Origin of the sequence: Vibrio salilacus (assembly GCF_002811245.1) — a bacterium.
GTDB classification, from domain to species: Bacteria; Pseudomonadota; Gammaproteobacteria; order Enterobacterales; family Vibrionaceae; genus Vibrio; species Vibrio salilacus.
On the sequence record NZ_NIVQ01000004.1, the window covers coordinates 57,672 to 114,112 of the forward strand.

The following is a 56,441-nucleotide window of genomic DNA, read 5'->3' on the forward strand; positions in this document are numbered from 1 at the left end:
TCACCGCTAATGTCGATTCCAATGACTTGGTAAGAGTTACGGGCTACATGGTTAAACTGTCTGATATTGAAAAGTTTGCCAAACAGGGCTCACGTAACAACACCACCTTTCTCGGCACCGAAGCGGCCAAAAATACAGCGATTCTCGATAGAAAACCGCGTGTTGCTAGCTTAGAGAGCACGCCAGTTTATACGACGTCGTGAGCAAGTATTATGACAAAACGCGCCAAAGTTAGCCGCATACTGCGTTTTTCTTGTGTTGATGGACCGGGTAATCGCCTGGTCATCTTCATGCAAGGGTGCAATTTCAACTGTGTCAGTTGCCATAATCCGCATACGATTAACCACTGCAATCATTGTGGCGATTGTGTAGAGCATTGCCCGACGCATGCGTTAACAATCGACAACGATAATCACGTTTTATGGGATGAATCACTGTGCACACATTGTGATGTTTGTATTAATACCTGTCTTCATCAATCAAGTCCAAAAATATCTAGTTACAGCGTCACTGAGTTGCTGGATGTTATCGAAAAGCAATGCGGTTTTATTAGCGGGATTACCGTTTCAGGAGGTGAAGCCACGTTGCAGTTGCCGTTTATTATTGAGCTGTTTACGCAAATAAAACGCAACCAACAACTTAAACACCTTAGCTGCTTTGTTGACAGCAACGGCTACCTCAATCAAGTCGGATGGCAAAAACTCGCACCGGTACTCGACGGCGCTATGATTGATTTGAAAGCATGGCAAAACGATACTCACCAATGGCTAGTCGGTCGTGATAACCACCGAGTGATAACATCGATACGCTATCTGGCGAGCCTAGACAAACTGCACGAGCTTCGACTTCTTCATATTCCGGGCGTTACTGATCTCGAGGACGAGGTACAAGCCATCGCGCAGCTGATCGGCACATTCCCTAAGCAGGTGATCATCCGTCTGAATGCATTTCAACATCACGGCGTTATTGGTCAAGCGCTTGAATGGCCAAAATGCAATGAAGCGCAAATTGAATCATTGCGCGCAAAACTGGCGCAACGAATCGCTCACACCATTATTACGCCAAGCGTCTACACTTAATCCTCGGTGGTGAGTTGGGTATGAAGCCAGTTCAGTGCAGGTTCGTTAAGGCTGGCTGGATTCCAGACTAAGCTGTACGCGACTTTACCATAGTCAAAGGGCAGCGATTTTGTGACCAAGCCTTTAGCTTGCAAGGCATGTTGCACCCACATTTTTGAGCATGTTAAAAGTAACTCGGTTTGATGGCATAACACTGCACCAGCGCCAAAGTCAGCGACCGATAAAGCGAGTTTTCTTGCCCCATATTGCTGAGTCAGATTTTGCTCAAAATAAGGCTCAGACAGATCTTTGTCTAAGATGCCGATGTGATAACAGCTTAAGTAATGTTCAATGTTCATCGGTTTATCAACCAGCGGGTGCTTCGGGCTCATCAAACATACCATTTCATCTGCAAGCACTTGTTGCCACATAAGATCACGACTGCGAGTTGGTGGTTGACTGATATCATGAGGGAGCAACATAAAATCCACTTGTCCGCGGCTTAGCGCCTCAAAACTTAACTGCTCTTTAGCGAACACATTAAGACAGCGAGCATTCGAAAGTTGTTGAGAAATCTGGACGATTTTCGCTGCAAACAGTTCAAAGGTGCTCTCTCGCATTGAAAGAGAAATGGAACCGGAAAATTGCTGTGGTGAAAAATCACCTTGATGAAGAATGCCATTCATCGCAGATAAAATCTTGTGAATTTCAGGGCCAATGCTTAAAGCAAATTGCGTCGGGATCAGGCTGCCATTATCACGATAGAACAATTCATCATTGAGTTGTGTACGCAATAGAGCCAGATTTTTGCTGACGCTTGATGGGCTGACGCACAAGATCTCGGCCGCACCTGTCACGCTATGAGTACTAAGCAGGACATGCAAAACTGTCAGGTGTTTCAAACTGATACGGGAAAGGGTTATATAGTCCATAGAATTCAATCATATCAACAACAAGCGACAGTTATAACGTTTTGCTCTACCAATTGATAGAGCGTAATTATCTAATCCGTGCGACCGGAAAATCTGATCACGTCAGTGAATCTAACAACCAATCAGGCAGTAACAAGAGTCGAGGTAACAAGGGCGGTGGCAATAAAGGAGGAGCAGATAAAGGTGGTAAGGGCAAAGATAAATAACAAAAAAGCCTCAACACGGTTAAGGCTTCTATTTTTAATTAATCAATGAGTCCGTAGTCACGAGCGAGAATATCGATAATCTCTTGCTTTGGATTGGTGCTGAGCGCGATTGGCCGTCCGGTTATTTTCTCTGCGATACCAAGGTAAGTTGTTGAGATATCGATTAAAGCGTCTGTCGGAAGGGCATTGTCGCGAGCCAGTGCTTCACGTTCAGCCATCCGCTCTTTATTGAGCAAGATGTCTGGATCTGGGAAATAGTTAAGCAAAAACTGGCGGAAGCCTTCTTTAGAGTTCTCGACAATATTGCCTGCATTATACTCATTTTCATCCCAGAGACGTGATGAATCAGGCGTGCCAACTTCATCCATGTAAATCAGCTTTTCATGACCAGCTGAGTCGGTGACATAACCGAACTCGAATTTTGTATCGACGAAGATTTGGTCAATTTCTGCAAGCGCATTGCTGATTAGAACGAAACCTTCTCGCAATAATTTTTCGTATTGGGCAATATCTTCGGCTTTAGAAAAATTAAATGCAGCGTAGTTTTCTTCAATGTTTTGGCGAGTAATGTTGACATCATCGGCTTCAGGAACCCCAGGAATACCGCGTAAAATGCCTTTGGTTGAAGGGGTCATCAGCAGTTCGGGTAGTGGCTTATCTTTTTCTAAACCTTCTGGAAGCTCAATGCCACAGAAATTACGTTCGCCGTTTGCATAGGCGCGCCACATTGAACCAGTAATGTATTGACGACAAATCGCCTCAATCATGATTGGTTTTGCTTTTTGTACAATCCAGACAAAAGGGTGGGGAATATCTAAGATGTGACTGTCTGCTAAACCGTGTTGCTGAAATAGGCTGAACCAGTGATTTGAAATCGCATTAAGTGCAGCGCCTTTACCCGGAACGCCTTTTAGGCCACCCTCGGCATGCCAAATGCAGTCAAATGCAGAGATTCGGTCACTGATCACCATAATCGCCAACGGCGCATCTTCGGCGACGTCGTAGCCTTTTTCTTTGATCAGACGTTTACTGTCTTGCTCGGTTAACCAATACACAGAGCGGACTTTACCGCTATGAACGGGTTTATCTGTACGAATGGGTAGATCGTCGTTTACAGCGAGTACTTGATCTGCAAGATTCATTTAGACATTCCTATATTAAGCAACATGGAAATTATCAGAGTCAGATAATTTATTTGCCCCGCATGATACCAGAACTATTTTGCTCTGCCAGTTAAAAGGCAAACGTTTGCTTATTTTTCTTCTTAGAATAGAATCATGATTTATTGGTTGGGATAGAAAAGAAAACCCCTTGAATGAAGGGGTGCAAGACCGTCTATGATTGCTGTGCTTAATTAGTGGTACTGATTAGTTTTGCCCTCAACAAAGAACACTTCACACTGGCATTGAACGGCGAGATCGCAGAGTAAGCTTTGTTCTGCTAGTGGAATTTTGTTTGAGGCAATAACCGCGCTAGCATTTTTTGACTGTATGGCTTTCATGACGATTTCAAATTCAGATTGTTTTTGAGAAGCCTTCATGTGAATAATTTTTTTACAGCTAATACGCGAGGATGCCAGTTGACTATAATCAGGGCGAGGGCATTCGGCAGTAAATAAGATCCACTGCTTTTGATTTGAAAGACCCGCTAAGCGACTCAGCGTCAGTGGATCGATATTCATTGGCTGCGTTGGTTGAGCAAGAACATTGTATTTTGAAAAAGTGCGAGCTGCAGTCTGTGCCTGAATCATGATTACTGTTTCCTTGTACATGCTGTATGCATACACAGTAGTTTGGGCGCGAAAATTTATCAAGACTATTTGGTGCAACTTTTGAGCATAATTTTGTATTGAAAAAACAATGAATTTAATTATCTATCTGATTTTTAAATAATTTATTCATTTTTATTTTTGAGGAAAGAATGAGGGCGAAGATTAGATAATGTGACAAATGTCACGAGTGTGAATGTGGGGCCATGCAGTGTTTTGTATGGCAGAGGTATACGGACTGTTATTTTACAAAGCGCTGCGGATAGTCGCTAAACAAGGCATCAAGATTCGATAAATATTTTACACGGTGCGGGTTGTTTACTGTGTAACTCCAAACTTGATAACCGAGTGATTGAAGTTTTGCAATCTGTTGCTTGCTAGTCCAACGATGATCAATATTACAGCTAAAGGCCGCCACTTCGGCTAACAATGCATACACCTTGTGTGAAACCCGGCCACACAAAACTGCGCGTCGATACTGTGGTAGTACTTGATGTAACTGACGCATCACATCAGGATCAAAGCTCGATAAGATTATGTTGTCGGTTGTGACGTTTTCTTGATGCAATACATCGGTAAGCAGTTGACAGACAAATTTGGCATCATGCTTGTCGACTTTAATTTCTAAGTTTAACTTCAATCGATGTAATCTAGAGAGATTAAGTAATTCACCCAGCGTCATAATACGCTCGCCAGTAAATTTCTTATCAAACCAATCGCCAAAATCTAATCGTTTAAGTTCCTTTAGTGTGTGTTGATCAACCCGGCCATGACCATTGCTACAACGATTAATGCTGTGGTCATGACAAACGACAAGCTGATGATCTTTAGTCGGCTGAATATCAACTTCGACCCACTCCAAGCCCAAGTTAATCGCTGCCATAATACTGACGCGTGTATTCTCGGGGTAGTGTCCAGCAACGCCACGGTGTCCAACAATAATCATCAATGCATATCTCGATAGTAAGCCATTTTGCTTGCCGCTTTTCCAGCACACTTTACGTAACCAGCGACGCCAAGATCTGACACTATCAAGTGATAATGAACAAAACAATAATCAACGAGATATAAATTGAACGCGGAACAAAAAGCAACATGGATTTTGATAGCGACCACAGCGTTGGCGCTGATCTTTTATCGTACCGATGGTCGACTGTTTAAAGTAAAGAATTAGTCAGTGGTGTATCGTTTAAACAAGTCGGTGTTTTGACACAGCTTAGCATTGTGACACAACATAAACGCAACCAAGTCACAAATTAGAGTGATTACTCTTTCTTGCAAGGCAATCCCTGCTAAAGTTATTTGTTGTAAAATTGTTAAAACGGACGTCAAGCATGAAGATTCACGCTCTTGATGGATACATCCAGACTCTCTATTTAGCGGAATACCCAGATAAATTACTGCTTTTGGATGGAGCGTCGCGAGCGGATATCCCTTACCTAAAGCATTTTATTGTCCACCAACTGCAAAGGCCGTTGTCTAGCCTGACCGCAGTAGTGGTGACTCATATGCATCCTGACCATGCTGGTGGCGCGCATAAACTGCGCACCCTCACGGGATGCAAAATTATTTCGGCGAAACGCAATCGAGATTGGTATTCCGGTGTGGATGGGGCATTAATGCATCTTACCGATATTGCTTTGGCACGTTGGGTTGCGCAGCGTAAACGTAAACCAAAACGAAATTTGTGGTACTCACGTAAACTACGACCGGATATCGTCTTATCGGATGGCGAGCCAATACCTAACTTTTTAGATTGGACGGTATTAGAAACACCGGGACATACAGATAGAGATTTGTCGCTATATCATCCTCAGCAGCAAATACTGTATGTGGCGGATCTCATGGTTGAGGTGAAACAAAAACTGGTAGCACCTTTCCCAGTATTCTATCCGAATCAATATAAAGCGTCCTTAAAACGCGTCTACAACTTAGCGCCTAAAGTTCTGTTGGTCGCGCACGGAGGGCAGGTGGCTTTGAGTCATGAAGTCTATCAGCACCTTATATCAACGGCGCCAAGAACACCCGCGACACACTGGCGAGCCATTAAAGTAAAAGCGAGAAGTTTAGTTGGCGCTTTGCTAGCGGTTGGCGTTACGAAATCTCATTAATTGAAACTTTTTATGTAAACGATTTACACGGTAGCTCACTGCTGTTGTTTAGGGCAACAGCAGTCAAACAAGAAAAAGTCGTGCTTTGTATTTAATCAATGATCATTTGTTGTCCATACAGACAAACTCGGCGCGCCAGAATAAGCGGTTTGATTCGTGCATATTGCTGAGTACTTCTTGGCCTGACATCTGTGGAAAAGCGCGCATGACAACAAGGTCGTCGCTTCCATTTGGTTTTTCATAAGCTCTGACGTGGGTAAATGTACTGGCTAAGTTGTTTGACAGCATATTTTTCGACAAACAAATACCAAAAACGTCACGTTTCATTGTCTTCCCTCCTGACATTTGTTCAGTCGACTTTTATGTTTTTTTATTGTTAAGTCCGACTGGTCGTGTATCAACGCGCACTCTATGTGTGCCTAATAATTATACAACTAAACGGGTGATTTAGTACGAAAAACAACCGACATTTAATTTGACTCAGTTCACATTAAATAGTGGAGTTAAGGGTAATTTTGTTATTAGCAATGATTGTAATCGTATATTTTTGCCCTTTGCTCGGGCTTTTTTAGTAATCAAAGAGAGCGCTAATACCTTGTAGACTTCATAGTTTGTCCTGAGACTACTCGGTTGCTTGTTAGCAGGGTGTTATTCTGGCGCGCAAATAAGGGAAGAGTATAAACAGGAGCAGTTAATGAGCACGAAAGCTTGACCGCCGATGAAGCGGGAGAAAAGCTTGGAGCAAGCCGAACGGCGGCAAGACGTTATTGAAGAGTACTTAATGCATGGTCAATTAGAAGTAGAAGCAGATCTTAGTTATGGTAGTGTAGGTCGCCCTGAACGCACCTATCGAAAATTCGTTTACAGTCCATAACGAACGATAGAAGACTGGACGATTGTGCAAAGCGCTCCTACATTATTAAGTGAACGATCAGTAATATAATTGTGTATGAGATTAAATGACGCTAAACAATCATCGCTGCTTGATTGTGCAATGTTTTAGTTGGACAAACTGAGTAGATAGCTAAAAGGAAAGTAAATGAAACTTTGGAGCATACTTCTTAGTCTTGTCGCGATGCATAGCTTTGCTAAAGATTCATTGACATTAACCCTCGCCTCTCAACTTGATAATGGCCATGCTTTCTACCATGAATTACTTTATCAAGCACTAACTCGTGAAGGGTATTTAGTTAAAATTATTGTTCCGAGTGAACATATACCACAAAAGAGAGTTGTCAAAATGGTGAAACGTGATCAACTCAGTTTAACTTGGTTGATCGCGACACCGGAGCGTGACGCTGAGTATCCATCCATTAACGTAGCATTAACTAATGGATTGATTGGTAAGCGTGTGCTACTGATTCCACCCGGCCTGCAAAGTCAATTTGACCAAATCGATAGCCTTCAAACTTTGAGGGATTCCAAATTAGTTGCAGGTCTTGGCATCAATTGGTTTGATGTTGATGTATGGAACTTCAATTCATTGCCTGTTTATCAGCAAGATGGCGAGTGGCGCTCGTTATATTGGCATTTGACCGAAAAAGGGCCGGTGAATTACTTTCCTCGTGGACTAAACGAAATCGGTCTTGAAGCGGCGCAAAATCCCCATTTATCAATTGAAAAGCACCTTTTGCTTGTTTATCAGCGTGACTTTAAATTTTATTTGTCTCCTCAAATGGCCAAGTATAAGCCCGTTTTAGAGCAAGCATTGCTGCGTGCTCAGCAAGACGGATTGATTGATGAATTGGTTGATAAATATTGGGGGGAGAGTTTTAAAACACTGCAACCAGAGCAGCGAATTGTGATAAATCTCGCTCAACCCTCTCCGGCCTCTCAAAAAAATTAACTTACGCTTGCTGTCTGGGTGTAAACTCGAATAATTGATGTATGTAATTCATTTAAGGTCAGTTTTAGCCTAATGGAAAGTGTTTTTATTGTCGTTGGTATTTTGGTCATTTTTTTCGTGGTAGTGCAAAAGCGTTTTTTGAAGCAAGATGAGCTAAAGGATAACCAATATAAAAGAAAGGGGCCGTTACTTAATGCAAAAGAATCAGCCTTTTATAACGCTTTGATTACTGCTGTGGGGCATCACGGTGTGGTTATGAGCAAAGTAAATATGGCCAATGTATTAGCACCTGTTTCAACAGAAAAAAAACAATGGTTTATCGCTAATAACCGAATTTCTAAAAGCTACTTTGATTATGTGGTCTGTGACCCAAGAACCATGGAAGTACGTGTTGCCATTGAACTCGACAATGGTAAAGAACTCGATAAAGGCAAGCTTGAGCGTCAAAAGTTATTACTGCATGTGTGTAAATCAGCAAATATCCCATTGATTGGTACCAATATCAAACACAGCTACCAAGTAGGGCGGTTGCGTCGTCTATTGGCCGCGCATATTGACTTGATCGAGCCTGATAAAGAGGTACGTTTCTGTAAACGCTGTGGCAGTCCTATGACGATTAAAATAGCGTATCAGGGAGAGCATAAAGGAAGGCGTTTCTTTACTTGTAGTCGACAGCCGCATTGTACGTATACCGAAAATTACAATGTCGTATTTGAAGACGATGACTAACTTAAGAGAAACGAACGACAGCAGATTGGCTGCATACCATGACTTGGTTGCGGCCATTTTTTTTGGCTCGATAGAGTTCTTTATCGGCTTCTTTTAATACCGATTCAAGATTCGCGTAATGGTCGCATTGGTAAACACCAATACTTGCCGTAAGTGATATAGGGGCATGCACACTATTGAATGATGATTTCTCAATGGCATCGCGAATGCTTTCAGCTTTTTCCTGAGCTTTTGTAACATCGCAGTTATGTAGTGCAATGCAAAACTCTTCTCCGCCAATTCGATACACCAAATGTTCATCACTCAGTGAGTCAATGAGTGCGGCGGTTTCAGTCAAGACCTTGTCACCGACGTCGTGCCCATGTTCGTCATTCACTGCTTTGAAGTAGTCTAAATCGAGGATAAGTAGGGACAAAGGTAGCTTACGGCTCTCTTTGCGATAACGTTCAAAGTTGTGCATTAGAGCATGCCGATTATAGACACCTGTCAATGCGTCTCTGGAGGCGAGTTGACCTAATGAAGATTCTGATAAACGTCGCTTAACTTCAATAATATGCGCGATGACCCAAATAGCGACGAACGAGAAAATGAAGTTTCCAACAAGTGGTAGATAGTAGTTAAGTTCGTTAGAAAAAAACAGGCTTGCGATGATACTCATTTGCAGAGTAAAACCAAAAAATGTCGCGATAAAACCAAAACGACGCCCTAAAAGAAGGTAGAACACCGCAGGAAATAAGCAGGCCCACATGATGACTCCAAATTCAATTGGTAGCATGGCAGTGGTGAGATAAGTGACAATGATTAAGCTATAAACGTATAAAGAAACCGTGAACTTAGAGGTGTTACCTTTAAATGCATAATGGGCGATGAAAACAGAAAATAAACCGAAAAGTGCCAGGAGGAGGTTAATACCATTGAGTCGGTTCTCGGCAAGGTTATAGATTGTGAGCGCGAGCGCTAAGCAGGCTAATAAAGTACTGAGCCAAAACAGCACTGCACGTCGTAATTGACGTGAAGGATTGAAAATGTCTAGCTCCATCCGTGTCGCCTTGGTTAGATTGAAGAATATATGCTCAAGCTTGAATATCGACTCATATTATGCTTTTTCCAGATGGAATCAAGTATATAAATGAACGAGTGTCACACTATGAGAATAAAATAGTAAGAAATCAACCGTTTTTCGCGGCGCGGATTAAAAAAGCTAATGAAATGGCCTGGGCATGTGTTGCAAAGCCGACAAAGTGTAATGTCTGGACATTGAGTCGCTAGTCCGATAACTGTATTGAGTTATAGTGATTAGAATCTGTTATCGCCCTTTGTATATGTATAGCCATTTTAGTCTTAAACGTTATTTTCCATCCTAATACAGTAATTAACTGTCAAGCGGTTCAATCGTTGTTAGAATAGCTTGTTATGTTACTCAGCTATGGGTTTACGATGGAAAAAGTCGCAATTTTTGTCGATGTGCAGAACATCTACTACACCACTCGAGACAAGTATCGAGCTAACTTTGACTACAATCAGTTTTGGTATGTGGCAACGACAGATGTCGAAGTGGTGGAAGCAAACGCCTATGCGATTGCGTCTCAAGCACCTAAACAACGTCAGTTTCATCATATTCTTCGGGGGATCGGGTTTAACGTCAAACTTAAGCCCTATATCCAAAGACAAGATGGCAGTGCGAAAGGTGATTGGGATGTCGGCATCGCGCTTGATGTTTTTGAGTCAGCAGCCACGGTAGATCGAATCATTTTGCTTTCAGGTGACGGTGACTTTGAGCTGCTGGTAGAAAGGGTCCAGCAGCGTTTTGGCGTCAAAGTTGATGTTTATTCTGTACCAGGATTAACGGCTCAAACCCTGATTGATGTGTGTGACCGATTTGTACCGATCGAAGAAGAGTTATTGCTCAGAAGGTAGTGTCTGTTGCGCATTTTGCGTGACAGGGGTATCAACGTCACTCTGCTCAATCGCTTGATCTGCTTCGTTTTTTTCGCGTTCTGCTTTTGAAATGTAGCGCGGTTTATTGCTCTTATGCAGTTTGGCGTTTTGCTTTTTTAGTTTAGATTTTAAGATGCTATTGATCTTTTTCTTGCGGTTCATGATTTAGTCCAAAGCGAATCCATCGCGAATAGTATCAGAAAAAAATCAACCAAACACCTGATTCTCTTCAATGGTTGTAGCTACGATGTGAACAGTCAATTCGGTTATCGATATAACAACAGTCTGAGTGGTATGTGTAGCTGCAACTAGCATTTAAGGAAAAAGCGATGAAAGATCTCAATAAACAACTGGCAGACATTAAAGTAGTTCCTGTGATTGCTATTAAAGATGCGAGTAAAGCGGTGAAGCTTGCACAAGTGCTGATTGAAAATGGCCTCCCATGTGCAGAAGTCACCTTCCGAACCGAAGATGCCGCGCTTGCGATCCAATACATGCGTGAAGCTTGTCCCGATATGTTGATTGGAGCAGGGACAGTATTAACCAGTGCGCAAGTTGATGAAGCGATTAAGGCTGGCGTAGACTTTATTGTTAGCCCTGGTTTCAATCCAACGATAGTGAAGTATTGTCAGCAACGTAATGTGCCCATTGTTCCTGGTGTAAACAACCCGAGTCTCGTTGAGCAAGCAATGGAGATGGGTCTCAGTACGCTAAAATTCTTCCCTGCAGAGCCATCAGGTGGCGTTGCAATGTTAAAAGCACTGTCAGCGGTTTACCCAGTGCGGTTCATGCCAACAGGTGGCGTGAGCCCTAGCAATGTGAAAGATTACCTATCCGTTCCTTCAGTCTTAGCGTGTGGTGGTACCTGGATGGTTCCTGGCGATTTGATTGACAATCAGCAATGGGATGAACTGGGGAGCCTGGTACGTAAGGTTGCTGATATTATTAGCTGATGAGACGTGTTGTCGAGCCCATCTTAATGGAGACAGGGTCACCGATTTTGATGCTTGAATCGATGGAGCTTAATCAAGAAGTATGGAACTGTCGGGAAGTGCAATCATCAAAGTGCTGAACAAAGTTACGAGGCGAGATATAACTGTAACTCAGTGTGTGATTTTATAATAAAAAACAAAGCCCGCTAAGAAGCGAGCTTTGTTTTTTTGTTCACAAGGAACTAAATTTGGTGGGTCCGACCAGATTCGAACTGGTGACCCCTACCATGTCAAGGTAGTACTCTAACCAACTGAGCTACGGACCCAAATTTTGTTCAGTACATTTCTAACTTAATAAAAATGCTTTAAGGAGTGGTGGGTCCGACCAGATTCGAACTGGTGACCCCTACCATGTCAAGGTAGTACTCTAACCAACTGAGCTACGGACCCATTCCCTAAGAACGAGATGGATGTTACCGAGAGTTATTGATTCGTGCAAGTGCATTTTTATCGATTTAAACTCGTTTGCTCTATATCTAGGCGAATTGTTGGCAATTCAATCGCTGATGGTTAGAAAATGTGCTTTAAATCACGAACATATCGAGTGAGACCCATTCACTATCGGCCTCGTCCATCAAACATCATGATGATAGTTTTAGTCATAATGCTCAAGTTCATATTCTCAATTTGATACATTCGCTTTCTCAAATTGAAACAAGAGTTCTGGTGATCTTGACGTATTCACGCGAGCGTTACGGGCATGCAATGAAATCGGCTTGTAAGATGATGATGAAAGACATCAAGTTAAACGAGGTTTTACGACTATTTGACTAGAGAATTCAACACAGTCATGAATAACTAGGGTCATTATTGGCTTATTGGGACAACAAGCGATGCAAATGCGCCTAACTTGTATTGCGCTGGCCATCACGGCCTTTAGCGCGCAGTCAAACACTGAAAATATTTATCCGTTACAGAAGATCAACGTCACTCTTGCGAAAGAATACTCGACGGCGGCAGTACTTTCTCAATATTGGGTGAGTGAAAAACTTGATGGTATCAGGGCGATTTGGGATGGAAGCAGCCTAAAAACTCGCGGAGGTAAAGAGATTTATGCACCTAGTTGGTTCACCGCAGCCTTACCTAGTTTCCCAGTAGAAGGGGAGTTGTGGGCGGGAAGGGGTCAATTTACTCAAGTTCATACTACTGTATTGGACCACAACCCGAGTGAGGCCGCGTGGCAAACGATACGCTTAATGTTATTTGATTTACCCAATAGTGTTGGCAGTTATCAACAACGTTATGCAAAACTGAGTCAATACATTGAGGAAAATTTAGAACCACACATTGATGTCATAGAGCAAAATGCTATTGCTACGGAGTCTGAGTTATTGGCAAAACTTGCTTCAGTAACCGCAGAGGGAGGAGAGGGATTAATGCTGCGCCATATCGAAAATGCATATCAAGGTGGACGTAGTGATGATCTTTTGAAGTTAAAGCAATATCAAGATGCAGAAGCGATCGTGGTGGGCTACAAGACAGGAACAGGCAAATACAAAAATCAAGTCGGCTCACTGTTAGTTAAGATCGCATCTGGACTTGAATTTTATATCGGCAGTGGGCTTTCTGATGCACAAAGGCAAGAACCACCGCCGCTTGGCTCTTCCATTACATTTCGCTATAACGGTCTAACGAGTAACGGGATTCCAAGATTTGCCCGTTACATTCGTCAACGTAATAGCAGTGAAAATTAAAAAAGGCCAGACAACTGGCCTTCTTCTATTTACTTGCTAAAGCGAGTTGTTGATCCTCGCTTTGGGTATGCAGCCATTTTAAACGCAAACCCAACAGTAAAGCGGCTGAGGATAAACCAATAATAAATCCAATCCAGAAACCATGTGCCCCCATAGGTTTGACGATCCAGTCTGTCATGGCTAATACATAGCCAAGCGGTAAGCCTAAAACCCAATAAGCGACAAAGGTACGGTTAAAGATAGCAGCCATGTCTTTATAACCGCGCAGAGCACCAGCAGCAACAACTTGAATCGCGTCGGTCACTTGATAAACCGCAGCAAGAACGAGCAGTTGCATTGCCAGTTCGATAACCGCGCGGTTGTCAGTATAAAGCAGTGATACTTGTTCGCGGAATAACAAGGTCAATAGTGCCGTGAAAAGAGACAAGGCGACCGCAACAAAGAGACCAACACGTGAGGCAACCGTTGCACCATACACATTTGACTCACCCAATCGATGACCAACCCGAATGCTGGTCGCTGCGCCAATACTCATTGGCAGCATAAACACCATAGTCGAGAAATTGATCGCCACTTGGTGCGATGCAACAACCAGCGGCCCTAATGGAGCCACTAATAAAGCAACAACTGCAAACAAAGTAACCTCGAAAAACAGCGCTGCCGCGACAGGAAAGCCGAGCTTGAACAGGCGGATTTGCGCTTTCAATTCTGGCTTATATAGCTGTTGAAATACGTTCACTTTTGCTAAGCGTGGAGAGGTCAATACATAGAACAATAACAGCGCAAACATAATCCAATAGACAATCGCGGTTGCAACGCCACAACCCACACCACCTAGTTCGGGCGCACCAAACTTACCATAGACAAACATCCAGTTAAGAGGGATGTTGAGGAGCAGACCGATAAAGCCAATGATCATGGCTGGCTTGGTCAATGACATACCGTCGGTAAGGCTTCGTAGAGTTTGGAAGAGTAAAAATGCTGGAACCGCATAGATCACCGCATCCATATAACCGATGGTCTTAGCGCCCATTAGAGCGTCTACATCCATCAGGTTAAGAATATTCTCTGTCTGCATTAAAACCAGGCACGTTGGCACAGAAAGAAACAGTGCCATCGCAATACCTTGCTGAATTTCAAACGGGACTTTTTGTTGTCTACCCGCACCATTGAGCTGTGCCACGACAGGGACCAGGGCCATTAGCATGCCAATCCCAAATAAAATCGTAGGCAACCAAATACTGGATGCAATAGAGACAGCGGCCATATCAGTAGCACTGACGCCACCGGCCATCACAGTATCGACAAAACTCATACCAGTTTGGGCCACTGACGCAATTAAGACTGGAGTGGCGAGCTTTATCAGTTGATTTGCTTCGTGTTTATAATATTGCAAGTAGATAACTCCAGCTACAAGGAAAACTAAAGCGCTTTGAACGAGCGGTTAGTAAGAAGAAAGATGTTGTGTCGGATAATAAAGAAATGCCACACTAAACACCATTAAAAACTGATGGAAAAAAGAGAATGTTCACTGGCATAGTGCAAGGTATGGCTGAAGTGGTCGCCATAGATAAAAAAGATAAATTTCAAACGCATACACTTTATATAAGTGATGAAATGAAACAAGGCCTAATGATTGGCGCTTCAGTCGCTCACAACGGGTGTTGCTTAACCGTCACACAGATTAACGGTAATCACGTCGACTTTGATTTGATGCAAGCGACACTCGAATTGACTAACCTTGGCGGTATTAACGTTGGCGATAAAATCAATATTGAGCGCGCCGCCAAGTTTGGTGATGAAATTGGTGGTCATTCGATGTCGGGTCATATTTCGCTGATGGGTGAGATTACACAAATCATCGATACACCCAATAACTGCACAATTTGGTTTGAGATACCGAAACAGATGATCAAATACGTGTTAGTCAAAGGCTATATTGGCTTGGATGGTTGTTCGTTAACGATTGGTGAGGTGAGAGACAATCAGTTTTGTGTCCATCTTATTCCTGAAACCTTAACCCGGACATTGTTCAAAGAGCGTAATGTTGGTGATATGGTCAACGTTGAGTTCGATCCGCAAACCCAAGCAATTGTGGATACGGTTGAGCGCGTTTTAGAGGCCCGCGCTCACGAATCGCCTTTAACGATTAATTAAAAGATCTGTTCGTCATCAGCATCGATAACTAATTCGATGGTATCTCTTTGTTCGTCAACATTCATACTCAAGTGAATGGCATGACAGCAAGCAGGGCAGTCATCATAAAAGTTTTGGCTACCATTGGATGCATCTAGCGTGATGCCAATTGAATGGCCACAGTGAGGGCACGACACCATTCTTTCTGTGTAGTTTTTCATAATTCTGTCCTCTACATCTTTACCAAAAATTACGTCAAGTCCAATAGCTACATTTGTAGTGGTCAACCAAAATTGGCTTGTCGTAATAATAGTAAGGCTAAAAGTTTGTGTTAGACATGAATTAAGTATAAACCTTGATTAAGGTGGTGAAATGGAAGCTTACCTTAACCTAGCATCACCTTTACAACTAAAATTAGTTGACAGGCCCCATGTAAAAAAATGTAAACTTATGTTAAATAAAGAAATATTCAAAATTAAAAGCAAAGTATTCGTTTAATCATTTGGTCGGCTTTCTCTAGGTAATGTCCGCCGAATTGATTATAATGATTGAGCAAATGATAGAGATTATAGATGTCTTTGCGTTCAGCGTAACTAATGTCGAGCGGAAAAAGGCTTTCATAACCTTGATAAAATTCGGGCTGAAATCCTTCAAATAACTCTGTCATGGCTAGATCGCACTCTCGATCCCCCCAGTAACAAGCTGGATCGTAGCAAACCGGACCAACGACTGAGTTAGCGACATTGCCGTGCCATAAATCACCATGCAACAGGGATGGTTTGGGTTGGTGGCTAGCTAACTTTTCGTGGATCAATTGGGTAAATTCATCGATATCGATAAGATTGACGCCTTTTTCCCGCATTAATTGTAATTGCCAACCAATCCGTTGCTCGGCGAAGAAGCGAGACCACTTCTTTTCCCACTTATTCGGTTGGAGTGTTGACCCAATGTAGTTGTCTTGATCAAAACCATACTCTTTCTGTTCACTCCACATATGTAAACGTGCCAGTTGTTGACCAAATGCGTAGCTATTTTTATTATCATCCAGTGGCTTAGTGGGTAAGAAATTGAGGATAATAAAAGCGTGTTGTTTCGACGTGCCAGTCATAATCAGTTCAGGAACAAACACCGTGTTACTTTCACGTAGAATACGAATGTTCTCTGCTTCGATTTCAAATTTGTGGATAAAGTCACGCTGGTTTACTTTAACGAAATAGCGCTGTTGACCATCTGAGATCATATAGCAATCGCTAATATCTCCCCCGTTGACTTTCTCTTTTTCGTTGATCTGGAAAGTGAACAGCAGAGTGTCAGAAAGCTGTTTTGCAATAGCTTGCCACATAATTCATTCCATCATTAGATTACAATATTCTTAGTCTAGATGATCGTAGGGCAAGATAATGGCTACTAGTGCAAAAAATTCAATCGTTTAACTGAAACAAAAAGTTATACATTTAAAGTGTGACTTGAGTCGCTGGTTATTGGCTAAAATGCTCTATTATTCGAATCAGATTGATAAAATTTTGGTAATTTCAAACTTTTGGTTGGAAGTTGTGTTAGCTTTTGTAAGTAGAATCTGACTCAAATTGTCGAATAAATCAGCAACCATAACTGGTTAGGTTGTGTAACGTCCTTGATATGTCTTAGTATTAAAGGTGTAACTCTACGTATGTATTAAATGGAGATAAACTGTGGTTGTTGAAACCGATGGTTACCTAGCTCTTATTGAGCACTTAGCTTTTAACTTAGATGTATTTGCTCGTGAAGATAGTGATATAGGAGCAGAGAGCGTTGAAGATGTTGTGACTGATATGGTTGCGAGTAATATCATGGCCATTTTTGAGCAAAATCCTGAACTTCATTCTAGTGTTCGTTTTCAGTTATTAAAAGAAGCGGATTCAGTAGTAGAAGATCTTAGTGAAGTGTTGGCTGGGGTTTGGGGTAAACCGGCTACCAATGAGCAGATCCTCTTTTTGGATGAATATATTGCGCTCGTTAAAAACTTATTCGACTCTGCCGTCGCGACATACGATTAGTTGGTATATGAGCGGCCTTAGTGGGGTTCAAACGAGAAACTGACTCGCCTCATGTGCCAGTATTTAGACGCCCAGTAAGGGTTGTCTAACTTTGAAATAATGATCCCTTTAGAGGTTGATGCGTGCATAAATTGCTTATTGCCCATATACACGCCAACATGACGTACTTTGGGCGAGGTTTTAAAAAAGACCAAATCGCCTACGCTTGCCTGTTGATATGAGATCTCGCGTCCGATCTTGACTTGTTCTAGGGTTGTTCTTGGTATTTGATAACCCATTGCCTGTTGATAGGCTGTTTGCACAAACGCCGAACAATCCACGCCATTAAGTGAGTTGCCACCCAATCGGTATGGAACGCCCTGCCAAACGTTATATACCGCCATCAACGAGCGCTTCAATTGTTTCTCTTGTTTAGATAAGGATATTATGTGTTGCGGAGTGAACTCAACATTCGGGTGAGAGCTGCATCCGATTAACGCAGAGCACAATAGCAAAGCTTTGAACTGGCTCGCACAAGATAACCACTGACTCATTAATCCCTTCCATGAAATCTAACTAGCGATTGCGAAATGGTTGCGACAGCATGCTATCCAACCGCTGTTCCTTAGCACTTTGAAAGAGTGGAATACCAATTTTAACCTGTTGGTGGCCAAGCTTAGGTTGGGCACGATAAGTGTGAAATAAACGGTCCCAAATCGACAGGAAAAAACCAAAGTTAGAATGGGTTTCTTGTCTAATCACAGAATGATGAACACGATGCATATCTGGGGTGACGATGATTTTACGCAGTATTTTATCCAGTTTTAGCGGTAAGTAGCCATTACTATGATTGAACATAGCGCTTACATTCAACACGATTTCGAAGACAATAATGGCCAGTGGCGAAATACCTAGCATTAACGTACAGGCGATTTTAATCCACATTGACAAGAGAATCTCTAGTGGGTGAAAGCGAGTACCTGTTGTGACGTCAATATCTTGATCGGCGTGGTGCATTCGATGTAGACGCCATAGCCAAGGCACACGATGAAAAACTAAGTGTTGGAGGTATATAACAAAATCTAAGATGATGACGGCCGCGAAAATCTCTACGATAGCGGGCAACTGCCATTGATTAAATAACCCTAGCTGATGTTGCTCTGCATAATGGGCCATCCCTAACGCGACAATCGGCATGAGCAAGCTTAAACAGATCGAATTGAAGCCAATCAATCCTAAATTATTGAGCCAACGATAAGCTTTATTTTGCGTCAACACTTTGCGCGGTATTTTCCATTCCCACACCGCACATAAAGCCAGTGTGGTGATAAAAAAGCCTAAACGAATCAGTTCGGCATCTTGCATTATAATATCCTTGCAACGTGAGTTACGCTAAGTAAACTGGCAGACCCTAACATTATTACGATCTGTTATGAGAATCCACGCTTTTCATCATCTCTATCAGCAGCGACTAGCACGTTCAACCAAGCCTTTTAACGCCAGAGGCAGCAAAATCGAGCGTTGCCAATATTGCCAAGTCGCACAACAACACTGTCTGTGTTCATACCAACCCAATATCGATAGTAAGTTGGCAGTCATGTTGCTGTTATCCGAAAACGAGGTGTTTAAACCAAGTAATACTGGGCGACTTATCTTAGATACTGTCCATGAAGGCTACGCATTTCAATGGAATAGGACAGACCCTGATCAAGCGATGCTTGAGCTATTGGCTAACCCTAACTATCAACCGTTGGTGATCTTTCCCAAAGAGTACGTCGATGATGACACCCGATTGGTGGGTGAAAATGTGATAACACGATGCCAAGGAAAAATTCCCTTATTGATCTTTATTGATGGCAGTTGGCGCGAAGCGAGGCGTATTTTTAGAAAATCGCCTTATCTCGACCGTTTGCCGGTGGTGTTTATTGAACCTCAAGCGGTTTCTCGCTACTTGATGCGTCGTTCTGACAACGAACAACACTTAGCCACCGCTGAAGTGGCGACACTGGTTTTTGAGCAGTTGGGGGAGACGCATTTATCACAAACTTTAGCAATGTGGTTTGACGTGTTCAAAGAGAGTTATATGCACAGTAAAAGTCGTGCGAAGTCTGATGACGACAGGCCAATACTGCAACGCTTTATTGAGCGAAAAAGAAACGAGAAATCGCTCTAATTATTGGCTTTTGGTTGCACACACACTGTCCAATCAGGCTCACCCCACGGCTAAATCAGTGATATGTCACAGTTTGTAGGCGTAGCTATATGGATAATAGCTCGATTATTTGAATTTTATTTTTGTTTTTCTGGGAGAGATTGAGATGTACTACGGTTTTGACGTTGGCGGTACCAAGATTGAGTTTGGTGCGTTTAACGATAAATTAGAACGAGTTGCGACTGAGCGCGTTCCAACGCCAACCGACGATTACGCGCTATTGGTTGATACCATTGCAGGCTTAGTAAGTAAGTACGATCAACAGTTTGATTGTGAAGGAAAAATTGGCCTTGGTTTACCAGGTATGGAAGATGCTGACGATGCGACTGTCCTGACGGTTAACGTGCCCGCAGCAAAAAGTAAGCCATTACGTGCAGACCTTGAAGCCAAAATTGGCCGCAGCGTAAAAATCGAAAATGACGCTAACTGTTTTGCCTTATCTGAAGCTTGGGATGATGAACTTAAAGATGAACCCTCAGTGATGGGTTTGATCCTTGGCACTGGCTTTGGTGGCGGATTGGTTTATGACGGCGTAGTATTTTCTGGTCGTAACCACGTTGCCGGTGAATTGGGTCATATGCGTTTACCACTCGATGCTTGGTTCCATTTAGGCGAGAATGCGCCGTTATTAGGTTGTGGCTGTGGCAAACAAGGCTGTTTGGATAGCTACTTATCTGGTCGTGGTTTCGAACTTATTTACAATCATTACTTTGCTGAAGAGAAGAAAGCAATCGACATCATTAAAGCTTATGAAGCGGGTGAACCGCAAGCATGCGAACATGTTGAGCGCTTTATGGAGTTACTGGCTATCTGTTTTGGCAACATCTTTACTGCAAATGATCCACACGTTGTTGCGCTTGGTGGTGGCCTATCAAACTTTGAGCTTATCTATCAAGAGATGCCAAAACGCGTGCCGAAGTATTTATTATCGGTAGCAAAATGTCCAAAAATCATTAAAGCTAAACACGGTGACTCTGGCGGTGTTCGTGGGGCTGCATTCTTAAATATTAAGAAATGAAAGTAATAAATTGACGAAAACGGGAGCAGATTGCTCCCGTTAGTGTTTAGAGTACAAGTTAAATGGCTGACAAAGCTGTGACCAGAGATAGGAGGAAATGTTAATGGGAAAATTTAACCGCGAAAGATAAACAGACCCTAATTATTCTTCTTGCCCACTCCGCGATTTTCTTTCTGTTTAAGCGTTATTTTGCTAAAGCCGAGCTTTCTAAAGTGGTTATCGCGATAATTGCGCACCGCTTTGGTATCAGAGATGGCTTCTATTTGCTGTTCCATTTTCAAATACCCTGAAATATCAATACCTTCAGCCTCAGCTACCGCTTCATGTATAGAGTGATGTTGTTGATAAGAAAAGGTCAGCGTTTTTTCTTCATCTTTGTAGGTATAGAGAATGGTGCGAGACATAAAAAAGCATCCTAGATATTAATAAAACAGACCAGTGACACACTGGTCTAACATTTAGTAGGCTAGATTCTGCCTTGAAGTGGGATGATTGTCACGCTTTCTCCCGGCTTAACCGTATCGATAGCAGGAGAGATTTCAATCAAGCAGTTGGCTTCACTCATGGATCGTAATATTCCCGAACCTTGTTTACCTGTGGTGCGTACTGTTAATTGACCCAATGGATTGATTTGATAAATACCACGGCTGAACTCTGTGCGTCCTTGACGAGAACGAAGAGACTCTTCAGCAATAGCGTTGACTTTGAGTGATTGCCAGTTTATTTCGCCTTGCATTTTACGCAGTGCAGGTTCGACAAAGTTAATAAATGAAACCATGACCGCTACAGGATTGCCGGGTAAACCGAAAAAAGGTTTCTTGTTGATATGACCAAAGGCGAGGGGACGGCCTGGCCTCATGTTGATACGCCAGAAGTCAATGTGACCAAGTTGTTCTAAAGCCAATTTAATGTAGTCGGCATCGCCAACAGAAACACCACCAGACGTAATCACCACATCGGCGTCATGAGAGGCCTTTTTAAGCGCAGACATAATCGCTTGTTGATTATCTTCAAGAATGCCCAGATCTAAGACCTCGCAACCAAGCTGTTGCAGCAGCGCCATAATGGTAAAACGGTTGGAGTCATAGATTGAGTTTGCTTGCTGGTCACTTCCTGGAGCTTGCACTTCGTCACCAGTTGAAAATACCGCAACCTTTAACGGCTTGAATACCGAGCAATGAGCAAATCCTAATGAAGCCAACATGCCCGCTTCAGCTGAAGTGACACGTTGCCCTTGTTTGAATACATGGCTACCGATCTCAAGGTCTTCACCCGCTTGACGAACATTTTGCTGTGGTTTTATTAATGCGTTAAAGGTGACATTGTCACCTTTACTTTGAGCTTGCTCGCGCATGACAACAGTATCGGCATTGATAGGCATTGGAGCGCCAGTCATAATCTTCACCGCTTGCCCTTCGAGTAGCGGTTTATCGTAGGCATGCCCAGCAAAGACCTCAGCGATAACCTGATAAGATTTACGGCCTATATCTGTACTGCGAATGGCATAACCGTCCATGGCCGAGTTGGTGTATTGAGGAACATTGACGGGTGAAATAACGTCAGTCGATAAAACACGTCCATATGCATTTTCAATTGCACAGTTGTCTTTAGCTTGGACGGGCTCAATCAAGGCAAGGATTTTTTGCAGTCCTTGTTCCACCGACAAGAAGGCCGGAGATAATACATCACAACATGCCGTACTCATTTTGTTGTGCTCAGAAGAATGATTCGCGACATAATTGATAATGAACTGACTGATTGTCTCAAGATCGTTAATGTCCATCTGAGGCAAATCAGAATCGGTCACTTCGCTGTCAGCCGCAATAGCGATAATATTATCGTCATTGGGATACAGCCAAGGTTTATCGAGTGCTTGGCGATGAAGTTCAAGTTTAGGAAAGGCGACATTCTTGCACCCTTCAACCAAAATAATATCAAGGCAATCACAATCAAATCGGCTCAGCAGATAGTCAAAACTTGACTCTTGCCGCGGGGTTTCTGTCATCAAAGCAAAGCGGTTGCGTGATGAAATTAACATCTGGGTTGCTCCCGCCTTGCGCAGGCGATAGCTGTCTTTGCCCGGTTTATCGACATCGAAGTTGTGGTGAGCATGCTTAAGGATACCAATGCGCAAACCCGCATCGGTCAATTTCGGCAGTAATGCCTCGAGTAATGTTGTTTTACCAGTACCCGAATAGGCAGCGAAACCTAACAAAGGGATAGGGAATGGGTAAGTCATCAGTTCAGCGTTCCAAATTGAGAGAGTTCTTCAGGTGTATTCAAATTAACAAAGCAGTCAGCAGAGTCACTAAAGTCAACATAGTGAGTATTGCACTCTTTGTAGAGCAATATAATCTTACGATCGCCACGCTCAAGAAATGCGGTTAACTTAGGTAATACACGTTTGTGATAAAGGGTAAAGACAGGTTGTTGATGTTCACCGTCGTGAGCAACCAAAATATCACTCTCTGGTGTCACGGCGGCACAAAAACGAGCAACTAAATCGTGATTAATTTGCGGACTATCGCACGGAACGAATCCAACCCAGTCAGTTGGCGCATTAAGTAGGCCAGCATGTATACCACCCATCGGCCCTGGGTATTGTTTAAACTCATCGCCAAACACTTGACCAAATTGAGCGTACTCTGCTTGATTACGGTTAGCGTTGATTAAAATCTGTGATGTTTGTGGGGTAAGACGATCAATGACGTGTTGGATTAACGGTTTATTGTCTAACAGGATTAGACCTTTATCATTGCCACCCATGCGGCTAGCTTGACCACCAGCCAAAATAACCCAACTAGTTTGCGTTGGAAGAAGCATAACTATTCTTTATCTCTTTATCGGTGATGACTTGCAGCAGCGGTGCCTCGATTAAAGTGGTTTCTTTGATCCACCATTGTTGGCGGCACAGGCCAGTCAATGCATTTTTCTGATGACTCGTAATCACTAAACTTGATCCACGGTTTAATAGATCTTGCGCCATTACGACTAAGCGATCAATTGATTCTTGATCAAGTGAAGCACTCGGTTCATCCATCAATAAAATAGAAGGCTTTAAAATCCAGGCTCGCGCCATGGCCACGCGCTGTTTCTCTCCTCCTGATAAAACCGAAATATGTTCATCAGCGAGAGTTTCTAAGCCTACCATACGCAGAGCAGTAATTACTTGGGCTCGCTTATCTTTTAACGGCTCTTTTTGATAGCGAATACCGTAAGCGATGTTTTCGTAAACAGTACCATCAAATAAATAGGGGGATTGGTGCAAATAAATGACTTGGTTGCGACCGCTGCGTGGGAAAACACGTTGTAGCCAACTATCGTTGGGGGCGTTGACTTTCCCAGTTGTGGGCTTGATAAGTCCAGATAGAATTTTAAGCAGCGTCGTTTTGCCCACACCGTTGTCCCCTTTGAGGTAGATGGCGTCATTCGGGCCGATAGACAGCGTTGGGATATGGAACAGAACTCGATCCTTGAAACGCATCGACAGCTGTTGAGCAGTCATTTTTATCGTCATGTACTACGTCCTTAAATAGCCTTTTCCACGCATGCTAGTGAGAAAGAAATTCAGTACCAAGGCTAACGTGAGTAACACTATGCCTAAAGCGACACCTTGAGCAAAGGCGCCTTTGTGGCTTTCCATGGCAATGGCAGTAGGAATATTGCGCGTAATGCCCATGATATTTCCGCCGACCATGGTCGAACAGCCCACTTCGGTAACAATACGCGAAAACGCCGCGATCGCGGCGGCCATCAACGGAAAACGCGTTTCCCAAATCATGGTAGCGATAATACGTGGCACGCTGGCACCCAGTGTCACGGCGGTTTCTACCGCACGACGATCGCTAGATTGCAATGCCCCATGCATCATTGAAACCAAGACAGGAAAACCAATTAACATTTGGCCAACGATCATCGCTTTTTGAGTAAACAGCATTTGCCAATCGCCGAGTGGCCCTGATCGCGACAACAACATATAAAGCAACAAGCCAATTACCACGGTTGGAATCGCTTGTAGAGTGTTGATGAGAGACAACAAAACCCACTTGCCTTTGAACTCAGTATAGGCGAGCAGAAATGAGAAAATAATAGCTGGCAACAACACTATCGAGATCGCAGACAAAGAGACACTAAAAGAGACCGCAACAATTCGCCAAAGCTCTTGATCAAAGCTGACCAATAAAGCGAATGCATCAAGGGTGGTTTGCCACAAACTCATCTTCAATTACTGCTCATCAGCATTGGCAACAAACAGTTGGGTGCCGTTGAGTGAAAAGCTATTAATTAACTGCTGTCCTTTCGGGTTGACCAACCAATCGCTGAATGCTTTTGCTCCTTGGTAGTTGATACCAGGATAGCGCTCAGGGTTAACCAAAATCACCTGATAGGGGTTAAATAAGCTCTTGTCACCTTGAAATAAGATGTTAAGATCAAGTTTGTTGGTGTAAGCAAGCCAAGTGCCTCGATCTGTCATCGTGTAACCTTGCATTTCGTTGGCCATATTCAGTGTTGGGCCCATACCTTGGCCTACACTGCGATAGCCACCAAAATTGGGCTCTATTTGGGCTTGTTGCCAAATGGCTTTTTCTTTTTTATGTGTACCAGAATCATCACCACGAGAAACAAAGGTTGCATTGCTGGTCGCAATCGACGTAAACACCTCGGCAACGTTTGTTTGCTCAGTTACTTTAGCTGGATCATCATCTGGGCCAACAACAACAAAGTCGTTATACATTAGTTGACGAGGCAAAATGCCATAGCCTTGCACAACAAAATTAGCCTCTGCTTTAGGTGCATGAGTCATAACGAGATCAACATCGCCATTCTCGCCCATCTTGAGCGCTTTGCCTGTTCCCGCTGCAATTACATTAACTTTGTAACCTGTGTCTTGTTCAAACCTTGGTAAAAGATAATCGAGCAATCCAGAATGGTAAGTACTGGTTGTCGTGGCTAAGCGCACGTGGGGCTTGTCATCCGCTGCTAGGGCAGAGTAACTGACAAGGGCGAGTGACGTTGTTGCAAATATAATCGTTGTTGCTTTCATATTATTATCATCATTCCATTTCTTCGCTTATAAAACCGCAGCCTATGCCACGGTTCACCAACATTATTTAGTATTGATTTATAAGTTGGCACGCATATTAAGCAATCTTAATGCCAAAAATATGTGCATGGTTTCAAATGAAATATCAACAAGTTAAAGCATTAAACTATGACAAGGGACAAAATGTCCCACATTGATTAAGTCAGCGGATAAGAAACTTGATACACTCTGACCCAAGTCATCATCAATGGAAATAATCGTTATGCCTCCATCACTTGATCCTAATAAAGCGTCGCAATATCAAGCCTTTTCCGTTCTCGTCGTTGATGATGAAGTCGGAATGCAGACGATTTTAGACAAAGCACTGAATAAGTGGTTCTCTAAGGTCGATTGTGTCGGCAGCATTGAAGAGGCCGAGTCACTGCGCATTGCCAATCATTACGATCTGATCGTGCTCGATATAAACTTACCCGGACGTTCAGGCATTGATTGGGAAGAAGCATTTAACGATCCTGATAAAAAGGCCGACGTTATTTTTATGACGGGTTATGCCGATTTAGAAACTGCCATCTGTGCCCTGAAGCTGGGTGCCTCTGATTTCATCCTGAAGCCATTCAATCTTGGACAAATGTTACAAGCTGTGCAGCGCTGCATGGATAAGCGCTTAGAGTTACGTCATCAATACGCACTTCAACACGACTTTAAGCGCCATATCACCACCGATATTGTTGGTGGCTCAGAAAAGACCAAGCAGTTAAAACAACTGATCACGCAATTCGCGCCATCACGTGCTTCGGTGTTGATTGAAGGGGAATCTGGCACTGGCAAAGAGTTGGTCGCCCGTGGGGTGCATGAAGCGAGTATGCGCAGTGGACCCTTTGTTCCAATTAACTGTGGGGCCATTGCCCCTGAACTGTTAGAAAGTGAACTTTTTGGCCATAATGCTGGCGCTTTTACTGGGGCAAAGAAAAGCCGTGAAGGCTTGTTTCGCGTTGCCAGTGGCGGGACCTTATTTCTCGACGAAATCGGTGAAATGCCACTTGCCATGCAATCAGCGCTGCTTCGTGTGTTAGAGCAGCGAACCATTCGCCCAGTCGGTTGCGAAAAAGAAGTCAGTGTTGATGTTCGAGTGGTGGCCGCAACCAACCGTAATCTTCAACAAGAAGTCAGTCATGGCAACTTCAGACAGGATTTGTTTTATCGACTCAATGTGCTCAAGATTGAAGTGGCCCCTCTTCGTGAGAGGAAGGCCGATCTGATTGAACTTGTGCCATTTTTTACCAAAATGCTTTCCTCAGAGTTGGGTATGCCGGATCCACAATGGGCGTACGAAGATATTCTCGCGGTGAATGAATACGATTGGCCCGGCAATATTCGTGAGCTAAAAAATCTCATTGAGCGCTGTATCTTACTTGGCAAGCCGCCAGCGCATTACTGGCGAGACAACCATGGCGACACTTTTAAACCATCGGTTACGATGACAGTGTCAAATGGCGCCGAACTGATTGAATTGACATCAAATGGTCACCAACAGCAAGGTTATCCAAACGATTGGGATCTTAAAGAGGTTGAGAAAGCGCACATACAACAGCTGGTCGATTACCACCGCGGTAACAAGTCGGCCGCCGCGCGCGATCTTGGTGTAGCGCGTAAAACGTTAGAGCGAAAATTCAAAGAGTGGGAAAATGAAGAATCAAGCTATGTCGATTAACGCGTCTTTTTGGTCAAAATGGCGTTATCGCTTTAAAACCATGGTGCGTTATCGCTTGATGATTCTGACTTCGGCGCCGATTGTATTAACTCTGATTGCTTTAATCGGTATGACGATTTATTGGTCGATACATTACACGTGGCAAAGTGCGCTGGTGGATGTTTCAGAGCGTCTAGGTGTAGCTGAAAATAGTATTGAACTAATCCAAGAAAAACAAGCCAATCATGTTCAAGCTTTTGCTCACTCCTATGAATTTGTTAAACGCTATCGTGACCCTGTCACTGAGCTCGGTGATTTACAACACTGGGTTTCTCAACAGCGTCATCACTATAAACTTGATTTTCTGCGCTTTCATCGTGTTGATAACATAGAGAGCAAATTTCGCTTTATGGATTTGACTCGGCGCGAATCGTTTTTTGATGTACTGACAACGCAAGAGTTAAGCGAATTGGGTGACGATTTAGTCAAGCGTGCGCAGACGCCAATTCTCAACAGCCATCAGGTTGAAGGGCGTGGTTTGGTGAGTCGAACGGTTATTCCCATTTACAACCAAACAAGTGACATCATCGGTTTTCTTGATGGTGGGTTACTGCTCAATAACAGCACCAATTTAGTCGACGCTATTCGCGATCTCATCTATCCGACAAAGCAAGACAGCCTAAGGCCTGTTGGGACGCTAACCGTTTTTCTTGATGACTTACGCGTTAGCACCAATGTCCCACTCGACAGTGATGATCGATTGGGGCGCGCGATCGGCACTCGGGTATCCGATGAAGTAAGGCAAACGGTACTCGTTGATGGTCAAGAATGGGTTAACTTAGCCTTTGTTTATGACGCCTGGTATATCACCGCTTACAAACCACTGTATGACCAATACGACAATGTCATCGGCATGCTTTATACCGGTTATTTGATGTGGCCCTTTGTCACCACGTACATGACTAATTTGGCGGAAATATCCGTGACCACCTTAGTGCTGCTGTTGTTATCAAGTTTGCTGGTTTATCGAGGCTCACGCGATCTGTTTATTCCGATTGAACATATACACCGCGTGGTCAAAATGATTCAACTCGACAAAGAGACCCGGATCGGCCATTTAGGGTTAGACGAGAATCATGAATTAGCCCAACTGGCCAAACAGTTCGATAATATGCTTGATCTGCTAGAACAACGTAAAAATGAGTTGGAACGCGCGGCGGGCGAACTCGAGAGTAAAGTCAATGACCGTACCATTAGCTTAAAAGAGAAAACCGAACAACTTGAGCTTCACATTCAACTGCTTAACCAAACGCGAGACAAATTGGTTGTTAATGAAAAGCTCGCGGCACTGGGCGAGTTGACCGCAGGTATCGCGCACGAGATCAATAATCCAACCGCAGTGATCCTAGGAAATATTGAATTGATTCAGTTTGAACTGGGGGATGAGTCACAACGTGTCGCCGAGGAAATTGAGGCGATTCACGTTCAAATCGATCGTATCCGCAATATCACCCGCAGTTTATTGCAATACAGTCGCCATGGCGGTGTACAGGACGAAATTACTTGGCAGCATGTTAACCCCATCATTGAAGAGAGCATTACACTGGTCAAAACTGGCGCAAAGAAACGTGATGTGGTGTTTCATACTGAGTTACAGGCTCATCATTGTGTTGAGATCAACCGCCATCAGCTCTTGCAGATTTTGGTTAACTTACAGATCAATGGTATCCACGCCATGCAAGGCAAAGGCGAACTGACAATCACGAGTGAAGATTGGATTGATAATGGTGAAGTCCGGGGTGTGGTGATTCATGTCCAAGATCAAGGCTGCGGTATCAAACCCGAAAACCTAAACCGAGTGTTTTCCCCTTTCTTTACCACTAAGCGTGATGGAACTGGTTTAGGCCTGTCGGTATCGCAAAGTATTTTAAGCCAATCAGGTGGAGAACTCACGGTTGAATCAACCTTGGGGCAGGGTAGCCGCTTTTCGATCTACCTGCCGGAACGGGCACATGTTGAATTGCTGGTGACAAATCTATAGGTTGAAATAAAAACAAAGCTTGAAGTTAATCGCAGTAATCAGTAGTGTGGCGCCGTTTTTGATATTAAATAGGTACTGACATTGATTTCCACCAACAACATCACACAACAATTTGGGGCTAAGCCACTATTTGAAAATATTTCAGTTAAGTTTGGTGAAGGTAACCGTTATGGCCTGATCGGCGCAAACGGCTGTGGTAAGTCAACCTTTATGAAGATTCTGAGCGGCGAGCTTGAACCTTCAGGTGGTAATGTCAGCTACGATCCCAATGAACGTGTCGCAAAACTGAACCAAGACCAGTTTGCCTATGAAGAATACACGGTTATTGACACCGTTATCATGGGCTACAAAGAGCTGTGGAAGGTAAAGCAAGAGCGTGACCGCATCTATTCACTGCCAGAGATGAGTGAAGACGAAGGCATGCAGGTTGCGGATCTTGAAGTGCAATTTGCCGAGATGGACGGCTACATGGCAGACTCCAAAGCGGGTGAATTATTACTCGCTGTGGGTATTCCTGAAGAGCAGCACTACGGGTTGATGAGTGAAGTTGCTCCTGGTTGGAAACTGCGTGTGCTATTAGCACAGGTTCTGTTTGCTGACCCGCATATTATGCTACTCGACGAACCAACCAACAACTTGGACATGGATACCATTCGCTGGTTGGAAGATACGTTGAACCAACGTAACTGCACCATGATCATCATCTCGCACGACCGTCACTTCTTAAACTCTGTGTGTACTCACATGGCGGATTTGGACTATGGTGAATTACGTCTATACGCAGGAAACTACGACGAATACATGACGGCTGCGTATCAAGTTCGTCAACGTCTTCTGACTGATAACGCCAAGAAGAAAGCACAAATTGCCGATTTGCAAACCTTCGTTGCTCGCTTCTCTGCTAACGCATCAAAAGCGAAACAAGCGACTTCTCGTGCTAAACAAATCGACAAAATTCAACTTGAAGAAGTCAAAGCGTCGAGCCGCCAAAACCCATTCATTCGTTTTGAGCAATCAAAAGAGCTGTTTCGTAATGCGCTTGTGGTTGAAAACCTCAGCCAAGGTTTTGACGACGATCTGTTTAGTGACTTCAGCGCTATTTTTGAAGTCGGTGAACGTGTTGCGATTATCGGTGAGAACGGTGTGGGTAAAACAACCTTGCTTAACACTCTCGCAGGCAAACTTGAGCCTCGTCACGGCGAATACAAGTGGTCTGAAAACTCAAACATTGGTTATTACGCTCAAGACCATGCGCATGACTTTGAACAAGACATGAACTTAATGGATTGGATGGGACAGTGGCGTCAAGCTGGCGATGATGAGCAAGTGCTGCGTAGTTTCTTAGGTCGTATGTTGTTCTCACAAGATGATATTAAGAAGTCAGTCAAAGTGCTGTCCGGTGGTGAGCAAGGTCGTATGTTGCTCGGTAAGATTATGATGCACAAACCTAACATGCTATTGATGGATGAACCGACCAACCACATGGATATGGAGTCTATCGAGTCACTCAACAATGCCCTTGAGCAGTATAAAGGCACTCTGTTCTTCGTTTCTCACGACCGTGTATTTGTTGACTCACTCGCAACACGAATCATGGAAATCAAAGACAACAAGATTACTGACTTTAAAGGCACTTATGCCGAGTTCTTAAAATCGCGCGGTGTAGAGCAATAATTGAATCGATTGTGTTAGTAAAAAGCCCGCGAATGCGGGCTTTTTTGTACCTCAATAGCCAACGTTTAGTCATTTGAATAAAACTCAAGGACGCGTTTTGGTATTTCTCAGCATGGAGCATTTTCAGCATGCCAAGTAAGATACTGGAGGGCGATGAAACGGACATCAAGTTCATAAGCCATGCAGATATACAGATAGCATGTCGCCTGGCTCAGTCAGCAACTGGCCAATGCGTTTTGAACTGTCAGTGTTGGTTATCGCCCTCGAGCGTTGAGCCTTTAACATCAAATATCATGCTCTCTGCACCGGTAAAAACCTGAAAGCGCAGCCCTTTAGCTCTGGCAATCGTCGTAATTCCAAATTGCTGGGCAAGATCTAACCCCATTTGCGTGACGCCACTGCGTGAAAGCAGTACTGGTATACCCATTTGAGCAACTTTAATCACCATCTCGCTGGTCAAACGCCCGGTTGTGTAAAATATTTTATCCTTGCCTTCTTCACCATTGAGCCACATTTCACCAGCAAGTGTATCGACGGCGTTATGGCGGCCGACATCTTCAACAAAAGAGAGCACTAGATTGCCTTTGCATATCGCGCAACCATGAACCGCTCCGGCTTTTTTATAGGTAGCGTTGTAATGGGTCAGGGCTTCGAGCGCAGCGTAGACTTCGGACTGTTTAAGCTTAACTTGCGGAACCTGATAACCTTCTAGTTGTTTCATCACGTTGCCGTACATGGTGCCTTGACCACACCCTGAGGTGACCGTTTTCTTCTTCAGTGCCGCTTCGACTTGCTGAATATCTTCCTTGGTAACCACCGCAGCGCTATTGGATTCCCAATCGATGATCACCGATTCAAGCGCATCAGGATCGCTTAAGAAGCTCTGATTCTTCAAGTAGCCTAAAACTAAGGATTCAGGACGCGACCCTAATGTCATTAAAGTCACCACTTCTTTCCAGTTCAACAGTACCGTCAGAGGTCGTTCACAGGCAATTTGCTTTGTTAAACGTTCGCCGTATTCGTCAAAAACTTCAACTTCAATGGTTTGCAAAGGATTCTCACTGGTTTTAATTACCGTTGGCTTGGCCACAAACGTTTCCTGTTTTAGTGATGGATTGATGGTTAATGGACTAGTGCAAGCAATTACTGTTCCTAACTTTTAGCGCTAACTAAATAGATCGGAGATTCTCAACCTTGAATCTAACCCTCGACTACATTGATAAAAAGAGGGTTGGTGATAAATATTAATGTCTCTTGGCCTGTAGGTACAAAACTTGCTTTGTATCGTTAAGTCATTGCAATGTTTCGTTAGATTGTGCTGCACAACTCAACCAGAACAATGCTTACATTTAATCACATATTTCATATTGGTGAACCATGTCAAAACAACAATCTGTGACGGCGAAACTGCATAAAGATCAGGCGCTCTGGTCTATTGAGTGCAAATTGGTCGCTCATGAAATTGCAACCGGTTTATGGACAACCACTCAATGGCAGTTGACCCATTTTGATTTGCAACCGAGCGAGTTGAATTCATTCGTTAGTATTTTGCAGCTACACCGCGACGAGCGCACAGATTATCGATTCAACCTCAGTTCTAACCAACCTAAGCTGTTTTTAATTTTGGATGACATGGATTCAAACGAGCAGCCTATCATTGTGACCTTAACGGCTTCTCAAAGCGTAGCAAGCCAGTATATGGACGGTGACTACTTGGTTCTGTCAAACGATATGCCACTCGCCGTACAAGCTTGGATCGAAGCCTTTATTGGCCGACATGGCGAACTGTTAGATCAGCGCCGTAAGAAACGCAAAGGGGCAGGGCGAGCCAGTGGCAACTAATTTTATCCATCGTTGGTCAAAGCGAAAACTTGAGAGTGAGCTTGAACAAGATTGCGTCCCTCCAATCGCAGAGTCGCCATCTTCGCCAGAGCCTCTAATCCCAGAGCAAACTGTCGAGACCCAAGCTAGTGATACGAGCGTTGCAAGCCTGTTGGCTTCACAAGCTGAAGCCGCAGTAAAAAAGGCGGCACTAAGACAACTATTTCTCTCTGGCGAATTTAGCGAAACCGATGGACTCAACGATTACGACCATGACTACAAAGCGGTAAAATCACTCTCTAGCGAGGTGGCCGAGAAGCTGCGTGACTGGATGAATACCGAAGAGGAACCGCTGACTGACACGCCCCCGCCACTTGATCATGAAAACGATGACGTTGCGACTGATTCAACCTGTGATGCAGCAGTGCAAGACTCTTTAGAAACGGTAGCAAACGATGATGGAGCGGTTTTAGTCGTGGGACAAAATATACCACACAAAAAATAGGTACATTTTGACTAACTCAGTGATTTATCAAGTGAGACATTTTGTCTCACTTGATTTTTTAAACGATGAATAACTCAATAATCAAGACTAATTTACTGATTTGTAAGTACTAAAAAGTTGGTACAGCAATTGCTAATACTCACCAGAGTGAATATTCGGTTCTAATGGAACAGAGCAATGTTAAAACAGCAACTACGACAATCAGTCACACAAAATGGCAAGGCGCGACTTTATGCCTTTGAAAACACGGTTGAGCTAACCAACCTGATCCCCCCGACAGTCAGTTATGAAAGCGGCGGGAACACTCTTATCGTTGGTCCTACGTCAATAATCGAGAGTGCCGCTCAGCAACTTGAGCAGATGAGCAGTATTACACTTCTTTCGACAGATGGTGAACGCAGTACATGCGACAATCTCTATTTCGCCAGCTCGGTGCAAATTAATGGTTTTCTTGGCGCTTTCGATGTGGTGACCGAAAGTCACGGTCGTGAAATTAACCTGGCTAAAGTGGCACTGAATCATGACTGCTTTGATATCGTGCTCGATCTTTGTCTAAACAGTTGTATGAGCGAAGAGGTGCCCGTTCCCGGTTATTATCCAGTGGGTAGAGGCTATCCGAAATTAGCGCAAGCGCTTGAAGAAATTCCGACACTAATGGGAACGTTCGATAAGCCTAAGTTTTTCCGCCTTGATACCGATTTGTGCGCACACAGCTCGCGAGGAGTAAAAGGCTGTGAGCGTTGTGTCGATGCTTGTCCTGCCGGTGCGTTATCGAGTGTAGGTACAGACAAAACGGGCCATAAAATCGAAATCAATCCATACCTCTGCCAAGGTGTGGGAACCTGCGCAACCGCTTGTCCAACTGAAGCGATTCATTACGCGTTGCCGAATCCACAAGATACACAGAAATTTATCGAACGCACGTTAGCCAATTATGAGTCTCAAGGTGGGGTGAATCCCATCATCTTAATCTGCAGTTCTCGTCACGAATCGTATAACGTGATGGCACTAAGCGCACTTCCTGACCATGTCATCCCAATTGTGGTTGAAGAGCTACCATCGGTCGGGATTGATTCATGGTTTGCAGCGCTAGCTAACGACGCATCTCAAGTTTTGTTCGCCGCTAGTCAACATATGCCTGCCACTATTTTGCGTATTCTTAATAGTGAAGTGTCGTTAGCTCAAACCCTACTAGAACAGTTGGGGATTGCGAAAGAGACCATCGACATTATCTATTTAGAGTCATTACGCGAAGGGGCACCGACACTTTGCACTGAACACTTTGATTTGGCATTAGGCGATCTGGAAGGTGATAAACGTCAGCGCTTATTTACCTCTCTTGATGCGCTAGCACAAGCGCGAATTCCGGTTGAAAACGTGGTCGAACTGCCATTAGGCGCGCCGTACGGCAATATCTCATGCGAAAGCAACGACTGCACACTTTGTATGAGCTGTGTGGCGGTTTGTCCTACTCGCGCTCTGCATACCGATGGTGCTTCACCATCACTCAAGTTTATTGAACAAGATTGTGTCCAGTGCGGTTTATGCGTTAAGGCCTGCCCAGAGCAAGTATTAACCATGACGCCAAGAATGAATTGGGATCAGACAAGTCGTCAGCAAGCAAAAGTCATTCATCAAGAGAAAGCGGCAGAATGTGTTCGCTGTCATAAACCATTCGCTCCGCAATCGATGATTGACATGCTGCAAAGTAAGTTACGTGGTCACTCTCATTTCTCTGATGATGCTGCGCTAAATCGGATTGCAATGTGTGAAGACTGCCGGGTAGTTGACATGTTCGAAGCCATGGCTGATGACCCGACCAAACAACTAACTTATTAAGCGTGAGAATGATAGATGGATAACCAACAACAAAGCATTCGCAGTGAAATCTACTTAGTTCTGGCGACATTATATCGCCAAGCACCAAGCGCTGAGATGATTGAGTTTCTTGCGCAATTAGAGACTGAACCAAGCAATAGCGCTATGAAAGTCGCATGGGACAAGCTTAAAAACGCCGCATTGGCGAGTGATACACAAGCCTTGATTAACGAATATCAAGAGTTGTTTATTGGTATTGGGCGCGGTGAAGTGATGCCTTTCGCTTCATGGCACCTCACAGGCTCTTTGATGGAAAAACCCCTAGCGGCGATACGATATGACCTAACGCGCCTTGGTTTCGAAAGAGCCGAGTCAGTGAAAGAGCCAGAAGATCATATCAGTGCACTGTGCGAAGTGATGGCTGCACTGGTGAGTGAAGAAGAAAACCTTCAACAAGCTTTTTTCAATACCCACATTGCGCCATGGTTTGAGTCGTTGATCAAACAAATTCTACAGGCGAAGCATGCCTCGTTTTACCTCTGTGTTGCTGAGCTCACTCACGCGTTCCTGACGGTTGAGCAGGTCCGGTTTAGTGAACACCACTCAAGCAATAAAACCACATTAAAAATTGATGTTAAGAACGTTACTGAGTACGAGCAACCTCAGTCTTAAAACGTCACATCGAAAGTCATACCTCCAAAAAGGGTAAGGAAGCAATAATGAAAGAGAACAAAGCGCTAAATCAAAGTCGAAGGGATCTCCTTAAAGGCTTAACGACGGCTGCTGTTGTGGGTGCCGTTGTCGCTGGCAATACAAAAATAGCCAACGCATCAGAAACGGATCAACCAAAACAAGACGTCAAGAAAACCGGCTATCACGAAACCCAACACATTCGTGATTATTACGACACGCTATAGGAGCTAAACCATGAAATTAGTCAAACGCTCCGATAGCGTGAATAGAGAACAGAATCAGCTGGGTGTTTCTCGACGTGCCTTTATGAAAAACAGCTCGCTTGCGGCGAGCGGCGCCGTTGTTGGTGCAGGGCTTTTTGCGCCTGGCATGATCAAGAAAGCTCAAGCAAAAGCGGTGGATCCATCAGCAGAAACTGAAGTAAAACGCACCATTTGTTCACACTGTTCCGTCGGTTGTGGCATTTACGCCGAGGTACAAAACGGCGTATGGACGGGTCAAGAGCCCGCATTTGATCACCCATTTAATGCTGGTGGACATTGTGCTAAAGGTGCAGCGCTGCGTGAACATGGCCACGGTGAACGCCGGCTTAAATACCCAATGAAGCTCGAAAACGGCAAATGGAAAAAACTCTCTTGGCAACAAGCGATTGAGGAAATTGGCAACAAAGCGTTAGAGATTCGACAGCAGTCAGGCCCAGATTCAGTTTACTGGTTGGGTAGTGCTAAGCACAGTAATGAACAAGCGTATATGTTCCGTAAAATGTCGTCATTGTGGGGGACGAATAATGTCGACCACCAAGCGCGTATCTGTCACTCAACTACGGTGGCGGGGGTGGCTAATACGTGGGGCTATGGAGCGATGACCAACTCGTTCAATGACATGCACAATTGTAAGTCGATGCTGTTCATTGGTTCGAATCCTGCTGAAGCGCATCCAGTTGCGATGCAGCACATCTTGATTGCCAAAGAGAAGAACAACTGCAAGATCGTGGTGGCTGATCCTCGACGTACTCGCACTGCAGCAAAATCCGATCACTACGTTTCCCTTCGTCCGGGTTCAGACGTTGCTTTCATCTGGGGTGTCTTGTGGCATGTTTTTGCTAACCAATGGGAAGACAAAGACTTTATCCGCCAACGTGTTTTCGGTATGGATGAAATTCGTGAAGAAGTTGCGAAATGGACGCCTGCAGAAGTAGAGCGTGTCACTGGTGTTACTGAAGCCGATGTATACCAAACCGCTAAACTATTGGCAGAAAACCGCCCAGGTTGTATCGTATGGTGCATGGGGGGAACTCAGCACACCACGGGTAATAACAACACTCGTGCTTATTGTGTGCTTGAATTAGCACTCGGTAACATGGGTAAATCTGGTGGTGGTGCCAACATTTTCCGCGGCCATGATAACGTCCAAGGCGCGACCGATTTGGGGGTGCTTTCTCATACTTTACCTGGCTATTACGGTTTGTCTGACGGCGCTTGGAAACATTGGTCTAAGGTGTGGGATCTTGATTATGAATGGGTCAAAAGCCAGTTTGATCAAAGTGAATATCGTGGCAAGAAACCAATGAATAATATGGGTATTCCCGTCTCGCGTTGGATTGATGGGGTACTTGAAAACAAAGATAACATCGAGCAAAACGATAACATTCGTGCCATGTTCTATTGGGGACATGCCGTGAACTCGCAGACCCGTGGCGTGGAAATGCGTAAAGCAATGGAAAAGCTTGATATGATGGTTATCGTTGACCCATACCCAACCGTTGCCGCTGTGATGAATGATCGCACCGATGGTGTCTACCTATTACCTGCCACGACACAATTTGAAACCTATGGCAGTGTAACAGCGTCAAATCGCTCGATTCAATGGCGTGATAAAGTGGTTGAGCCTTTATTTGAATCTAAGCCTGATCACGAAATCATGTATCTGTTGAGCAAGCAACTCGGGTTTGCTGATCAATTGTTCAAGAACATCAAAGTTGAAAACGATCAGCCGTTGATTGAAGACATTACGCGTGAATTCAACCGCGGAATGTGGACTATCGGCTATACAGGGCAAAGCCCAGAGCGTCTCAAAGCACACCAACAAAGCTGGCATACCTTCCACAAAACGTCACTCGAAGCCGAAGGCGGCCCTGTGCATGGTGAAACCTATGGTCTTCCTTGGCCGTGTTGGGGTACGCCGGAAATGAAGCATCCGGGAACCCACATCCTATACGATACCTCGAAACCCGTTGCTCAAGGGGGCGGTAATTTCCGTGCCCGTTTTGGTGTTGAATTTGAAGGCGCCAATTTGCTCGCTGAAGATAGCTATTCAAAAGGTTGTGAAATTCAAGATGGCTATCCAGAGTTTAGCGATAAGCTGATTAAAGCGCTCGGTTGGTGGGACGACCTGACTGGCGAAGAGAAAGCAGCGGCTGAAGGTAAAAACTGGAAAACGGATCTGTCGGGTGGTATTCAACGCGTTGCGATCAAACATGGCTGTATGCCTTTCGGTAATGCCAAAGCTCGCGCCGTGGTTTGGACGTTCCCAGATCGGGTACCACTGCACCGTGAACCACTGTATACCCCACGTCGAGACTTGGTCGCTGATTACCCAACATGGGATGACAGTGAGTCTATCTACCGCTTACCGACGATGTACAAATCTATTCAAGACCAAGACAAGTCGGGCGAGTACCCCATTATTCTAACCTCGGGTCGTTTGGTTGAATACGAAGGGGGCGGTGAAGAGACACGTTCAAACCCATGGCTTGCGGAACTGCAACAAGAGATGTTTGTTGAGGTTAACCCGAAAGATGCCAATGATCTTGGCTTCAAAGATGGTGAAATGGTCTGGGTTGAAGGGGCAGAGAAGGGCCGAATCCATGTTAAAGCAATGGTGACACGTCGCGTTAAACCGGGCATGGCCTTTATCCCGTTCCACTTTGGCGGCAAATTTCAAGGAGAAGATCTACGAGATAAATACCCTGAAGGAACCGATCCATATGTGATTGGTGAGTCTGCCAACGTTGCAACGACCTACGGTTATGATCCGGTCACGCAAATGCAGGAAACGAAAGTCACCCTATGTAACATTCGCAAAGCGTAAGGAGTCAACTGATGGCTAGAATGAAATTCCTGTGTGACACCAAGCGCTGCATCGAATGTAACGGCTGTGTCACTGCATGTAAGAACGAAAATGACGATGCGTTAGAGTGGGGCATCCAGCGGCGCCGAGTGGTCACGCTGAATGACGGTGAGCCGGGCGAAAACTCGATCTCAGTCGCCTGCATGCATTGTACTGATGCACCTTGTATGGCGGTTTGTCCTGCAGATTGTTTTGAGCACACAGAAGATGGCATTGTTCTGCACAATAAAGACTTGTGTATTGGCTGTGGGTATTGTCTGTTTGCATGCCCATTTGGCGCCCCTCAGTTTCCCAAACAAGAAGCGTTTGGAGAACGTGGCAAGATGGACAAGTGCACCTTCTGTGCTGGTGGTCCTGAAACAGAAGCGGGCTCAGTCGAAGAGCGCCAAAAATACGGAGCTAACCGTATTGCTGAAGGCAAGTTACCTATGTGTGCGTCACTTTGTTCTACCAAAGCGCTATTGGCAGGGGATGCAGAGAAAGTCTCTGATATTTTCCGTCAGCGCGTTGTTGAGCGCGGTGCAAAAGGGGCTGGCTGGACTGATGGCAACGATCTGTCTTACGATGCAACCAAAAGTTAGAGTTGGAGAGAGTCATGTTTTCAATACTTAAACGTGCATCTCTCGCAATGCTGTCGTTAATGACAGCATTGTTGCTTGCTTTGTCGTTCCCTGTGCATGCTGAGCAAAACGAGCCTCAAGTTGCACAACGTGAAATGACCCAGCTAGCCGGTGCGGATTTTTGGCGCCAAGTTCGTCAAGGTGAAGAGGGTTATACTACCTCTCAGTCTGCCGAGCACGGCGTTCTGATTAGTGCACCAGGTCAAACCTGGTATATTCTGAAAGAGAAGTGGATGTCACCCGCTGGCGCTGTCGCTATCTTCGGCAGTATCGCATTGGTTACTTTGATGTACATCGCTATTGGCCCTTTGATGTTGAGTGCCCCAAGAACGGGGAAGAAAATCAAACGTTGGTCGCGACTCGACAGAGCACTGCACTGGAGTATGGCGTTTACTTTCTTAACGTTAGCTTTTAGTGGCTTGATGTTGGTGTATGGCAAACACTTCCTTAAACCTTACATTCCATCTGATCTATGGGGCTTCATCATCATGCTGGCCAAACAGTATCACAACTATATCGGACCGATTTTTTATGTCCTACTACTGTGCGTTTTGATCAAATGGTGGCGTAAATCGATTTTTAAAAAAGTCGACTTCGATTGGTTTATTAAACTCGGTGGTATGGTTGGCAAACATAAAGGGACGCACCCCTCTGCGGAATTCTCTAATGCCGGTGAAAAAGCGCTATTTTGGTTGCTCATCATTGTGGGCAGTGTTGTCGCCTTAAGCGGGCTGATTCTTGATTTCCCGATTTTTGGTCAAACACGCCGAGACATGGAAATGTCGAACCTCGTTCATATGATTGCAGCCTTAATCCTTATCTGTGGATTTATTTTCCATATTTATATTGGTCTGTTTGGTATGGAAGGGGCGCTTGAAGGCATGGTCACTGGTGAAGTCGATGAAACGTGGGCCAAAGAGCACCACGATCTTTGGTATCAACAAGTCGTCGAGAAACAGCAAACATTGACTGAGTCTTCTGAGATTAGCCAACAGAGAAAAGGAGCACAAACCAATGAACAAACCTCATAAAGGGATTTGGGTTGCGTATGTCCTAAGCTGTTTTACTCCGTTTACCTGTTTGATCTCTGGCGTTTTGGCGATTGTTTATGCGGGTTACCGATTAGATAAAGGAGAAGATGGCGATATTCTCGATTCTCATTACTATGGTTTAATCCGCACCTTCTTCTTGAACTTAAGCTACTTTGTGGTCCTTATTATCACGGTAGCGACATCAAATGGGGTGCTTTCTGGCGTCAATGACTACTGGTACAAGAGCCCAGTGATTGATCAGATCGCTTATTACATCCCCTATGTTGGTTTTGTTTTTGGTTTAATCGCCATCGTTATCTGGTTTATCAGGATGTATCAGGGAATGAGCCGATTGAAAGACAATCAGCCCTTTAATTTTTTAAAAGGGCCCAATTTATAGCGATGTCATTTGCTTAATAAACGCCCTAGTCTCTAGGGCTTTTTGTATCACAAAGCACGTCTTGACCTAGTGTAGTCTCACCATTTTAGTGCCATTAAAGCGTTACAAAAAATGGTTTTACTTCACAAAAACATCGTTAAGTTATACCATTTTCGACCATGGTCTAACCCAATTTATTAGGGTGTGAGTCTTGTCAATGCTAAGCTAATAGCATCAATACTAAAAAGGATGTGGTATGAACTTTCCTTATCGTAATGTTGTGATCTTAACTGGCGCGGGTATTTCGGCAGAGTCGGGAATTCAAACCTTTCGAGCTCAAGATGGACTTTGGGAAAACCATCACATAGAGGATGTCGCAACGCCCGAGGGTTTTGAACGCAACCCTGATTTAGTTCAAGACTTTTATAACAAACGTCGCCTCAGTCTACAAGATTCAAAAATTAAGCCCAATGCTGCTCACGTAGCGCTAGGAAAACTTGAAGAGCAACTTGAGGGCAAGGTAACCATCATTACTCAAAATATCGATAACCTTCATGAGCGTGGAGGCAGTGTGAATGTCATTCACATGCACGGTGAGTTATTGAAATCACGTTGTAGTGTTTCTAATCAAGTCATTGAAGAGAAGGGTGACATCAACACAGGTGACCTGTGTCATTGTTGTCAGATCCCATCACAGATGCGCCCTCATGTGGTTTGGTTTGGCGAAATGCCACTGAGAATGGGGGACATCTATGCAGCACTCGAAGAAGCCGATTTATTTGTTTCGATTGGCACCTCAGGCGTGGTTTATCCTGCTGCTGGTTTTGTTCATGATGCGAGGATGCACGGTGCTCATACTATTGAGATTAACTTAGAGCCGAGCGCGGTCGAAAGTGAATTTGAAGAAAAGCGTTATGGTAAAGCGAGTGTTGAAGTGGCGAAGCTAGTCGATGAAATACTCTCGTTACAACAGCCAGATATCAAGCATGCCTAACGGTAGCAACATCTCACGACAAACTCATCACCACCAATGCGAAATGCTTGTTCAGATATAAATAAAGCGGCTTGTGCCGCTTTATTAAGTGTAAAACAAAGTGTTTAGTTATCTACTTTTAGTTTTTGGAAATATTCATCGTAGAGAACACTGGCTTCCCCAACGTCATCTTGCCAAGTACCGCTGTCCATTACCGCTTGCGGTGGGAAAATATTTTGATCTTCGGTAAACGTTTTCGGCAATAGCTTGTGCGCCGACCCCACTGGAGTAGGGTAACCGATCTCTAACGCAATTTTCGCTGCGTTTTCAGGGCGTAGTAGGAAGTCGATCATCTTATGCGCCGCTTCAATGTTCTTCGCACCTGATGGGATTGATAGGCTATCCATCCAGAAAACAGAGCCTTTTTCTGGCCAGATAATGTCGATAGAAGCGCCTTCTTGACGAGCGGCGTAGGCTGAACCATTCCATAACATACCTAATGAAACTTCACCGCCTAAATAAGGTATCGCTGGATTATCAGAATTAAATAGCAGCACGTTTGGCATCAGTTTTCTTAACTCTTCGTACGCTGCTTTGATTTCATCTGGATTGGTTGTGTTTGGCGAGTAGCCCAATTTTGTTAACGCAATATGGAATACTTCACGTGAGTCGTCCATCAGCATCAATTGGCCTTCCCATTTGCTATCCCAAAAGTCATCCCATTTGGTGACTGATGACTTATTAAGCATATCGGAGTTGATACCAATACCGGTTGCACCCCAAATGTAAGGGATAGAGTAGTTGTTACTTGGATCGAAAGGTTTGTTTAGGAAGTTAGTATCCAAGTCGGCGAAGTGAGATAGCTTAGTTTTGTCGATTTGTTGCAGCATTCCCTCTTTACGCATTTTAGACACAAAGTAGGTTGACGGCACAACGAGATCGTAACCAGAACCTTGAGTCTTTAACTTTGCGTACATGCTTTCGTTTGACTCATAAGTGGAATAAATCACTTTTATTCCGGTCTCTTTCGTAAAATCTTCAAGAACTTCATTGGGAATGTATTCAGACCAATTGTAGAAGTAGAGTTCTTGATCAGCCGCCATTGCAGGCGTCGTGAATAGCGTCGCTGCGCATAGCGCACTTGCGTAGAATTTACTTTTCATTTGATTTCCGTTTTTATCTATGAACGCTCAAAACCTGTCTCTTCTGAGCGAGCCTGATGATTGAATCTGCTTGTCATATGACAAACCTAGCAACGGATTAGTATATCAGCCATAAACGAAAATAGGCAGAGAACACTGCCTATTTTTGCTGAACTTCGGCTTATTGGCCGGCTTTCAACTTCAAGAAATAGTCTTCGAATTTCGCTGTTAAATTACCCACAGAATCTTGACATTCAACGCGGTCAAGATCGTGTTGCGATGGGAATAACGGAGCGACATCTTTAAACGTCATATTCGATTCGGCTACAGCGGTGAGATAGAAAATAGAATGGCGACATGCCATCCTATTTAGTGAAATCGAACGTGAGGCTACTGTACTTTTTCTCTTGCCAATAATTGAGAGACGATAACAAGAAATAATGAAACAATTAACATCACGGTTGCGAGCGCATTGACCTCGGGTGAAATACCGACCTTAACCATTGAGTAAATTTTCAATGGCAAGATTTCGTATGTTGGCCCAGTAACAAAAGAGCTGATGATGACGTCGTCAAGCGATAGGGTAAAGCTCAATAGCCATCCTGCAGCAACGGCAGGTTTGGCAAGTGGCAGAATGATTTGCTTCAAAATTGTCCACTCACTTGCCCCGAGATCTTTTGCAGCCTCAAGCATTTTTACGTCAAAACCATTTAAACGACTGTAAACAGTCACCACGACAAACGGTAAACAGAAAGTAATATGCGCAATAAGCAAGGTGATGAAACCGAGCTGAGCTCCTAGCACCAAGAACAAAGCCAATAGCGAGATCGCCATTACGATGTCTGGTGACATCATCACCACGAACAGCATACCGTTGACCGCACGTTTGCCTTTAAAGGTGTAGCGAAATAGGGCTACGGCAGTCAAGCTACCGATAATCGTCGCTGCGGTAGCAGAGAAAACGGCAACATTGAGTGAATGCCACGCTGCCTGCATTAAGCTGTCATTGTTAACTAGGGTTTCATACCACTTGGTGGTGAAGCCGCCCCATTTCATACCAAATTTGTTGGCGTTAAATGAGTTAACGATCAACACGATAATTGGCAGATACAAAAACGCGTACACTAACGCCATAAAGCTAAATCGAACTGCTCGTCCCATCAGTCTAGCTCCGCTTTTTTATTCAACAGTTTGCCTGCACGGTAGTAAGCATAAAGCATAATCGCCATCGCAATGGTTAAGGCAATGCTAGTCGCCGCGCCAAAAGGCCAATCTCGCGCATTTAATACTTGGTTTTTAATCACGTTACCAATCAATAGATTCTTCGCCCCACCTAATAGGTCTGAGATGTAAAACATCCCCAAAGCGGGCAACAGCACTAATAAGCAGCCGCCGATGATTCCCGGCATAGTCAGAGGCAAAATTATCTTAGTGATGGTTTGCAACTTATTGGCCCCTAAATCTTTAGCAGCTTCAATATAAGTGTGATCTAGCTTCTCAATAGCAGAATAGAGCGGCAAAATCATAAACGGTAAAAGGATGTAGACCAAACCGATCATCACCGCGGTTTCGGTGTACATCAGACGTATCGGTTTATCGATAATTTCCATTGCCATCAGTGATTTATTTAAAATGCCTTGCGTGCCTAAGACTATTTTCATTCCATAAGTACGAATCAATGAGTTAGTCCAAAAAGGAACAATCACCAAGAACAGCATAATAGGGCGCCATTTAGGCGGCATTTTTGCAACGATATACGCGAATGGATAGCCAATCACTAAACACAACAACGTCGCGATAATAGCCATATAAAAAGAGTGCAACAACACCTTGGCATAGAGCGGATCGATCAAGCGGACATAGTTATCCAACGTGAATGTCAGCTCAATGAGATTGGATTCATCACGCGTAAGAAAACTGGTTGCAATGATCATCACGTTTGGGATCAGCACAAACAGCGTTAACCAACCGACAATCAGTGCAATGATCGCATTTTGTAGACTAATCGTCTTGGCTTTCATTGAGGACGACCTCCCAACTTTCAACCCAAGTGATAGCAACTTTTTGTCCTAAAGAGTGGTCCACATCGGGATCGTCTTCATTGAAAAATTCGCTGACCATGACACGCATACCAGACTCAAGTTCGATCACTGAATCTAGCGTCATGCCTTTGTAAGTCCGTTCCATTACGTGACCGACAATGCCTCGTTGCTCAGACTCTTTGATCTCTTCGATGCGAAGATCTTCTGGGCGCAGCAATACTTGCAGCTTGTCACCGCTGTTGGCGGATTTATTGCAGTAGACAACCGAGTCAACACCTTCAATATTGGCGCGAATGCGTTTGTTGTCGGTGCGTTCAAGCATCGTCGCGTTAAAGACGTTGATCTCGCCAATAAATTTGGCAACGAATAGGTTTTTTGGCTCTTCATAGATTTCGCGCGGAGAGCCATCTTGCTCAACCACACCATCACGCATCACAATAATGCGGTCAGACATTGACAAGGCTTCTTCTTGGTCGTGAGTCACGAAAATAAAAGTGATCCCAAGCTGACGTTGAAGCTGCTTTAGTTCAATTTGCATCTGCTTGCGCAATTTGTAGTCGAGTGCAGACAGCGACTCATCAAGCAATAAGACTTTGGGCTTATTCACCACCGCACGCGCTATCGCGATACGTTGTTGCTGACCACCAGAAAGTTGGTGTGGTTTACGCGCAGCCATCTTCTCGAGTCGAACCATTCGCAGGGCTTCCATGACGCGAGGCTCAATATCTGCAGAATTCACTTTTTGCATCCGTAAACCAAAGGCAACGTTTTCGAACACAGTCATATGGGGAAATAGTGCATAACTCTGAAATACAGTATTGACGTGCCTTTGCTCTGCAGGAACTTGGGTGACATTCTGATTGGCTAGGGTGATTTCACCGCTATCAGCGGCTTCAAAACCCGCAATCATCCTCAACACGGTTGTTTTACCACAGCCGGAAGGACCTAAAATTGTAAGGAACTCACCATGGTTTACATCCAAATTCAAATTCGAGATGATTTCCTTGCCATCAAAACTTTTACTTATGCCAGTTAGACGTACAACTGGTTGTCCTGCATGTTTAGTAGCGTTCAACGTCTGTTTTTCTCCCATTTGGGGCGTCGTTGAAACCTAAGTTTCAACGACCGATTGTTACACAAATTCGAGGCGCGGATCATAATCACCAATAGTGTCAAATCAAAGCATTTTCTCATCTTGAAACAGAAAAAAATTTGTTGATAAAAGTAAACATTCCTTACCATACACTTTCAATTTGCTGAGAGTCGTACTTATGTAAGAAAAATCGCTTTGTTTTTATTGGGATATAAACACTTGTGCGCTGTGTTTAGTGATTAATTATCAACCAATCAGACAGGAAAGCAAGCGGATGTTCGAGAACTGATTTTAGACTTAGCTTGGTTGACGTATAATGCTCGCAACTTTTTATCAACAGGTTAGCTTAGTGGCATTGTCATTAAGCATTGGATTCAAGAATGAACAATGACATTGAAAAAGACTTCAACTTAGGTGGAAGTGTCGACCGAGCGCTCTCTGGTGACTACGAGCTCAAAGCTGGAGAGGTGTTTCGTGAAGCTTGGCAACATACGCTCAAAAATTTTCTCTCGTTTTCACCATCGATTGTAATTTTGATTGCTTTACAGTTGGCCATTTTCTATGCCGCGTTGAAATTGCAATTGGGGAATCCTGGCATCATCATTGACGCTTTTATTAATCCAGAAGCGTTTGACCCAAGTATTTTCAATGCCATCATGGTAGCCAACTTCAGTTATGAAGTGATTAGCGCGCCAATCTACGCAGGGATTAGCCTTATGGCGATGAGCCATGCTGCTGGGCTTGCGACCAAACCTCGTCATATAGGTAAAGGCTTACAGCACACTGTCCCTGTCATCTTAGCAACGTTATTTAGCTTGCTGTTACAAGGTATCGCAGGGATGATTTTTCCCCTGTTATCCCTTTACCTCTCGCTAGCCTTTAGTAATGCTATTTTGCTGATTTGTGAAAAGAAGATTCCACCAATGCAATCCTTATTGCTATCACTTCGCGCAGTGAATAAGAAAATTTTTGTTTTATCCGGAATCTACTTATTTATCTCGATGATGTTCGTCATTAGCGCCATGTCTTACGGTATTGGTTTAATCATTGTTTTGCCTTTCTTTTTCCATGTAAAAGGGATTATTTACCGCAACATGTTTGGTATTAAATTAAAAATTGTTGCAACCGACCACCCACAAAATAAAGATGACAACGATGACGATCCACAAGTGTTCAATGCGTAAGAGTGAGTTTGCCGCAATTGCTGTCGCAGCAGTCATTGCTGGTTGTAGTTTTTATGGTTATGAACGAAACGTTCAACAGCATACAGCGCCGATGGAGCCAACGACTGGTTCGATTGAAAAGTCGGTTGGTGATGCACCTGATTTTGCTGCAATTAAAGATGTAAACCAGAAGAAACAAGCCTTTTTTGATTACTTAAGGCCTGGTATTGCTCTAGAAAACAAACGCATTATTGATGAGCGTAAGTGGTTGGAGTCGATCGCTGATCATTTTAATAGTCAAACACTCTCTGCCAGTGATATTAGTGACGCTAAGCGACTAGGCAGTCTATACAACGTTGCGTTGCCAACTCAAGGCATTAACCAAGCTTGGCTAGACGATATGCTGCACAGAGTCGATGTCATTCCTGAGGCTTTGGTCCTGGTTCAAGGTGCCAATGAATCGGCTTGGGGAACGTCTCGTTTTGCCATACAAGCAAACAACTATTTTGGTCAATGGTGTTATACGTCTGGATGTGGTTTAGTGCCAATGCAAAGAGGCGAGGGTATGACTCATGAAGTGGCGAAGTTTGGTTCAGCACAACAATCTATTAACGGCTATTTTATGAATGTCAATCGTAACAAGGCGTACGAACAGTTACGTGAAATTCGTTACCAACGTCATTTGGCCGGACAAAGTTTAACCGATACTGACGCTGCAACGGCGCTGACCAATGGACTACTAAGATACTCTGAGCGCGGTGAGGCATACGTCAATGATTTACAAGCGATGATCAGGCAGAATAAACGGTTCTGGGAAACTCCCTCAATAAATCAATAAGAAAGAAAACAATGAAGAAAGTATCGTTAGCAATTTTAGCCGCTATGCTCAATAGCTCAGTGGTTATTCCAGTGCAAGCTCAAGAATATATGTTTACCTACTCAAAGCTTTTTTCGCACATGAAGCAAAATGCTAAAGAGGGGCATGACGATGTTAAAGTCGGATTTTTCTTTTTAAATGCCAATACCAAGCAATTGTGTCATATCGAAAAAGCTTGGATGGAGAAAGAAGAGCACTACGAAGAGATACCAGTATCACCTTACCAAGAAGTACTGGTCCCGCTAGATGACAACTTACGTTCCGCTAATCCACTGGTATTTGTGCAAACGCCAATGGATCAACGTTGTGACTTTTCAATGGTTGTCATGACCAAAGCGCCGTTGTCAGGTAGCGTGAGCTATGATGAAATCAAAGTACTGCTACCACAGATGCAAACTATCTTAGAAGAGTTAGGTGGAATGTTCGCCAGTTGGTTTACGCCAGATGTCGAAGGCGTGACGCTAGAATTTCCGGACAAGCTTAACTCGAAAATTGTGTTCTCTAATGGTCAAACAAAACCCATTATTGATGGTAAAGCTCAGGTCGCTTTATCGGAAATAGGCCAGGGAGGCACCATGATGCTTCCAGCTGAAACCTCGCGTGTACTGCCATACTTACCCAAAGCGGATTAAGTCAACAATACACGTTGCTCGTTATATAAAAGGGTCGCATTTGCGACCCTTGATCAATTAGAGATTGGTGACTTTAAGCTGTAGGCTGGGATCAAACTCTTGAACTAAATCTTGCGCTGATGACGCTTGGCTAGGTAGCTCTTCTTTATCAAAGCCAATATCACCACCGTTAATAACACCAGAGTCTTTGTCGATCGACTTAAAGTCAAACAACTCGAAGTCCGCTAGGTGACTCGGGACGACATTTTGCAAAGCGCTGAACATTGACTCAATACGACCAGGGAAGCGCTTATCCCATTCATTGAGCATCTGCTTAATGTTTTGACGTTGTAAGTTTGGCTGAGAGCCACACAAGTTACATGGAATGATCGGATATTCACGCATAGCAGAAAACTTGATGATGTCTTTTTCACGACAATACGCCAACGGACGAATTACCACATGCTCGCCATTATCCGAGACAAGCTTAGGTGGCATGCTTTTCATTTTCCCACCATTGAACATATTCAAGAATAACGTTTCGAGAATATCATCGCGATGATGCCCAAGCGCTATTTTTGTTGCTCCAAGCTCTTTTGCCGTGCGGTACAAAATACCTCGTCTTAAACGTGAACACAGTGAGCAGGTTGTTTTACCTTCTGGGATCTTGTCTCGAACAATCGAGTAAGTGTCTTCTTCAACGATTTTGTATTCAACACCCAAAGACTCAAGATACTCTGGAAGAATATGTTCTGGGAAGCCTGGCTGTTTTTGATCGAGATTGACCGCGACCAAAGAAAAGGATATTGGTGCACTTTTCTGCAAACTCATCAGAATTTCAAGCATGGTAAAGCTGTCTTTACCACCAGAGAGGCAGACCATAATTCGATCACCATCTTCAATCATGTTGAAGTCTTGGATCGCTTGGCCTGTATTGCGGCGGATGCGCTTTTGTAGCTTATTAAAGTTATATTGTTGAGCTTTAGTACGCTCTTGAGTTTGCTCAGTCATTGGCTTGCAGTCTTCGTCAATCTTCAATACAAAATGAAGGGGGTATGATACGGATAAATAAAACAGATGCCAGATCTATTGATGAACGAAAGACAAAAAATCCCCTTAGCGCGGCCAAGGGGAGTATTGATTTAGTTAGATTGCAGTTTTAGGGTCAAGAGGGCTAACATAGCCTTGTGGTTTAAGCGCAAGCACATCGCAGTTGATCTTATCGATGACATGTTCAGCGGTATTGCCAATAAAGACTGCAGACAAGCCAGTTCGGCCAGTGGTGCCAATAATAACCATAGCCGCGTTTAACCTTTCTGCGGTATCTGGAATGACGTCTTCGGGTAAGCCTTGCTCAACAACAGTTTTTTCTTCATCATAACCGTGTTTTTGGCGTAGTGCTTTCATCGCGGTAAGGTGGTGACCACGAACCGCGTCAGTGTACATTGCTGGATCAAACTCAGGAAGTTCAATGGTTATATTGGCAGGCGTAACCGGATAAGCGTTAACCAAATAAGGCTTAGCACCTAATCGTTCAGTTAAGCTATTTAATTGCTCAACCATGGCATCATTTAAGCCTAAATGTGTCTCGTTTTCTGAGCCAACGTGTACTGAGGCTAAAATGCTTGCATCTTTAGGCCAGTTGGTATTCTTTACGAGTAGTACAGGACATGGGCACTTACGCAATAAATGCCAATCTGTTGGTGTAAAAATAACCGACTCTAACACATCGTGCTTTCGAGTGCCTTTAATCACAATGTCATGTTCACCGGCAAAAACTTCAGCAATAACCGCTTCATACGGTCGATTGTGCCAAACTACACGCACATCAAATTCAACACCATCAAGCAGGTAGTCTTTGGCTATCTTGCGCATCCACTGTTCGCGCTGATGTATAACGCCACGACGCATGGCATCACGTTCATCAACAGAAAGCATCGATGTCATGTCGTAAGAAAAATCATAGATAGAGAGGAAGAAGGTAACGTGACTTGGTGAGCGACTTTTTTCCGCCAGTTGCATCGCACGAGCAAGCGCAGGTTGTTCATCTTTATTAATGTCAGCAACGACCAAAATCTGATTATAGATACTCATATGTACTCCTTAGAGACGAGGAGGGCTATATGATTAATGTAGCTTAGTTAAGAGGAGAGTTTTAGCATTATTTGAAGGATTGTAAGAGAAGTATGATGTAGCTCTATATCAAAATGAATAACGAGCTACATCATTGAAAGCTATTATGATTCTTTAGACACGCCAGCCATTGCCATCAATGCGTCGTGATCTAAGATAGTGATATATTTGCCTTTAACACTGAGAATTTCTGATTTCTGAAAACGACCTAAAAGACGAGAAATAGTTTCAACGGTGAGGCCAAGATAGTTACCTATATCACCACGAGTCATGGTCAAACGGAATTCACGAGGGCTAAAGCCGCGCTGAGAGAAACGCGTTGAAAGGTTGTATAAGAACGCGGCAAGACGCTCTTCTGCATTCTTTTTGGAAAGCAGCAATATCATCTCTTGATCGCCTTTGATTTCATTGCTCATCAAGCGCATGATCTGCTGACGTAATTTAGGCATTTTGCCTGAAAGATCGTCAAGAGTTTCGTAAGGAATCTCACACACCATTGAGGTTTCTAATGCTTGTGCAAAGCTTGGGTGCAAATCACCCGTGATCGCATCAAATCCGACTAAATCACCGGCAAGATGAAACCCAGTAATTTGCTCATCACCTTGTTCTGTAATGGTGTAACTCTTGATTGTACCTGAACGAATTGCGTAAAGAGACTTGAGTTCATCTCCCGCTTTAAACAGTTCTTGTCCTTTCTGGATTGGCTTTTTACGCTCAATGATTTGGTCAAGCTGGTCTAGCTCAGACTCATTGAGTGTAAACGGGATGCAAAGCTGACTAATGCTACAATCTTGGCAGTGGATAGCACAACCGCCGGATTGAACGCGCTTTGTTGCAGGCTTTTCAGAAATCATAACAACCTTTCACTATTTGATATACATCAATATTTTAGCACCCATTAAGCCTAAAGGGTAGTGTAAAAAATCCCGTAAAAACAGTTAACTAAAAGTTAATTGATAATAGACTTAGCGCGCCGTAGCCCGTATAAACGCCATAAAGCAGGATTATAACCGCAGTAATGTGTCGGAATGTGTAAGATGATTGCAACTTCTTCAAAGAAGTTGCCGCGTGGCCAACCAAGAGCATTGCAGGTAGCGTTCCTAAGCCGAAAGCTAACATGATTAACGCGCCATTAAGGACACTCCCCGATACCGCTGACCAAGTTAGCATTGAGTAAACCAAGCCACAAGGTAACCATCCCCATATAAAACCAAAAGGCAAAGCGTGGATTGGTGAACGAAGTGGCAATAGGGATTTACCGGCTGGAGAAATCACCCGCCATAAAGATTGGCCAAGTTTTTCAATATACAATAAACCCTGCCACCAACGGCCAATATAACCTGCAAGTAAAATCATAAATAGTGCAGCGCCTAGCCGTAACCAAGCCAAAACGTCATTAAGGTGACCAATTTCAGTCAACGTTGATACCGCACCACCAACCAGGGCGCCAATCACCGTATAACTGGTTAATCGACCAAGGTTATAGAATAGCGGCGTTAACTTTGACGGGTGTTTTTGTCCCATAGTGAGCATAGAGGCGATGCCACCACACATCCCCATACAATGGCCAGCGCCAACTAATCCTATTAAAAATGCACCAACCCAATCAGGTGTCATTTTGGGCGCTTCTCTTTGTGTTCGTCATCATCAAAGAGAATGCTGTGCCCTTGACGTTCCAAATCTTCAAACTGTTCGCTCTTCACCGCCCATAAAAACACTGCGACGGCAACACACACCAATACAATTGCGATTGGGATAAGGATATAAAGGCTTTCCATCTATTTACCTTTTTCTTTGAGCAGACGCAGAGAGTTAGATACTACAATAATTGAACTCGCAGACATACCAACGACTGCAAAATAGGGTGCGACGAAACCCAGTACGGCCAACGGTAATATAAGTACGTTATAACCTAACGACCAGGCTAGGTTCTCGCGAATGATCTTGCGAGTTTGCAGTGCAAGCTCACGAGCTTCAAGAATTCTATCAAGTCTGTCACCAAGTAAGACCATATCGGCTGACGCTTTCGCCACATCAGTACCGCTACCCATTGCTACCGACAAGTGCGCACCCGCTAAAGTGGGTGCATCGTTGATTCCATCACCAATCATCATTGTAATATCATTGGCATCAACGTTTTGCAGATAAGTCAACTTATCTTGCGGCTTAGCACCAGCCACGACATTCTCAATGCCAATCTGATCGGCAACAATTTTAGCGTTATGTTCGATATCGCCTGTCAGCAATGTGACTTTAACGCCAGCGCGTTGGAACTGCTCAATAAATTGTTTCGTTTCTGAACGAATCGGATCTTGGTAGGTGAAGGTCGCGACATGCTGATTATCTATCGATAGATACACGGAGTTGGCTTGGGCTAAGTGTGCGTTGTCTAACACAAACTGGGCACTGCCAATCTTTACTTGCAAGCCAGAAAATAAGCCTTGGATACCAGATCCAATCACGTTTTCAACTTCTGTCACCGTTACATCATTATCGGCGTAACGCTTAAATGCTCGAGCGATCGGGTGATTCGCATGCTCTTCTAGTGACGCGGCAATGGCGAGAGCTTTGTCTTTGGTTAGTTCGCTGTGTAATTGAACGTCATCAATAACAATATCACCATGGGTTAAGGTGCCAGTTTTATCGACGATAAGATGATTGACCTTACATAAGGTTTCAAAAACGTGGCTTTTACGCAGCAAAATACCTAAATTTCCCATACGTGACGTGGCACAAGTCAACGCTGTTGGGGTCGCAAGAGACAACGCGCAAGGGCAGGTCGCAACCAGTACTGACAACATGATCCAAAACGCATCATCTGGACGAGCTTGATGCCAGAAAAACCAAGTACCAGCTGCAATGACCAAAATGACGGCGACAAAGTATCGCGCAACAATATCTGCGATTTCAGCAATCTTGGGTTTGGATAGCTGCGCTTCATCTTGCAAGCGGACGATATTAGAAATCATTGAATCGATTTTTGACGATGTAACTTCAAGCTCAAACGCTTCCTCGCCGTTAAGCGTACCTGCAAAAACCATGTCATCAACTTGTTTAACCACAGGTAGGGATTCGCCGGTTAACATTGACTCATCAATGTGAACACGACCTGTAATGATCTTACCATCGGCAGGAACATGCTCACCGGGTAAGACGCGAATTTGGTCACCGACCTTGAGCGTCTTGACCGGAACTTGTTCGCCATCTAAACGATTGGCAATTGCTGGGATAAGTTTAAGTAAATTTCCACTGGCCGCTGCTGCTTTACGACGGGCGCGCATTTCAAGAAAACGTCCAACTAACAAGAAGAAGGCAAACATTGAGATCGACTCAAAAAAGACTTCCCCTTGCTCTGTCACCGTCGCAACTAGACTTGCGCAGTAAGCAAAGATCATCGCAATCGAGACAGGGACATCCATACCCAGAGTGCGGCTACGAATACTTCGCCATGCATTGAGGTAAAAGGGTAAGGCAGAGTAGAGCATCACCGGAGTAGCAAAAATTAAGCTCACCCAACGAAAGTAGTTTTTAAACTCAGGCTCTAGGTCGCCAAACACTTCAAGATAAAGCGCCACCGCGAGCATCATTACTTGCATGGTCGCAAGGCCTGCAATCCCCAAACGATAGAGGTATTGCTTCATTTGCTCGTGATAGGCCGCTTCTTGTTTATCCGCTTCAAATGGTGCCGCTTTGTAACCAAGTTTGTGAATTGAAGAGAGTAATTCACTGAGCTTAGTTTGAGTTTTATCCCAGGCTAATATCGCACGGTTGGTGGTCGTATTAACACGAATAGAAACGACACCTTGTTTAGTCGACACTTGTTTTTCTATCAACCAAGCGCAAGCCGCACAAGAGACACCATCTAGTGACAATGTCACTTCTGCGTAATCATCGTTGTTGCGAACGAACTCCGATTGTACTTCATCATTATCATAATGAATCAGAGCCTGAAGCTGCTCAGGAACAAGTTCGGCTTTTTCTGCCGGTGCGGTGCGATATTGATAATAAGAGACGAGGCCGCTATCAACGATAGTCTGAGCGACGGATTCGCATCCTGGGCAACACATTTCTCTGGTTTCACCAAGAATATCTACTTGGTAGTCCGTGTTGGCTGGTACATCTTCACCACAGTGATAACACGATTTGCACATAGATTTTGCTTAGTTAGATAATGGGACAAATGACATAGTAGGGAACTCTACTCGGCCTTGAATTAACCATTTTTCATCATGTGGCGTTAACTCGATAAACCACGGACCTTGCAGCTCATTCTCAAGAGTTAAACGGTAATAACCGCGTGCATCGGATGTGATCAGCTGGGTGAAGTCTCTATCGGGTAAGGTGCGATGGGCAAACATAGCGGTAATAGCAGGGTAGTGATCGAACTGTCCCTTTTCAAATAGGACCACTATTGTGTTGCCTTCAGAAGAAACTGCAGCGCTCAGGCCCAGTTCTTTCGCGGTGCTAACACGAGATATATCAACGTTAATACCCTTACCTTTTTTATAGTAATCCTCAGTAACAAGATGAACTGATTGATTTGTGAGTATTAACACTCTGACTACCGTTAAAAGAGAGACACCGACGGTAAGAGTAATCAGAAACCACGGCCAAAACTGCTTATACCAAGGCTGTTCCATAAAAAAGTTCTCAATAAAAAATGAAAGAAATTAGGGCTTTAATTTAAAAGAAAGACAGCCCCTTGAATAGGGGCTGTTATTGGAATGTTACTTATTATCTGAGTTGCTTAGGCTCCAAACATAGGCTGAAACAAGTTGAATTTTGTCTTCACCAAGAATGTCTTTCCAAGCCGGCATAACACCAGAACGACCATTCATTACTGTTTCAGTAACGTCAGCTCGTGAACCGCCAAATAGCCAGTATTGATCTGTCAAGTCAGGGGCACCGACTGCTGGATTACCTTTACCGTCAGTACCGTGACAGGCAGCACACACAACAAAGCGAGCTTTACCCGCTTCTGCTTCACGTACGTTGACACTACGACCAGACAAACTTAGCGTGTAGCTTACTACTTCATTCACACCTTGTTCACCAAGTGCATCTTTCCATCCTGGCATTTGACCAATACGACCTTGCATCAATGTTGTCACGATAGCTTGCGGCTCACCGCCGTATAGCCATGCATCGTCAGTCAGGTTAGGAAACCCTTTCTGACCGCGGGCATCAGAGCCATGACACTGAGAACAGTTTTGCAAGAACAGGCGCTGCCCCACTTTTACTGCTTCACTATCCGCTGCGATTTCAGGGATAGGGCGCAGCTCAGTTGAGCCATCGATGTACGCAAGT

At 44.0% G+C, this 56,441-nt stretch carries 59 protein-coding genes, 2 tRNA genes and 2 pseudogenes (2 of these 63 cut by a window edge); 29 read left to right on the plus strand and 34 right to left on the minus strand.

The annotated features are described in order from the left end of the window. A protein-coding gene (locus CDZ87_RS03910) for a YjjI family glycine radical enzyme (RefSeq protein WP_100752265.1) crosses the window boundary here: on the plus strand, nt 1-203 show its final stretch. The gene continues 1,345 nt to the left of window position 1, outside the view; the window shows 203 of its 1,548 coding nt (coding positions 1,346-1,548); its start codon lies off the left edge, out of view; the stop codon is at nt 201-203. A gap of 9 nt (nt 204-212) precedes the next feature. Further along, nucleotides 213-1,079: a YjjW family glycine radical enzyme activase gene (locus CDZ87_RS03915; RefSeq protein ID WP_100752266.1), complete on the plus strand. Its 867-nt coding sequence runs from the start codon at nt 213-215 to the stop codon at nt 1,077-1,079. On the opposite strand, the gene CDZ87_RS03920 is transcribed toward CDZ87_RS03915, so the two are convergent. From CDZ87_RS03920 to CDZ87_RS03935, 4 genes are all read right to left on the minus strand, one after another. Further along, complete coding sequence (locus CDZ87_RS03920; RefSeq protein ID WP_100752267.1) at nt 1,076-1,990, minus strand: LysR family transcriptional regulator; 915 nt, start codon at nt 1,988-1,990, stop codon at nt 1,076-1,078. The two genes, CDZ87_RS03915 and CDZ87_RS03920, sit on opposite strands and share 4 nt — an antisense overlap. 244 nt (nt 1,991-2,234) lie before the next feature. Next, nucleotides 2,235-3,338: a phosphoribosylaminoimidazolesuccinocarboxamide synthase gene (locus tag CDZ87_RS03925; protein ID WP_100752268.1), complete on the minus strand. Its 1,104-nt coding sequence runs from the start codon at nt 3,336-3,338 to the stop codon at nt 2,235-2,237. Between the two features lie 212 nt (nt 3,339-3,550). After that, nucleotides 3,551-3,946 (minus strand): hypothetical protein, encoded by a 396-nt coding sequence (locus CDZ87_RS03930; protein WP_100752269.1) that lies wholly within the window; start codon nt 3,944-3,946, stop codon nt 3,551-3,553. 259 nt (nt 3,947-4,205) lie between these two features. Then, entirely contained in the window at nt 4,206-4,910 is a 705-nt protein-coding gene (locus CDZ87_RS03935; RefSeq protein ID WP_100752270.1) for a glycerophosphodiester phosphodiesterase family protein, read from the minus strand. A gap of 388 nt (nt 4,911-5,298) precedes the next feature. On the opposite strand from CDZ87_RS03935, the gene CDZ87_RS03940 reads away from it, so the two are divergent. Continuing rightward, nucleotides 5,299-6,075, plus strand: a complete 777-nt coding sequence (locus CDZ87_RS03940) for an MBL fold metallo-hydrolase (RefSeq protein ID WP_100752271.1) — start codon at nt 5,299-5,301, stop codon at nt 6,073-6,075. Between the two features lie 102 nt (nt 6,076-6,177). Here CDZ87_RS03940 and CDZ87_RS03945 read toward each other — a convergent pair whose 3' ends face one another. Then, complete coding sequence (locus tag CDZ87_RS03945; protein WP_038174640.1) at nt 6,178-6,402, minus strand: hypothetical protein; 225 nt, start codon at nt 6,400-6,402, stop codon at nt 6,178-6,180. Nucleotides 6,403-6,783: 381 nt separating this feature from the next. Here CDZ87_RS03945 and CDZ87_RS03950 point away from each other — a divergent pair. The 3 genes and pseudogenes from CDZ87_RS03950 to CDZ87_RS03960 form a co-directional block, all read left to right on the plus strand. After that, nucleotides 6,784-6,949: pseudogene (locus CDZ87_RS03950) on the plus strand (response regulator); the annotation flags it as partial. Nucleotides 6,950-7,114: 165 nt separating this feature from the next. Then, a complete protein-coding gene (locus tag CDZ87_RS03955; protein WP_100752272.1) occupies nt 7,115-7,921 on the plus strand; it encodes a hypothetical protein in 807 nt (268 codons plus the stop codon). A 72-nt stretch (nt 7,922-7,993) separates the two neighbouring features. Beyond that, the gene (locus CDZ87_RS03960) at nt 7,994-8,650 is read left to right on the plus strand and encodes a DUF2726 domain-containing protein (protein WP_100752273.1); all 657 of its coding nucleotides are present in this window, start codon (nt 7,994-7,996) and stop codon (nt 8,648-8,650) included. A gap of 1 nt (nt 8,651) precedes the next feature. Here the strand turns inward: CDZ87_RS03960 and CDZ87_RS03965 are convergent, their stop codons facing one another. Continuing rightward, nucleotides 8,652-9,689, minus strand: coding sequence for a GGDEF domain-containing protein (locus CDZ87_RS03965; protein WP_100752274.1), 1,038 nt, complete (start codon nt 9,687-9,689; stop codon nt 8,652-8,654). A 398-nt stretch (nt 9,690-10,087) separates the two neighbouring features. On the opposite strand from CDZ87_RS03965, the gene CDZ87_RS03970 reads away from it, so the two are divergent. Further along, complete coding sequence (locus tag CDZ87_RS03970; protein WP_100752411.1) at nt 10,088-10,567, plus strand: LabA-like NYN domain-containing protein; 480 nt, start codon at nt 10,088-10,090, stop codon at nt 10,565-10,567. Here CDZ87_RS03970 and CDZ87_RS03975 read toward each other — a convergent pair. Further along, on the minus strand, nt 10,550-10,750 hold the full coding sequence (locus CDZ87_RS03975; RefSeq protein ID WP_100752275.1) for a DUF2986 domain-containing protein: 201 nt from the start codon (nt 10,748-10,750) through the stop codon (nt 10,550-10,552). The two genes, CDZ87_RS03970 and CDZ87_RS03975, sit on opposite strands and share 18 nt — an antisense overlap. Nucleotides 10,751-10,917: 167 nt before the next feature. Here CDZ87_RS03975 and CDZ87_RS03980 point away from each other — a divergent pair, with 167 nt between their 5' ends. Further along, nucleotides 10,918-11,541: a bifunctional 4-hydroxy-2-oxoglutarate aldolase/2-dehydro-3-deoxy-phosphogluconate aldolase gene (locus CDZ87_RS03980; protein WP_100752276.1), complete on the plus strand. Its 624-nt coding sequence runs from the start codon at nt 10,918-10,920 to the stop codon at nt 11,539-11,541. A gap of 228 nt (nt 11,542-11,769) precedes the next feature. On the opposite strand, the gene CDZ87_RS03985 is transcribed toward CDZ87_RS03980, so the two are convergent. Together CDZ87_RS03985 and CDZ87_RS03990 are read right to left on the minus strand one after the other, a co-directional pair. Beyond that, nucleotides 11,770-11,846: transfer RNA gene (locus CDZ87_RS03985), tRNA-Val, on the minus strand. 47 nt (nt 11,847-11,893) lie between these two features. Further along, a tRNA-Val gene (locus tag CDZ87_RS03990) sits at nt 11,894-11,970 on the minus strand. 443 nt (nt 11,971-12,413) lie between these two features. On the opposite strand from CDZ87_RS03990, the gene CDZ87_RS03995 reads away from it, so the two are divergent. Next, complete coding sequence (locus CDZ87_RS03995) at nt 12,414-13,274, plus strand: DNA ligase (RefSeq protein WP_100752277.1); 861 nt, start codon at nt 12,414-12,416, stop codon at nt 13,272-13,274. Nucleotides 13,275-13,299: 25 nt separating this feature from the next. On the opposite strand, the gene CDZ87_RS04000 is transcribed toward CDZ87_RS03995, so the two are convergent. Continuing rightward, entirely contained in the window at nt 13,300-14,670 is a 1,371-nt protein-coding gene (locus CDZ87_RS04000; protein WP_100752278.1) for an MATE family efflux transporter, read from the minus strand. Nucleotides 14,671-14,798: 128 nt separating this feature from the next. On the opposite strand from CDZ87_RS04000, the gene CDZ87_RS04005 reads away from it, so the two are divergent. Further along, entirely contained in the window at nt 14,799-15,431 is a 633-nt protein-coding gene (locus CDZ87_RS04005; RefSeq protein ID WP_100752279.1) for a riboflavin synthase subunit alpha, read from the plus strand. Here CDZ87_RS04005 and CDZ87_RS04010 read toward each other — a convergent pair. Both CDZ87_RS04010 and CDZ87_RS04015 read right to left on the minus strand, forming a co-directional pair. Next, on the minus strand, nt 15,428-15,631 hold the full coding sequence (locus tag CDZ87_RS04010) for a CPXCG motif-containing cysteine-rich protein (RefSeq protein ID WP_100752280.1): 204 nt from the start codon (nt 15,629-15,631) through the stop codon (nt 15,428-15,430). The two genes, CDZ87_RS04005 and CDZ87_RS04010, sit on opposite strands and share 4 nt — an antisense overlap. 254 nt (nt 15,632-15,885) lie before the next feature. Next, nucleotides 15,886-16,752 (minus strand): fructosamine kinase family protein, encoded by an 867-nt coding sequence (locus tag CDZ87_RS04015; RefSeq protein WP_100752281.1) that lies wholly within the window; start codon nt 16,750-16,752, stop codon nt 15,886-15,888. A gap of 349 nt (nt 16,753-17,101) precedes the next feature. Here CDZ87_RS04015 and CDZ87_RS04020 point away from each other — a divergent pair, with 349 nt between their 5' ends. Beyond that, a complete protein-coding gene (locus tag CDZ87_RS04020) occupies nt 17,102-17,446 on the plus strand; it encodes a DUF3802 family protein (protein WP_100752282.1) in 345 nt (114 codons plus the stop codon). A 17-nt stretch (nt 17,447-17,463) separates the two neighbouring features. Here the strand turns inward: CDZ87_RS04020 and CDZ87_RS04025 are convergent, their stop codons facing one another. Together CDZ87_RS04025 and CDZ87_RS04030 are read right to left on the minus strand one after the other, a co-directional pair. Beyond that, nucleotides 17,464-17,979 (minus strand): NlpC/P60 family protein, encoded by a 516-nt coding sequence (locus CDZ87_RS04025; protein ID WP_100752283.1) that lies wholly within the window; start codon nt 17,977-17,979, stop codon nt 17,464-17,466. Nucleotides 17,980-18,001: 22 nt separating this feature from the next. Beyond that, nucleotides 18,002-18,790 (minus strand): sterol desaturase family protein, encoded by a 789-nt coding sequence (locus CDZ87_RS04030; protein ID WP_100752284.1) that lies wholly within the window; start codon nt 18,788-18,790, stop codon nt 18,002-18,004. A gap of 67 nt (nt 18,791-18,857) precedes the next feature. On the opposite strand from CDZ87_RS04030, the gene CDZ87_RS04035 reads away from it, so the two are divergent. Then, on the plus strand, nt 18,858-19,598 hold the full coding sequence (locus tag CDZ87_RS04035) for a tRNA-uridine aminocarboxypropyltransferase (RefSeq protein ID WP_100752285.1): 741 nt from the start codon (nt 18,858-18,860) through the stop codon (nt 19,596-19,598). A gap of 145 nt (nt 19,599-19,743) precedes the next feature. Then, entirely contained in the window at nt 19,744-20,655 is a 912-nt protein-coding gene (nagK, locus tag CDZ87_RS04040; RefSeq protein ID WP_100752286.1) for an N-acetylglucosamine kinase, read from the plus strand. A gap of 137 nt (nt 20,656-20,792) precedes the next feature. Here nagK and CDZ87_RS04045 read toward each other — a convergent pair whose 3' ends face one another. The 6 genes from CDZ87_RS04045 to CDZ87_RS04070 form a co-directional block, all read right to left on the minus strand. Further along, nucleotides 20,793-21,059: a DUF2960 domain-containing protein gene (locus CDZ87_RS04045; protein WP_100752287.1), complete on the minus strand. Its 267-nt coding sequence runs from the start codon at nt 21,057-21,059 to the stop codon at nt 20,793-20,795. Between the two features lie 62 nt (nt 21,060-21,121). After that, nucleotides 21,122-22,894, minus strand: a complete 1,773-nt coding sequence (locus CDZ87_RS04050) for a bifunctional molybdopterin-guanine dinucleotide biosynthesis adaptor protein MobB/molybdopterin molybdotransferase MoeA (protein ID WP_100752288.1) — start codon at nt 22,892-22,894, stop codon at nt 21,122-21,124. Continuing rightward, complete coding sequence (mobA, locus tag CDZ87_RS04055; protein WP_100752289.1) at nt 22,894-23,478, minus strand: molybdenum cofactor guanylyltransferase MobA; 585 nt, start codon at nt 23,476-23,478, stop codon at nt 22,894-22,896. The genes CDZ87_RS04050 and mobA overlap by 1 nt, the downstream gene beginning before the upstream one ends. Further along, entirely contained in the window at nt 23,456-24,172 is a 717-nt protein-coding gene (locus CDZ87_RS04060) for an energy-coupling factor ABC transporter ATP-binding protein (protein WP_100752290.1), read from the minus strand. Before CDZ87_RS04060 ends, mobA begins: the two co-directional genes overlap by 23 nt. 3 nt (nt 24,173-24,175) lie before the next feature. Continuing rightward, the gene (locus CDZ87_RS04065) at nt 24,176-24,874 is read right to left on the minus strand and encodes an ABC transporter permease (RefSeq protein ID WP_100752412.1); all 699 of its coding nucleotides are present in this window, start codon (nt 24,872-24,874) and stop codon (nt 24,176-24,178) included. Between the two features lie 6 nt (nt 24,875-24,880). Beyond that, complete coding sequence (locus tag CDZ87_RS04070) at nt 24,881-25,699, minus strand: ABC transporter substrate-binding protein (RefSeq protein ID WP_100752291.1); 819 nt, start codon at nt 25,697-25,699, stop codon at nt 24,881-24,883. A 262-nt stretch (nt 25,700-25,961) separates the two neighbouring features. Here CDZ87_RS04070 and CDZ87_RS04075 point away from each other — a divergent pair, with 262 nt between their 5' ends. From CDZ87_RS04075 to CDZ87_RS04085, 3 genes are all read left to right on the plus strand, one after another. Continuing rightward, nucleotides 25,962-27,410 carry a sigma-54-dependent transcriptional regulator gene (locus CDZ87_RS04075; protein WP_100752292.1) on the plus strand — a complete coding sequence of 483 codons (1,449 nt, stop codon included), beginning with the start codon at nt 25,962-25,964 and terminating at the stop codon, nt 27,408-27,410. Then, nucleotides 27,400-29,430, plus strand: coding sequence for a sensor histidine kinase (locus tag CDZ87_RS04080; protein ID WP_100752413.1), 2,031 nt, complete (start codon nt 27,400-27,402; stop codon nt 29,428-29,430). Before CDZ87_RS04075 ends, CDZ87_RS04080 begins: the two co-directional genes overlap by 11 nt. Before the next feature lie 81 nt (nt 29,431-29,511). Then, nucleotides 29,512-31,104, plus strand: a complete 1,593-nt coding sequence (locus CDZ87_RS04085; protein ID WP_038174707.1) for an ABC-F family ATPase — start codon at nt 29,512-29,514, stop codon at nt 31,102-31,104. Nucleotides 31,105-31,348: 244 nt separating this feature from the next. Here CDZ87_RS04085 and fdhD read toward each other — a convergent pair whose 3' ends face one another. Beyond that, nucleotides 31,349-32,194, minus strand: a complete 846-nt coding sequence (gene fdhD / locus CDZ87_RS04090) for a formate dehydrogenase accessory sulfurtransferase FdhD (RefSeq protein ID WP_100752293.1) — start codon at nt 32,192-32,194, stop codon at nt 31,349-31,351. A gap of 287 nt (nt 32,195-32,481) precedes the next feature. Between fdhD and CDZ87_RS04095 the strand changes: the two genes are divergently transcribed. The 10 genes from CDZ87_RS04095 to cobB all read left to right on the plus strand — a co-directional run bounded on the left by CDZ87_RS04095 (nt 32,482) and on the right by cobB (nt 42,094). After that, the gene (locus CDZ87_RS04095; RefSeq protein ID WP_100752294.1) at nt 32,482-32,946 is read left to right on the plus strand and encodes a DUF3305 domain-containing protein; all 465 of its coding nucleotides are present in this window, start codon (nt 32,482-32,484) and stop codon (nt 32,944-32,946) included. Beyond that, a complete protein-coding gene (locus CDZ87_RS04100; RefSeq protein ID WP_100752295.1) occupies nt 32,936-33,430 on the plus strand; it encodes a DUF3306 domain-containing protein in 495 nt (164 codons plus the stop codon). The genes CDZ87_RS04095 and CDZ87_RS04100 overlap by 11 nt, the downstream gene beginning before the upstream one ends. A gap of 177 nt (nt 33,431-33,607) precedes the next feature. Beyond that, nucleotides 33,608-35,269 carry a 4Fe-4S dicluster domain-containing protein gene (locus tag CDZ87_RS04105; protein WP_100752296.1) on the plus strand — a complete coding sequence of 554 codons (1,662 nt, stop codon included), beginning with the start codon at nt 33,608-33,610 and terminating at the stop codon, nt 35,267-35,269. Nucleotides 35,270-35,284: 15 nt separating this feature from the next. Next, nucleotides 35,285-35,920 (plus strand): TorD/DmsD family molecular chaperone, encoded by a 636-nt coding sequence (locus CDZ87_RS04110; RefSeq protein ID WP_100752297.1) that lies wholly within the window; start codon nt 35,285-35,287, stop codon nt 35,918-35,920. Between the two features lie 47 nt (nt 35,921-35,967). Then, nucleotides 35,968-36,165, plus strand: a complete 198-nt coding sequence (locus tag CDZ87_RS04115; protein ID WP_100752298.1) for a twin-arginine translocation signal domain-containing protein — start codon at nt 35,968-35,970, stop codon at nt 36,163-36,165. Between the two features lie 10 nt (nt 36,166-36,175). Beyond that, nucleotides 36,176-39,031: a formate dehydrogenase subunit alpha gene (locus CDZ87_RS04120; RefSeq protein WP_100752299.1), complete on the plus strand. Its 2,856-nt coding sequence runs from the start codon at nt 36,176-36,178 to the stop codon at nt 39,029-39,031. A gap of 11 nt (nt 39,032-39,042) precedes the next feature. Beyond that, on the plus strand, nt 39,043-39,651 hold the full coding sequence (fdh3B, locus tag CDZ87_RS04125; protein WP_004745954.1) for a formate dehydrogenase FDH3 subunit beta: 609 nt from the start codon (nt 39,043-39,045) through the stop codon (nt 39,649-39,651). A gap of 14 nt (nt 39,652-39,665) precedes the next feature. Beyond that, complete coding sequence (locus CDZ87_RS04130; RefSeq protein ID WP_100752300.1) at nt 39,666-40,721, plus strand: formate dehydrogenase subunit gamma; 1,056 nt, start codon at nt 39,666-39,668, stop codon at nt 40,719-40,721. Next, nucleotides 40,705-41,121 carry a hypothetical protein gene (locus CDZ87_RS04135; RefSeq protein ID WP_100752301.1) on the plus strand — a complete coding sequence of 139 codons (417 nt, stop codon included), beginning with the start codon at nt 40,705-40,707 and terminating at the stop codon, nt 41,119-41,121. Before CDZ87_RS04130 ends, CDZ87_RS04135 begins: the two co-directional genes overlap by 17 nt. A gap of 235 nt (nt 41,122-41,356) precedes the next feature. Beyond that, entirely contained in the window at nt 41,357-42,094 is a 738-nt protein-coding gene (gene cobB / locus CDZ87_RS04140) for a Sir2 family NAD+-dependent deacetylase (protein WP_100752302.1), read from the plus strand. A 104-nt stretch (nt 42,095-42,198) separates the two neighbouring features. On the opposite strand, the gene CDZ87_RS04145 is transcribed toward cobB, so the two are convergent. The 5 genes and pseudogenes from CDZ87_RS04145 to potA all read right to left on the minus strand — a co-directional run bounded on the left by CDZ87_RS04145 (nt 42,199) and on the right by potA (nt 46,350). After that, the gene (locus CDZ87_RS04145) at nt 42,199-43,236 is read right to left on the minus strand and encodes an extracellular solute-binding protein (protein ID WP_100752303.1); all 1,038 of its coding nucleotides are present in this window, start codon (nt 43,234-43,236) and stop codon (nt 42,199-42,201) included. A gap of 160 nt (nt 43,237-43,396) precedes the next feature. Beyond that, a pseudogene (gene potD, locus CDZ87_RS04150) lies at nt 43,397-43,555 on the minus strand (spermidine/putrescine ABC transporter substrate-binding protein PotD); the annotation flags it as partial. 50 nt (nt 43,556-43,605) lie between these two features. Next, nucleotides 43,606-44,376: a spermidine/putrescine ABC transporter permease PotC gene (potC, locus tag CDZ87_RS04155; RefSeq protein ID WP_100752304.1), complete on the minus strand. Its 771-nt coding sequence runs from the start codon at nt 44,374-44,376 to the stop codon at nt 43,606-43,608. Next, a complete protein-coding gene (gene potB / locus CDZ87_RS04160; protein WP_100752305.1) occupies nt 44,376-45,236 on the minus strand; it encodes a spermidine/putrescine ABC transporter permease PotB in 861 nt (286 codons plus the stop codon). Before potB ends, potC begins: the two co-directional genes overlap by 1 nt. Further along, nucleotides 45,217-46,350: a spermidine/putrescine ABC transporter ATP-binding protein PotA gene (gene potA / locus CDZ87_RS04165; protein ID WP_100752306.1), complete on the minus strand. Its 1,134-nt coding sequence runs from the start codon at nt 46,348-46,350 to the stop codon at nt 45,217-45,219. Before potA ends, potB begins: the two co-directional genes overlap by 20 nt. A 380-nt stretch (nt 46,351-46,730) precedes the next feature. On the opposite strand from potA, the gene CDZ87_RS04170 reads away from it, so the two are divergent. The 3 genes from CDZ87_RS04170 to CDZ87_RS04180 are packed head-to-tail and all read left to right on the plus strand — an operon-like array spanning nt 46,731 to nt 49,022. Then, on the plus strand, nt 46,731-47,534 hold the full coding sequence (locus CDZ87_RS04170; RefSeq protein ID WP_100752307.1) for a DUF2189 domain-containing protein: 804 nt from the start codon (nt 46,731-46,733) through the stop codon (nt 47,532-47,534). Beyond that, entirely contained in the window at nt 47,527-48,351 is an 825-nt protein-coding gene (locus CDZ87_RS04175) for a glucosaminidase domain-containing protein (RefSeq protein ID WP_100752308.1), read from the plus strand. Before CDZ87_RS04170 ends, CDZ87_RS04175 begins: the two co-directional genes overlap by 8 nt. An 11-nt stretch (nt 48,352-48,362) precedes the next feature. Continuing rightward, entirely contained in the window at nt 48,363-49,022 is a 660-nt protein-coding gene (locus CDZ87_RS04180; protein ID WP_100752309.1) for a DUF2987 domain-containing protein, read from the plus strand. 57 nt (nt 49,023-49,079) lie between these two features. On the opposite strand, the gene ttcA is transcribed toward CDZ87_RS04180, so the two are convergent. The 8 genes from ttcA to ccoP form a co-directional block, all read right to left on the minus strand. Beyond that, on the minus strand, nt 49,080-50,012 hold the full coding sequence (gene ttcA / locus CDZ87_RS04185; protein ID WP_100752310.1) for a tRNA 2-thiocytidine(32) synthetase TtcA: 933 nt from the start codon (nt 50,010-50,012) through the stop codon (nt 49,080-49,082). Between the two features lie 135 nt (nt 50,013-50,147). Then, nucleotides 50,148-51,095 carry a universal stress protein UspE gene (gene uspE, locus CDZ87_RS04190; protein ID WP_100752311.1) on the minus strand — a complete coding sequence of 316 codons (948 nt, stop codon included), beginning with the start codon at nt 51,093-51,095 and terminating at the stop codon, nt 50,148-50,150. Between the two features lie 143 nt (nt 51,096-51,238). Next, the gene (locus tag CDZ87_RS04195; protein ID WP_100752312.1) at nt 51,239-51,988 is read right to left on the minus strand and encodes a fumarate/nitrate reduction transcriptional regulator Fnr; all 750 of its coding nucleotides are present in this window, start codon (nt 51,986-51,988) and stop codon (nt 51,239-51,241) included. A gap of 88 nt (nt 51,989-52,076) precedes the next feature. Next, a complete protein-coding gene (locus CDZ87_RS04200; protein ID WP_100752313.1) occupies nt 52,077-52,751 on the minus strand; it encodes a sulfite exporter TauE/SafE family protein in 675 nt (224 codons plus the stop codon). After that, a complete protein-coding gene (ccoS, locus tag CDZ87_RS04205) occupies nt 52,748-52,912 on the minus strand; it encodes a cbb3-type cytochrome oxidase assembly protein CcoS (RefSeq protein WP_100752314.1) in 165 nt (54 codons plus the stop codon). Before ccoS ends, CDZ87_RS04200 begins: the two co-directional genes overlap by 4 nt. After that, nucleotides 52,913-55,285: a heavy metal translocating P-type ATPase gene (locus CDZ87_RS04210; RefSeq protein ID WP_100752315.1), complete on the minus strand. Its 2,373-nt coding sequence runs from the start codon at nt 55,283-55,285 to the stop codon at nt 52,913-52,915. It abuts the gene before it with no gap. Between the two features lie 9 nt (nt 55,286-55,294). After that, nucleotides 55,295-55,774, minus strand: coding sequence for a FixH family protein (locus CDZ87_RS04215; RefSeq protein ID WP_100752316.1), 480 nt, complete (start codon nt 55,772-55,774; stop codon nt 55,295-55,297). Nucleotides 55,775-55,861: 87 nt separating this feature from the next. Then, nucleotides 55,862-56,441 carry the 3' portion of a cytochrome-c oxidase, cbb3-type subunit III gene (gene ccoP, locus CDZ87_RS04220; protein ID WP_100752317.1) on the minus strand. Its footprint extends 401 nt past the window's final position, so the window shows 580 of its 981 coding nt (coding positions 402-981); its start codon lies beyond the right edge, outside the window; it ends in the stop codon at nt 55,862-55,864.

Bases quoted from the DNA above. Each gene is read 5' to 3' on its own strand.
- CDZ87_RS03915 (WP_100752266.1), top strand. From the start codon at position 213: ATGACAAAACGCGCCAAAGTTAGCCGCATACTGCGTTTTTCTTGTGTT.
- CDZ87_RS03920 (WP_100752267.1), bottom strand. From the start codon at position 1,990: ATGGACTATATAACCCTTTCCCGTATCAGTTTGAAACACCTGACAGTT.
- CDZ87_RS03925 (WP_100752268.1), bottom strand. From the start codon at position 3,338: ATGAATCTTGCAGATCAAGTACTCGCTGTAAACGACGATCTACCCATT.
- CDZ87_RS03930 (WP_100752269.1), bottom strand. From the start codon at position 3,946: ATGATTCAGGCACAGACTGCAGCTCGCACTTTTTCAAAATACAATGTT.
- CDZ87_RS03935 (WP_100752270.1), bottom strand. From the start codon at position 4,910: ATGATTATTGTTGGACACCGTGGCGTTGCTGGACACTACCCCGAGAAT.
- CDZ87_RS03940 (WP_100752271.1), top strand. From the start codon at position 5,299: ATGAAGATTCACGCTCTTGATGGATACATCCAGACTCTCTATTTAGCG.
- CDZ87_RS03945 (WP_038174640.1), bottom strand. From the start codon at position 6,402: ATGAAACGTGACGTTTTTGGTATTTGTTTGTCGAAAAATATGCTGTCA.
- CDZ87_RS03955 (WP_100752272.1), top strand. From the start codon at position 7,115: ATGAAACTTTGGAGCATACTTCTTAGTCTTGTCGCGATGCATAGCTTT.
- CDZ87_RS03960 (WP_100752273.1), top strand. From the start codon at position 7,994: ATGGAAAGTGTTTTTATTGTCGTTGGTATTTTGGTCATTTTTTTCGTG.
- CDZ87_RS03965 (WP_100752274.1), bottom strand. From the start codon at position 9,689: ATGGAGCTAGACATTTTCAATCCTTCACGTCAATTACGACGTGCAGTG.
- CDZ87_RS03970 (WP_100752411.1), top strand. From the start codon at position 10,088: ATGGAAAAAGTCGCAATTTTTGTCGATGTGCAGAACATCTACTACACC.
- CDZ87_RS03975 (WP_100752275.1), bottom strand. From the start codon at position 10,750: ATGAACCGCAAGAAAAAGATCAATAGCATCTTAAAATCTAAACTAAAA.
- CDZ87_RS03980 (WP_100752276.1), top strand. From the start codon at position 10,918: ATGAAAGATCTCAATAAACAACTGGCAGACATTAAAGTAGTTCCTGTG.
- CDZ87_RS03995 (WP_100752277.1), top strand. From the start codon at position 12,414: ATGCAAATGCGCCTAACTTGTATTGCGCTGGCCATCACGGCCTTTAGC.
- CDZ87_RS04005 (WP_100752279.1), top strand. From the start codon at position 14,799: ATGTTCACTGGCATAGTGCAAGGTATGGCTGAAGTGGTCGCCATAGAT.
- CDZ87_RS04010 (WP_100752280.1), bottom strand. From the start codon at position 15,631: ATGAAAAACTACACAGAAAGAATGGTGTCGTGCCCTCACTGTGGCCAT.
- CDZ87_RS04015 (WP_100752281.1), bottom strand. From the start codon at position 16,752: ATGTGGCAAGCTATTGCAAAACAGCTTTCTGACACTCTGCTGTTCACT.
- CDZ87_RS04025 (WP_100752283.1), bottom strand. From the start codon at position 17,979: ATGAGTCAGTGGTTATCTTGTGCGAGCCAGTTCAAAGCTTTGCTATTG.
- CDZ87_RS04030 (WP_100752284.1), bottom strand. From the start codon at position 18,790: ATGCAAGATGCCGAACTGATTCGTTTAGGCTTTTTTATCACCACACTG.
- CDZ87_RS04035 (WP_100752285.1), top strand. From the start codon at position 18,858: ATGAGAATCCACGCTTTTCATCATCTCTATCAGCAGCGACTAGCACGT.
- nagK (WP_100752286.1), top strand. From the start codon at position 19,744: ATGTACTACGGTTTTGACGTTGGCGGTACCAAGATTGAGTTTGGTGCG.
- CDZ87_RS04045 (WP_100752287.1), bottom strand. From the start codon at position 21,059: ATGTCTCGCACCATTCTCTATACCTACAAAGATGAAGAAAAAACGCTG.
- CDZ87_RS04050 (WP_100752288.1), bottom strand. From the start codon at position 22,894: ATGACTTACCCATTCCCTATCCCTTTGTTAGGTTTCGCTGCCTATTCG.
- mobA (WP_100752289.1), bottom strand. From the start codon at position 23,478: ATGCTTCTTCCAACGCAAACTAGTTGGGTTATTTTGGCTGGTGGTCAA.
- CDZ87_RS04060 (WP_100752290.1), bottom strand. From the start codon at position 24,172: ATGACGATAAAAATGACTGCTCAACAGCTGTCGATGCGTTTCAAGGAT.
- CDZ87_RS04065 (WP_100752412.1), bottom strand. From the start codon at position 24,874: ATGAGTTTGTGGCAAACCACCCTTGATGCATTCGCTTTATTGGTCAGC.
- CDZ87_RS04070 (WP_100752291.1), bottom strand. From the start codon at position 25,699: ATGAAAGCAACAACGATTATATTTGCAACAACGTCACTCGCCCTTGTC.
- CDZ87_RS04075 (WP_100752292.1), top strand. From the start codon at position 25,962: ATGCCTCCATCACTTGATCCTAATAAAGCGTCGCAATATCAAGCCTTT.
- CDZ87_RS04080 (WP_100752413.1), top strand. From the start codon at position 27,400: ATGTCGATTAACGCGTCTTTTTGGTCAAAATGGCGTTATCGCTTTAAA.
- CDZ87_RS04095 (WP_100752294.1), top strand. From the start codon at position 32,482: ATGTCAAAACAACAATCTGTGACGGCGAAACTGCATAAAGATCAGGCG.
- CDZ87_RS04105 (WP_100752296.1), top strand. From the start codon at position 33,608: ATGTTAAAACAGCAACTACGACAATCAGTCACACAAAATGGCAAGGCG.
- CDZ87_RS04110 (WP_100752297.1), top strand. From the start codon at position 35,285: ATGGATAACCAACAACAAAGCATTCGCAGTGAAATCTACTTAGTTCTG.
- CDZ87_RS04115 (WP_100752298.1), top strand. From the start codon at position 35,968: ATGAAAGAGAACAAAGCGCTAAATCAAAGTCGAAGGGATCTCCTTAAA.
- CDZ87_RS04120 (WP_100752299.1), top strand. From the start codon at position 36,176: ATGAAATTAGTCAAACGCTCCGATAGCGTGAATAGAGAACAGAATCAG.
- fdh3B (WP_004745954.1), top strand. From the start codon at position 39,043: ATGGCTAGAATGAAATTCCTGTGTGACACCAAGCGCTGCATCGAATGT.
- CDZ87_RS04130 (WP_100752300.1), top strand. From the start codon at position 39,666: ATGTTTTCAATACTTAAACGTGCATCTCTCGCAATGCTGTCGTTAATG.
- CDZ87_RS04135 (WP_100752301.1), top strand. From the start codon at position 40,705: ATGAACAAACCTCATAAAGGGATTTGGGTTGCGTATGTCCTAAGCTGT.
- cobB (WP_100752302.1), top strand. From the start codon at position 41,357: ATGAACTTTCCTTATCGTAATGTTGTGATCTTAACTGGCGCGGGTATT.
- CDZ87_RS04145 (WP_100752303.1), bottom strand. From the start codon at position 43,236: ATGAAAAGTAAATTCTACGCAAGTGCGCTATGCGCAGCGACGCTATTC.
- potC (WP_100752304.1), bottom strand. From the start codon at position 44,376: ATGGGACGAGCAGTTCGATTTAGCTTTATGGCGTTAGTGTACGCGTTT.
- potB (WP_100752305.1), bottom strand. From the start codon at position 45,236: ATGAAAGCCAAGACGATTAGTCTACAAAATGCGATCATTGCACTGATT.
- potA (WP_100752306.1), bottom strand. From the start codon at position 46,350: ATGGGAGAAAAACAGACGTTGAACGCTACTAAACATGCAGGACAACCA.
- CDZ87_RS04170 (WP_100752307.1), top strand. From the start codon at position 46,731: ATGAACAATGACATTGAAAAAGACTTCAACTTAGGTGGAAGTGTCGAC.
- CDZ87_RS04175 (WP_100752308.1), top strand. From the start codon at position 47,527: ATGCGTAAGAGTGAGTTTGCCGCAATTGCTGTCGCAGCAGTCATTGCT.
- CDZ87_RS04180 (WP_100752309.1), top strand. From the start codon at position 48,363: ATGAAGAAAGTATCGTTAGCAATTTTAGCCGCTATGCTCAATAGCTCA.
- ttcA (WP_100752310.1), bottom strand. From the start codon at position 50,012: ATGACTGAGCAAACTCAAGAGCGTACTAAAGCTCAACAATATAACTTT.
- uspE (WP_100752311.1), bottom strand. From the start codon at position 51,095: ATGAGTATCTATAATCAGATTTTGGTCGTTGCTGACATTAATAAAGAT.
- CDZ87_RS04195 (WP_100752312.1), bottom strand. From the start codon at position 51,988: ATGATTTCTGAAAAGCCTGCAACAAAGCGCGTTCAATCCGGCGGTTGT.
- CDZ87_RS04200 (WP_100752313.1), bottom strand. From the start codon at position 52,751: ATGACACCTGATTGGGTTGGTGCATTTTTAATAGGATTAGTTGGCGCT.
- ccoS (WP_100752314.1), bottom strand. From the start codon at position 52,912: ATGGAAAGCCTTTATATCCTTATCCCAATCGCAATTGTATTGGTGTGT.
- CDZ87_RS04210 (WP_100752315.1), bottom strand. From the start codon at position 55,285: ATGTGCAAATCGTGTTATCACTGTGGTGAAGATGTACCAGCCAACACG.
- CDZ87_RS04215 (WP_100752316.1), bottom strand. From the start codon at position 55,774: ATGGAACAGCCTTGGTATAAGCAGTTTTGGCCGTGGTTTCTGATTACT.